This is a genomic window from Dietzia sp. WMMA184 (assembly GCF_002441635.1).
GTDB lineage: Bacteria > Actinomycetota > Actinomycetes > Mycobacteriales > Mycobacteriaceae > Dietzia > Dietzia kunjamensis.
The window spans coordinates 1-57671 of the sequence record NZ_NXEI01000001.1; the positions used below are offsets into that span (position 1 = coordinate 1).

The 57671-nt window shown below is 67.0% G+C and carries 44 protein-coding genes, 2 tRNA genes and 2 pseudogenes; 32 read left to right on the top strand and 16 right to left on the bottom strand.

All coding sequences use genetic code 11. From position 1 onward, the window contains the following. Positions 1 to 328: 328 nt before the first annotated feature. The 4 genes and pseudogenes from CK206_RS00005 to CK206_RS00020 all read right to left on the bottom strand — a co-directional run. Complete coding sequence (locus CK206_RS00005) at positions 329 to 1630, bottom strand: APC family permease (RefSeq protein WP_096905123.1); 1302 nt, start codon at positions 1628 to 1630, stop codon at positions 329 to 331. 65 nt (positions 1631 to 1695) lie between these two features. Then, positions 1696 to 3177, bottom strand: a complete 1482-nt coding sequence (locus tag CK206_RS00010; RefSeq protein ID WP_096905124.1) for a multicopper oxidase family protein — start codon at positions 3175 to 3177, stop codon at positions 1696 to 1698. After that, the gene (locus CK206_RS00015) at positions 3174 to 3440 is read right to left on the bottom strand and encodes an SHOCT domain-containing protein (protein WP_003862069.1); all 267 of its coding nucleotides are present in this window, start codon (positions 3438 to 3440) and stop codon (positions 3174 to 3176) included. The genes CK206_RS00010 and CK206_RS00015 overlap by 4 nt, the downstream gene beginning before the upstream one ends. A gap of 670 nt (positions 3441 to 4110) precedes the next feature. Then, positions 4111 to 4257: pseudogene (locus CK206_RS00020) on the bottom strand (transposase); the annotation flags it as partial. Positions 4258 to 4695: 438 nt separating this feature from the next. On the opposite strand from CK206_RS00020, the gene CK206_RS00025 reads away from it, so the two are divergent. The 11 genes from CK206_RS00025 to CK206_RS00075 all read left to right on the top strand — a co-directional run bounded on the left by CK206_RS00025 (position 4696) and on the right by CK206_RS00075 (position 16966). Further along, the gene (locus CK206_RS00025) at positions 4696 to 4959 is read left to right on the top strand and encodes a heavy-metal-associated domain-containing protein (protein ID WP_007626394.1); all 264 of its coding nucleotides are present in this window, start codon (positions 4696 to 4698) and stop codon (positions 4957 to 4959) included. Between the two features lie 382 nt (positions 4960 to 5341). Continuing rightward, positions 5342 to 5524 (top strand): hypothetical protein, encoded by a 183-nt coding sequence (locus CK206_RS00030; RefSeq protein ID WP_067712807.1) that lies wholly within the window; start codon positions 5342 to 5344, stop codon positions 5522 to 5524. A gap of 395 nt (positions 5525 to 5919) precedes the next feature. Next, positions 5920 to 7197, top strand: a complete 1278-nt coding sequence (gene eno, locus CK206_RS00035) for a phosphopyruvate hydratase (RefSeq protein ID WP_096905126.1) — start codon at positions 5920 to 5922, stop codon at positions 7195 to 7197. Positions 7198 to 7260: 63 nt separating this feature from the next. Further along, positions 7261 to 8166, top strand: a complete 906-nt coding sequence (locus tag CK206_RS00040) for a septum formation initiator family protein (protein ID WP_096905127.1) — start codon at positions 7261 to 7263, stop codon at positions 8164 to 8166. After that, a complete protein-coding gene (locus tag CK206_RS00045; RefSeq protein WP_096905128.1) occupies positions 8163 to 8714 on the top strand; it encodes a DUF501 domain-containing protein in 552 nt (183 codons plus the stop codon). Before CK206_RS00040 ends, CK206_RS00045 begins: the two co-directional genes overlap by 4 nt. Continuing rightward, positions 8711 to 9727 (top strand): Ppx/GppA phosphatase family protein, encoded by a 1017-nt coding sequence (locus CK206_RS00050; RefSeq protein ID WP_096905129.1) that lies wholly within the window; start codon positions 8711 to 8713, stop codon positions 9725 to 9727. Before CK206_RS00045 ends, CK206_RS00050 begins: the two co-directional genes overlap by 4 nt. A gap of 51 nt (positions 9728 to 9778) precedes the next feature. Further along, positions 9779 to 9852, top strand: a tRNA-Leu gene (locus tag CK206_RS00055). Between the two features lie 396 nt (positions 9853 to 10248). Next, complete coding sequence (locus tag CK206_RS00060; RefSeq protein WP_096905130.1) at positions 10249 to 12180, top strand: class I SAM-dependent DNA methyltransferase; 1932 nt, start codon at positions 10249 to 10251, stop codon at positions 12178 to 12180. Positions 12181 to 12341: 161 nt separating this feature from the next. After that, a complete protein-coding gene (locus tag CK206_RS00065) occupies positions 12342 to 13409 on the top strand; it encodes a type I restriction endonuclease subunit S (protein WP_216824108.1) in 1068 nt (355 codons plus the stop codon). Next, positions 13406 to 16564 (top strand): type I restriction endonuclease subunit R, encoded by a 3159-nt coding sequence (locus CK206_RS00070; protein ID WP_096905132.1) that lies wholly within the window; start codon positions 13406 to 13408, stop codon positions 16562 to 16564. Before CK206_RS00065 ends, CK206_RS00070 begins: the two co-directional genes overlap by 4 nt. A 222-nt stretch (positions 16565 to 16786) precedes the next feature. Further along, complete coding sequence (locus tag CK206_RS00075; protein WP_096905133.1) at positions 16787 to 16966, top strand: helix-turn-helix transcriptional regulator; 180 nt, start codon at positions 16787 to 16789, stop codon at positions 16964 to 16966. 99 nt (positions 16967 to 17065) lie between these two features. On the opposite strand, the gene CK206_RS19430 is transcribed toward CK206_RS00075, so the two are convergent. Then, positions 17066 to 19474: a hypothetical protein gene (locus CK206_RS19430; protein WP_143337672.1), complete on the bottom strand. Its 2409-nt coding sequence runs from the start codon at positions 19472 to 19474 to the stop codon at positions 17066 to 17068. Positions 19475 to 20149: 675 nt separating this feature from the next. Between CK206_RS19430 and CK206_RS00080 the strand changes: the two genes are divergently transcribed. Further along, positions 20150 to 21526, top strand: coding sequence for a DUF3375 domain-containing protein (locus tag CK206_RS00080; protein ID WP_096905134.1), 1377 nt, complete (start codon positions 20150 to 20152; stop codon positions 21524 to 21526). Here CK206_RS00080 and CK206_RS00085 read toward each other — a convergent pair. Next, entirely contained in the window at positions 21523 to 24519 is a 2997-nt protein-coding gene (locus tag CK206_RS00085) for an AMP-binding protein (RefSeq protein ID WP_096905135.1), read from the bottom strand. The two genes, CK206_RS00080 and CK206_RS00085, sit on opposite strands and share 4 nt — an antisense overlap. Positions 24520 to 24697: 178 nt before the next feature. Here CK206_RS00085 and CK206_RS00090 point away from each other — a divergent pair, with 178 nt between their 5' ends. From CK206_RS00090 to CK206_RS00100, 3 genes are all read left to right on the top strand, one after another. Further along, complete coding sequence (locus tag CK206_RS00090) at positions 24698 to 26824, top strand: FAD-dependent oxidoreductase (RefSeq protein WP_096905136.1); 2127 nt, start codon at positions 24698 to 24700, stop codon at positions 26822 to 26824. Positions 26825 to 26916: 92 nt separating this feature from the next. Continuing rightward, positions 26917 to 27393: a luciferase family protein gene (locus CK206_RS00095; RefSeq protein WP_205475766.1), complete on the top strand. Its 477-nt coding sequence runs from the start codon at positions 26917 to 26919 to the stop codon at positions 27391 to 27393. Positions 27394 to 27603: 210 nt separating this feature from the next. Next, positions 27604 to 27677 (top strand) — tRNA-Met (locus tag CK206_RS00100). 212 nt (positions 27678 to 27889) lie between these two features. On the opposite strand, the gene CK206_RS00105 is transcribed toward CK206_RS00100, so the two are convergent. Next, the gene (locus tag CK206_RS00105; RefSeq protein ID WP_069390076.1) at positions 27890 to 28171 is read right to left on the bottom strand and encodes a hypothetical protein; all 282 of its coding nucleotides are present in this window, start codon (positions 28169 to 28171) and stop codon (positions 27890 to 27892) included. A gap of 192 nt (positions 28172 to 28363) precedes the next feature. On the opposite strand from CK206_RS00105, the gene CK206_RS00110 reads away from it, so the two are divergent. The 3 genes from CK206_RS00110 to CK206_RS00120 all read left to right on the top strand — a co-directional run bounded on the left by CK206_RS00110 (position 28364) and on the right by CK206_RS00120 (position 29646). After that, positions 28364 to 28873, top strand: coding sequence for a hypothetical protein (locus CK206_RS00110; RefSeq protein ID WP_096907192.1), 510 nt, complete (start codon positions 28364 to 28366; stop codon positions 28871 to 28873). A gap of 87 nt (positions 28874 to 28960) precedes the next feature. Then, positions 28961 to 29290 carry a nucleotidyltransferase family protein gene (locus CK206_RS00115; protein ID WP_069390077.1) on the top strand — a complete coding sequence of 110 codons (330 nt, stop codon included), beginning with the start codon at positions 28961 to 28963 and terminating at the stop codon, positions 29288 to 29290. Then, positions 29287 to 29646, top strand: coding sequence for a DUF86 domain-containing protein (locus CK206_RS00120; RefSeq protein WP_096905137.1), 360 nt, complete (start codon positions 29287 to 29289; stop codon positions 29644 to 29646). Before CK206_RS00115 ends, CK206_RS00120 begins: the two co-directional genes overlap by 4 nt. Here CK206_RS00120 and helR read toward each other — a convergent pair. From helR to CK206_RS00135, 3 genes are all read right to left on the bottom strand, one after another. Then, the gene (helR, locus tag CK206_RS00125; protein ID WP_096905138.1) at positions 29570 to 31897 is read right to left on the bottom strand and encodes an RNA polymerase recycling motor ATPase HelR; all 2328 of its coding nucleotides are present in this window, start codon (positions 31895 to 31897) and stop codon (positions 29570 to 29572) included. The genes CK206_RS00120 and helR overlap by 77 nt on opposite strands. Before the next feature lie 117 nt (positions 31898 to 32014). Next, on the bottom strand, positions 32015 to 32407 hold the full coding sequence (locus CK206_RS00130) for a type II toxin-antitoxin system death-on-curing family toxin (protein ID WP_069390079.1): 393 nt from the start codon (positions 32405 to 32407) through the stop codon (positions 32015 to 32017). Continuing rightward, the gene (locus CK206_RS00135) at positions 32385 to 32600 is read right to left on the bottom strand and encodes a hypothetical protein (protein ID WP_096905139.1); all 216 of its coding nucleotides are present in this window, start codon (positions 32598 to 32600) and stop codon (positions 32385 to 32387) included. Before CK206_RS00135 ends, CK206_RS00130 begins: the two co-directional genes overlap by 23 nt. Before the next feature lie 158 nt (positions 32601 to 32758). On the opposite strand from CK206_RS00135, the gene CK206_RS00140 reads away from it, so the two are divergent. From CK206_RS00140 to CK206_RS00155, 4 genes are read left to right on the top strand one after another with little or no spacing between them, the layout of a single operon-like run. Beyond that, complete coding sequence (locus CK206_RS00140) at positions 32759 to 34192, top strand: DUF3375 domain-containing protein (protein ID WP_096905140.1); 1434 nt, start codon at positions 32759 to 32761, stop codon at positions 34190 to 34192. Beyond that, the gene (locus tag CK206_RS00145) at positions 34189 to 34779 is read left to right on the top strand and encodes a DUF4194 domain-containing protein (RefSeq protein ID WP_254050427.1); all 591 of its coding nucleotides are present in this window, start codon (positions 34189 to 34191) and stop codon (positions 34777 to 34779) included. The genes CK206_RS00140 and CK206_RS00145 overlap by 4 nt, the downstream gene beginning before the upstream one ends. Beyond that, positions 34772 to 38176, top strand: coding sequence for an ATP-binding protein (locus CK206_RS00150; RefSeq protein WP_096905141.1), 3405 nt, complete (start codon positions 34772 to 34774; stop codon positions 38174 to 38176). Before CK206_RS00145 ends, CK206_RS00150 begins: the two co-directional genes overlap by 8 nt. Continuing rightward, a complete protein-coding gene (locus tag CK206_RS00155) occupies positions 38176 to 39333 on the top strand; it encodes a Wadjet anti-phage system protein JetD domain-containing protein (protein ID WP_096905142.1) in 1158 nt (385 codons plus the stop codon). Before CK206_RS00150 ends, CK206_RS00155 begins: the two co-directional genes overlap by 1 nt. Before the next feature lie 21 nt (positions 39334 to 39354). Here CK206_RS00155 and CK206_RS00160 read toward each other — a convergent pair whose 3' ends face one another. Then, on the bottom strand, positions 39355 to 40203 hold the full coding sequence (locus CK206_RS00160) for a class I SAM-dependent methyltransferase (protein ID WP_159981051.1): 849 nt from the start codon (positions 40201 to 40203) through the stop codon (positions 39355 to 39357). A gap of 150 nt (positions 40204 to 40353) precedes the next feature. Between CK206_RS00160 and CK206_RS00165 the strand changes: the two genes are divergently transcribed. The 3 genes from CK206_RS00165 (at position 40354) to CK206_RS19435 (ending at position 43883) form a co-directional block, all read left to right on the top strand. Beyond that, positions 40354 to 40689, top strand: a complete 336-nt coding sequence (locus CK206_RS00165; protein ID WP_067712893.1) for a hypothetical protein — start codon at positions 40354 to 40356, stop codon at positions 40687 to 40689. A gap of 139 nt (positions 40690 to 40828) precedes the next feature. Beyond that, the gene (locus tag CK206_RS00170; RefSeq protein ID WP_254050428.1) at positions 40829 to 42007 is read left to right on the top strand and encodes a methyltransferase; all 1179 of its coding nucleotides are present in this window, start codon (positions 40829 to 40831) and stop codon (positions 42005 to 42007) included. 142 nt (positions 42008 to 42149) lie between these two features. Next, positions 42150 to 43883, top strand: a complete 1734-nt coding sequence (locus CK206_RS19435; protein WP_143337673.1) for an ankyrin repeat domain-containing protein — start codon at positions 42150 to 42152, stop codon at positions 43881 to 43883. Here the strand turns inward: CK206_RS19435 and CK206_RS00180 are convergent. Then, positions 43866 to 44963, bottom strand: coding sequence for an IS630 family transposase (locus CK206_RS00180; protein ID WP_081470573.1), 1098 nt, complete (start codon positions 44961 to 44963; stop codon positions 43866 to 43868). The genes CK206_RS19435 and CK206_RS00180 overlap by 18 nt on opposite strands. Before the next feature lie 314 nt (positions 44964 to 45277). Here CK206_RS00180 and CK206_RS20690 point away from each other — a divergent pair, with 314 nt between their 5' ends. Continuing rightward, positions 45278 to 45505 (top strand): DUF4357 domain-containing protein, encoded by a 228-nt coding sequence (locus CK206_RS20690; protein ID WP_371607048.1) that lies wholly within the window; start codon positions 45278 to 45280, stop codon positions 45503 to 45505. 48 nt (positions 45506 to 45553) lie between these two features. On the opposite strand, the gene CK206_RS00190 is transcribed toward CK206_RS20690, so the two are convergent. Further along, a complete protein-coding gene (locus tag CK206_RS00190) occupies positions 45554 to 45850 on the bottom strand; it encodes a hypothetical protein (RefSeq protein ID WP_096905148.1) in 297 nt (98 codons plus the stop codon). A gap of 267 nt (positions 45851 to 46117) precedes the next feature. Here CK206_RS00190 and CK206_RS00195 point away from each other — a divergent pair. Then, a pseudogene (locus tag CK206_RS00195) lies at positions 46118 to 47376 on the top strand (cytochrome P450). A gap of 2 nt (positions 47377 to 47378) precedes the next feature. Here CK206_RS00195 and CK206_RS00200 read toward each other — a convergent pair. Beyond that, entirely contained in the window at positions 47379 to 47768 is a 390-nt protein-coding gene (locus CK206_RS00200) for a DUF1622 domain-containing protein (RefSeq protein ID WP_096905149.1), read from the bottom strand. A gap of 207 nt (positions 47769 to 47975) precedes the next feature. Here CK206_RS00200 and CK206_RS00205 point away from each other — a divergent pair, with 207 nt between their 5' ends. The 5 genes from CK206_RS00205 (at position 47976) to CK206_RS00225 (ending at position 55383) form a co-directional block, all read left to right on the top strand. Next, on the top strand, positions 47976 to 49274 hold the full coding sequence (locus CK206_RS00205; RefSeq protein WP_253002037.1) for an acetyl-CoA carboxylase biotin carboxylase subunit family protein: 1299 nt from the start codon (positions 47976 to 47978) through the stop codon (positions 49272 to 49274). Positions 49275 to 49389: 115 nt separating this feature from the next. Beyond that, positions 49390 to 51375: a hypothetical protein gene (locus CK206_RS00210; protein ID WP_096905150.1), complete on the top strand. Its 1986-nt coding sequence runs from the start codon at positions 49390 to 49392 to the stop codon at positions 51373 to 51375. A gap of 188 nt (positions 51376 to 51563) precedes the next feature. Then, positions 51564 to 52583, top strand: coding sequence for an arsenic resistance protein (locus CK206_RS00215; protein ID WP_096907195.1), 1020 nt, complete (start codon positions 51564 to 51566; stop codon positions 52581 to 52583). Between the two features lie 105 nt (positions 52584 to 52688). After that, complete coding sequence (locus CK206_RS00220; protein WP_096905151.1) at positions 52689 to 54221, top strand: MDR family MFS transporter; 1533 nt, start codon at positions 52689 to 52691, stop codon at positions 54219 to 54221. A 46-nt stretch (positions 54222 to 54267) separates the two neighbouring features. Next, the gene (locus CK206_RS00225) at positions 54268 to 55383 is read left to right on the top strand and encodes a sterol desaturase family protein (protein ID WP_096905152.1); all 1116 of its coding nucleotides are present in this window, start codon (positions 54268 to 54270) and stop codon (positions 55381 to 55383) included. Positions 55384 to 55402: 19 nt separating this feature from the next. Here CK206_RS00225 and CK206_RS00230 read toward each other — a convergent pair whose 3' ends face one another. Further along, positions 55403 to 56020, bottom strand: coding sequence for a TetR/AcrR family transcriptional regulator (locus tag CK206_RS00230; protein WP_096905153.1), 618 nt, complete (start codon positions 56018 to 56020; stop codon positions 55403 to 55405). After that, the gene (locus CK206_RS00235) at positions 56013 to 57662 is read right to left on the bottom strand and encodes an MFS transporter (RefSeq protein WP_096905154.1); all 1650 of its coding nucleotides are present in this window, start codon (positions 57660 to 57662) and stop codon (positions 56013 to 56015) included. The genes CK206_RS00230 and CK206_RS00235 overlap by 8 nt, the downstream gene beginning before the upstream one ends. Positions 57663 to 57671: the final 9 nt, after the last annotated feature.

Here is a 57671-nt window from a genome sequence, read left to right on the forward strand (position 1 = left end):
CCGCCTCCTCCGCCAACGACACCGAGAAGACCCAACACGATGCGAGCGCCCCTTTCGATAGGGGTGATGTTGATACTCCATCTCGCCTGCATCGTTTCCTCCTGGGTGCTCGATCCAGCCCCGAGTGCACGGGACCATTGATCGGTACACCCCCAATCTGCCAAGTGTTTGTGAAGGACGAACTGTCCTTCACGTGAAGGTTCGGCGAAGCCGGTACGGCGTGTGCCACAAGTGTGGGGAGATGCGCGCCTCAACGCGCTCAGCGGACGCGCGTCGTGCGGCCTGAATCGCGCTGGGTTGGTTGGAGTCTCTGGTGTGCTCTGTGTTCTCACTGGTGTTGGTGGTGTCGCACGGCGAGCCACTGGGCGAGGACGATGGCTAGGGCCACTAGCGCGGTGATGACGAGGGTGAACGGGTCCGATTGGCTCTTGGTGAGCAGGAAGGGCACCAGTACCGCGAGGTCAAGGATGATCGCGAGCAACGGGATCCAGGAGTTGGCGGCGACGTCGTTTTTGAGACGGCGGATGATCCCGAAGTGGATGGCAATGTCCATGGCCAAATACAAGATAGCGCCAAGGGAGGCGATCTGGGAGAGGTCGAAGAAGGCGGCCATCACGATCGCCAGCCCGGCGGTGATGTAGAGCGACTGATGTCCTGGCCGGCCGGGCAGGCCCGGGGCTTGGCCCATTTCTCGGAGCATGTCGTAGAGCTTCGAGACTGAGAATAGGCTCGCGATCAGTCCAGACAGTGTGGCGACCACCGCGATAAGCACGGTTATTCTCATGCCCCAGTCGCCGAACATCGGCTGGGCTGCTTCGGCCAGTGCGTAGTCGCGGGCCTCGATGATCTCTGGCACGGTCAGGCTCGCAGTGACTGCGACGGTGATCAATAGATAGAGCGCCGTGCACAGGGCGATGGAAATAATGATTGAGCGGCCGATATTGCGCTTGGGGTTCTTCAGATCCCCGCCGTGGTTGGTGATCGTGGTGAACCCCTTGTACGCCAGGATGCATAGGGTGACACCGGCGAGAAAGCCCACCCATCCCTGGTCTGGTGGCGTGCGTCCAGCGGCGGTAATGAGCCGGGGCAGGGAGGAGAGTCCCGCGGCGAGGATTCCCGCGATCGCCAGCACCGCGATGCCGACGATCTTGAGCGCTGCGGTGACCGTGGCAGAGCGCTCCACTAGTTGGTTGCCCACCAGGTTCACCAGTGCGGCGCCGGCGATGGCGAGGACGGCCAGCACCGGGACCCACACGTCGGAGTCCTGCATCCCGAACGGTCGCAGCATGTAGGTACCGAAGGTTCGGCCGAGAAGGGACTCGGCGAGGATCATCGACACGTACATGAACAGCGAAACCGAGCCAGCCACGACCCCGGGTCCATACGCGGCTTTGAGTTGCATCGCGATTCCGCCCGAGGAAGGGTTGGTGGCTGAGTAGCGGATGTAGGAGTAGGAGCTGAAGGCCACCACCACTGCCCCGGCAAGGAAGGCCCACGGCATCCACCCCCCGGCCAGCTCGGCGACCTGCCCTACCAGGGCGAAAATGCCCGCCCCGATCATCACCCCCGTCCCGAGCGCAACGGATCCAGTGAGGGTCAGTGAGTTCGAGGACTGGGCGCTGCGATCCATGCGGTACCGTACTTTCTTCTCGTCGGGCGGGGTTGGCGGTGTGCTTGCGGTCGGGTGCGCCGAGTTCAGCGGGCCAGGATCGTGCCCATCATGCCGAGGTCCTCGTGGTCGAGGATGTGACAGTGGTAGACGGTGCGGCCGACGATGTCGTCGAAGGCCACGCGGATGGTGACGCGGCCGAAGGCCGGAATGTTGACCACGTCCTGCCAGGTGGGTGACTCGCCGTCGTCGAGGACTTGCATGGGCCACACGTGCAGGTGCATTGGGTGGTCCATGGGGCTGGTGTTGGTCAGGGTCCATTCCTCCACAGTTCTGGCGCGGACCGTGATGTCGTTTCGGTCGGCGTCGAACTGTCGGCCGTTGATGGTGAACGACATCATCGATTCGGCTCCGCGCATCCCACGGCCCATGCCCATGCCCATGGCGAATTCCAGGGTTCGACGGGCAGTTACCGGTGCGGTGCGCAGGTCCCGCAGGGCCGGTCCTGCGGGCACGGGATCGGGTTCGTCCGCCGGGGGCCCAGTCACGTCCAGCGTGAGCAGACCGATCGGCTCGTCGTCCGCCGGGAACGCACCGGCCATGGGTCCGCCCATCATGCCAGGCATGGCGCCGCGGTCCACCGGGATGCTGAGCAGAGTGGAGGTGCCCTGGCGAGCGTCCACCAGGAGTTCGACTCTGTTTCCGGGAGCCAGCGTCACCTCGGTGAGGTCGACAGGTTCGGGTAGGCGGCCGGTGTCACGGCCGAGCAGGCGCAGAGACTGACCATCCAGGGTCAGGCGCAGGTAGCGGGACGGGCAGGCGTTGACGATCCGCCACTGCTCTCGCTCTCCCGGCGAAGCGGTGGCCCGGGGCCGAACCTGGCCGTTGACCATCACTATCTCGCCTTGACGGCCCATCATCTTCTCGGGCGGGGACGCGGCAGCCGGGTTGCCAGTGCCGTCGAGGGTGATGTCGGAGACGACCAAGGTGCGCTCACGGGACACCGGGACCGGCTCGGGGTCCTCAACAACGATCGCTCCGTAGAGTCCGGCCGCCAGTTGGTCAGCGACATGGCCGTGGTGGTGGGGGTGGTACCAGAAAGTCCCGGGCGGGTGGTCGTTTGGCAGGACGATTTCGTAGTCGAAGGACTCGCCGGGGGAGATGCTGACGAAGGGGTTGTCGCCATTGCCCTCGGGGGAGACGTGCAACCCGTGTACGTGCAGGTTGGTCGGGGTGTCGAGTTCGTTGGCAATCGCCACTCGGATCGTGTCTCCGCCCCGAACGCGCAGGGTGGGGCCTGGGAGTGTGCCGTTGAACGCCTGCACGTTTGCGTTTCGCCCGCCGATCTTGACCCGGGCGGGGGCGGCGACCAACTCCAGATCGAGCACACCGTCCCGACTGGCCACCACGTCCGGCTCGAGAAGGTCGTCACCACCGTCGGAGAAGCCACCACTGTTCGTGGTGTTGCCCTCACTGACGGTCCACCACAGGCCGGCCCCGCCCACGGCGGCGGTGCCGGCCCCTGCCAAACCCAGTGCGAGGAGCTGCCGTCGGGTCAGCTCGCTCACTGCCGTCCCTCGCCCAGAGTGTGTAGTCGCTCCCGGTACTCCTCGGTGGTTAGCTCTCCACGGGCGTAGCGTTCGTCCAGGATCTCTCGCGGCTGGCGCGGGCGTTCCCCGGTTTTGACATGCTCATGCCCTCCGGTCTGGCCCCGGCCGCCGGTGAACGCTTTCGCCAGGACGACGGTGACCACCACCGTGCCCAGAATGACCAAGAGCCAGAAGATCCACATCCAGCCCATTCCCGAACCCATCCCGTTGTTCCACATCATCGCGATCGTCCTTCGCTACTTCTCAGTCCCGAGCGTGTGGCCCGCCGGTGTCTGGGGGGTGGTGGCGCCGGGTGCGGGGCGTGGCGGTCGGTCTGGAGACCGTGGATCGGCATCGGCACCGAGGGTCTGGGTGTGGAGCAGCACGTGCAGGATTCAGCGATCGCTTCCAACGGAAGGTTACTGCGAGGCTGGATAGACATCTTCTCCTCTTCATATTCGTTGCTGGTGCTCACTGGAACACCTCCAATTATACCCCTATGGGGTATGTGGGGTAGGTGGTTGAACCCGGCTCACCCATCGATTGGTCCCTGGGTGTCTCACGCCTGGGGAGCGGTCCCTGTCAGGGCGACAATGAGGCAGAGCACGCTGGCCCAGAACACGCCCAGGCCAATGGCCACCACGGTTACACTCGCCCACTCCATACCGCGCCCCTGTCTTCCGGTCGAGTTCCACATTGGCCGGTACGCCCGCGTATTTGTGTGGAGATCAGGTGGAGGTCTGATCAAGAATTTCCGCTGGCGAGCTGACACTCAGGACAGGCTGGAACGATCGAGACCATGGTGGAGAACCCTCGTGCCCTCGAAGATGGGGGAAATTTGGGGAAGGGTGAGTTCGCAGAAACTACAGCTCGGCATCGTTTAGTGGCCCTTCATAGTGAAGGGCCCGTTTAGTGGAAGGTCTGCGTATTTAGCCGCACCCCGCCCAGGCCGCGGGCGGCCAGGTCGGCGAAGAAGGTGTTCCATGAGGCCGTGGTCTCACTGGTGGCGACTTGTATGCCCAGCACCTCGCGGTGGCCGTCGCCGTTGACGCCGAGGGCGCAGGGCTCACGCCCAGTCTTCGATCGATTTGCTCGCGGGGCCGAATCCCGCGGGGTCGTAGCGCGAGCCAAAGTGCGCCCAGGACCACGGTCAGTGTCGAGCCGGCAGTGTGGCTCTCGGTTAACCAACCGGCAAATGCTGCAGCGGTCCCCCGACGGACATCACAACCAGAACCGCCATGAGGCGTGGAGACCAGGAAATGATGGGCGCTGTAGGGCACCGGCAGAGGGTGCTTTCAGGGGCCAGTCCGAAAACCGCGGTTCTCCGAGCCCGATCGACCAGCCTCGGGCAACGTGTCCTGGGGCGCCCACCTCGCTCCCTCGGTGCCAAGGTCAAGATCTCGTGAAGAAACCTGACGACTCGAATCATGTACCCACCGGGGGTATATGATTCTGGTGTGGGATCGCCCCACGGCGTTCGGCGAAAGGATTAAGACGATGACGGCCACCACATACCAAGTTCAGGGGATGACCTGCGGGCATTGCGTTTCGTCCGTGAAAGCCGCTGTTGGTGCATTGCCCGGCGTGATCGGCGTCGAAGTCAACTTGCAGGCAGGAAGTATGACAACGACCGGAACCGCGACTACCCAGGCCGTATCCCAAGCCGTGGCCGACGCCGGATACGCGATAGTCTCCGCAGATCAGACGGTCGGTGTCTCCTTGCCTATGGCGAGTGGAACGGGTGGCTGCTGCTGCAGCTGACGCTTGTCTTGCGCCTGGCGGAGGTCTTGCGTGGGGACCGGGTCGCCATCAGTTGCCGCCCCGGTTGCGGGCGGTGATGAGGGCGGGTGAGTCCACTGAGTCCTCCTGGATGGTCCTGGCGGGGTCGGGCTCACTCTAGGGGCCGGGTACGTCACCGTCGGCGCCCGCTGGCGGGCAACCCGCCGAGCTGCCGAGACGCCGGGCCGCCGAGCCGCCGGGGGCGAGCGTGGGGAGCCGGCGTGCGGCGCGTTCGGGACGAAGTCCATGACGATGGCGACGACGACACGGGCCCGCGGCGGCCAGAGTTCTGGTTGCGGGCTGGTTCGTATTCACGCAGGCCGTGCCGGACCCGCAGGATTGGCATAGTTTCTCGACAGGGGTGATGAGTATGCAGAGCCGGGATGGTGAGGACGCAGTCAGGCTCGCGACACTTCGTGCAGCAGTCGAGCTGGGCTGGGCTGACGTGGCGGCGGGCCGCTACGTGGATGTCGGCGACTCGGACCTGGACGACGCCACCGCGTACATCCGCGCACGAGCAGTGGCCGACGGTCGGTCACCTGGGTGACGGCGACATTCCGCCTCACGGTGAGCGCGGGTGAAAAGTCTGTCTGGTCTGCCGTTTCGACCCGGACATGCTCGTGGTGGGCGGGGTTCTCCACGACGCGATGGACGTGGGCCAGCACGTCGATCCTGCTCACGTGTGGAGCTGAGCGAGGGCGGCTGGGGAGAGGTATGCGCCCGGAATGGACCAGACCGGGTGCGTACCCGGGCCGGCGGCGTACATAGGGGACGCGCAACCCCGGAGGGGGCGAAGGCCGGCCAGGCGGGGGCGGGGTGAGCGTCCCCGGCCCAGCCTCGTCCCGCCCTCTGGACCGACGTGGAACAATGGCCAGCGGACTGCGCCCGCCTAGCGGCGCCGGCCACGCACACGAACCCACGAACTTCCCCCAAGGAGCACAGATGGCGCTTATCGAGCAGGTCGGAGCCCGGGAGATCCTCGATTCGCGAGGCAACCCCACCGTCGAGGTGGAGGTGCTTCTGGACGACGGCTCGTTCGGCCGCGCCGCCGTGCCGTCCGGTGCGTCCACCGGCGCCCACGAGGCCGTGGAGCTTCGCGATGAGGACGATCGCTACCTGGGCAAGGGCGTCACCAAGGCCGTGGAGGCCGTGCTGGACGTCCTCGCCCCCGCCGTCATCGGCATCCCCGCCGAGGACCAGCGCGTCGTGGACGAGGCCCTCCTCGACGCCGACGGCACCCCCAACAAGTCCACCGTCGGCGCCAACGCCGTCCTCGGCGTCTCGCTGGCCGTGGCCCGCGCCGCCGCCGAGTCCTCGGGCCTCGAGCTCTACCGCTTCATCGGTGGCGCCAACGCCCACGTGCTGCCCGTGCCGATGATGAACATCCTCAACGGTGGCGCCCACGCCGACTCGGGCGTCGACGTTCAGGAGTTCATGATCGCCCCCATCGGCGCGCCCACGTTCCGTGAGGCCCTGCGCATGGGCACCGAGGTGTACCACCACCTCAAGACCGTCATCAAGGATCGAGGCCTGTCGACCGGCCTGGGCGACGAGGGCGGGTTCGCCCCCTCCGTCGAGTCCACCACCGCCGCTCTCGACCTCATCGCCGAGGCCATCGAGAAGGCCGGCTACTCGCTCGGCACCGACGTGGCCCTCGCTCTGGACGTCGCCGCCACCGAGTTCTACAAGGACGGCAAGTACCACTTCGAGGGCAAGCAGCTCTCCGCCGCCGAGATGGCCGACGTCTACGCCGAGCTCGTCAACAAGTACGCGCTGGTCTCCATCGAGGACCCGCTCGACGAGGACGACTGGGACGGCTGGAAGACGCTGACCGACATGATCGGCGACAAGGTGCAGCTGGTCGGCGACGACCTCTTCGTCACCAACCCGCAGCGCCTGGCCGAGGGCATCGAGAAGGGCCTGGCCAACGCCCTGCTGGTCAAGGTCAACCAGATCGGCACCCTCACCGAGACGCTGGACGCCGTGGACCTGGCCCACCGCAACCGCTACGCCTCGATGATGTCGCACCGCTCCGGCGAGACCGAGGACACGACCATCGCCGACCTCGCCGTGGCCTGCAACTGTGGCCAGATCAAGACCGGCGCCCCGGCCCGCTCCGAGCGCGTGGCCAAGTACAACCAGCTGCTGCGCATCGAGGAGATGCTCGGCGACGCCGCCCGGTACGCCGGCGCCGAGGCGTTCCCGCGCTTCAACGCCTGACGGCACCAACACCGCCCGTCGGCAGTTCACCGCTGACGGGCACGTAGTCGGAAAGGAAGGCGCATGGCTCGCCCGCCCCGCCCCTCGGACCGCCGGGGAGACGCACGCGATCGTGCGGCGTCCCGGCGGCCCGGGGAGGCGTCGGGCGCCATCCGTCGCCGTGCGAACGGGACGGGCCGGGGGACCGCCGCAGACCGGGGGAGCAGCACCGGCCGCGGCCCGGGTGCTACCGGCCGCGACGGGGTCGACGGGCAGAGCGGGGCCGATCAGCCCGCCGACCCCACCCGCCGGGAGCCGACGCGCCGGCGGACGCCGAGCCGCGAACGGGACCGGCCCGTCCCGGCCTCCGCTCGCTCCGGCCGGGTCGGCACCACCGCGCATCCGGAGGCCCACCGCCTCACCACGCGCACGGACCTGTCCGACACCCTGCTGGGCCCGCGGAACTACACCCCGCGGCGGATCGGACTCCTCGCCGTCGTCGCCATCATCCTGCTGGTCACCGTGTCGTTCCCGCTGCGCAATCACTATCAGTTCCTGCGCGACGAGAAGACCGTGGCGCAGGAGCGGGCCGCGCTGGAGGCGACGATCGCCGAGCTCGAGGCCGAGGAGCAGATGCTGTCGGACCCGGCGTACATCGAGCAGCAGGCCCGCATCCGCTTTGGCGCCGTGAAGCCGGGGGAGACCCCGTACCGCGTGTCGATGGTCGACCCGATCGAGCAGGCCGTGGCCGAGCAGAAGGCGGCCGAGCTGGCGGCGCAGCCGTGGCAGACGCGCGTGTGGAACTCCATCGCCGAGCCCGCGGACCCGATCATGCCGGAGGATTCGGCGGTGCTCGAGGGCACGTCCATCCCCGGTGGCCCCGACACCCCGCCGGTGCCGGTCGTGCCCGGCGTGCCCGGCGCCGACGACCCCGCCGCCCCCATCCCGGGCGGCGTCCAAGATCAATCACAGGAGGACCCCCCAGCGTGAGCGCCGAGCAGAGCGTGTCCAGCGAAGACCTCGACGCGATCCAGGCTCAGCTGGGTCGGCCGCCGCGGGGCGTGCTGGAGGTGTCCTACCGCAGCCCCGACGGCCAGCCCGGGGTGGTCAAGACCGCGCCGCGGCTGGAGGACGGCACCCCGTTCCCCACGCTGTACTACCTCACCGATCCGCGGCTCACCGCCGAGGCGAGTCGGCAGGAGTCCGCGGGGATCATGAGGGGGATGACGACGAGGTTGGCCCAGGAGCCCGAGCTGGCAGCCAACTACGTGCAGGCGCACGAGCGGTTCCTCGCCAAGCGCAACGAGATCGAGGACCTGGGCACGGATTTCAGCGGTGGCGGCATGCCCGAGCGCGTCAAGTGCCTGCACGTGCTCATGGCGTACGCGCTCGCGGAGGGGCCGGGCGTGGTCTGGCTGGGCGACGAGTCCGTGGCGTTGGCCTGCGAGGCCGGGTTGCGCGGCAACGCCCTGCCCGCCGACTGGCCCACGCCCGAGGAGCTGGGCGTGCCCGACTACCTCGCGATGGACGAGCAGTGACCACCACCGGATCGAGTAGCACCGGCCCGGCCCGGCCCGGCGCCGTGCGCGTCGGCGCGGTCGACTGCGGCACCAACTCCATCCGCCTGCTGGTCGCCGAGGGCGTCCCCGGCGAGGCCGGACTCACCGACGTCACGCGCGAGATGCGGATCATCCGGCTCGGCGAGGGCGTCGACGCCACCGGGCGACTCTCGGATGGTGCGCTCTCCCGCTGCCGCACCGCGCTGATGGACTACACCGCCACGATGGCGGAGCTCGGTGTGCAGTCGGTGCGGATGGTCGCCACTTCCGCCACCCGCGATGCCCGCAATAAGGATGAGTTCTTCGGTATGACCGCCGAGGTGCTCGGCAAGCACTTCCCGGGCGCGCAGGCCGAGGTCATCTCCGGACAGACCGAGGCCGAGCTGACCTTCGCCGGCGGGGTGTCGGACCTGTCGCCGGCGGACGGGCCGTTTGTAGTGACCGACCTCGGCGGCGGCTCCACGGAGATCGTCGTGGGCGAGCTCGTCCGCGGCGACGTGCAGTTGCTCGGGGCCCGCAGCCTCGATGTGGGCTGTGTGCGGATCACCGAGCGAGTGCTGCATTCGGATCCGCCCACCACGGCCGAGATCGCTGAGGCACGGGCCGTGATCGCCGATGCGCTGGCAGAGGCCGGCGACGTGCCGGTGGGCCGCGCCGCGCGCTGGGTGGGCGTGGCCGGCACCTTCACCACGCTCTCGGCGTTGGCGCAGGGGCTGGGGGAGTACGACCCGCAGAAGATCCACGGCAGCGTCATCCCGCTGGATCGCATGCGCGAGGTGTGCGACCGCCTGGTGGCCTCGTCGGTGACCGAGCGACGCAGCCTGGGGCCGATGCATCCGGGCCGTGCGGATGTGATCGGCGGGGGCTCGATCGTGGTCCAGGCGGTGTGTGATGTGATGGCAGAGCGCGCGGGGTTGTCCGAGCTCACGGTGAGTGAGAAGGACATCCTGGACGGCATCGCGATGTCGGTGCTGACCTGCCTGGCCGGCTAGACCGGCCAGGCATCCTGCGCCCCAACCGGTTCCGCGCCGGCGGGTCGGAAAGCCCCCATAGCCCAATTGGCAGAGGCAGACGGCTTAAAACCGTTTCAGTGTCGGTTCGAGTCCGACTGGGGGCACTCTGAACAGCGGCTATAGCGCAGCTTCGGGCTGAGACTATCCATCAAATCATTCAAAAAAGATGTCGCGCGCAGTTCGGTCTCTTCCCACGGTTTGCGCTTGGTCGTCGATCTCGCGGTGGTTCAGCCGTGCACCTGAGGGTAACGCGCCACCAGCTCATCGCTGCTGCGCCTCTATCACAGGTGACCCGATGCTGGGATGACCCGCCCTTCCTCCGAGCTGTACAGCTTGCCATTTGTCGAACAGTGCAGAGCAAGGGGCGGAGCAGCCAACCGATGACGCCGGCCAGGACGCCTCATCCGTACCGTCCATATGGTCAGAGATAAGGGACCTGAAAGACTGAGGCGGTATGTATGTCCGATAACCGATAAACGAACCGAAGTAGAGGGCCGCGAGTGAGCGCGCAGGTAGCCAAAATCAGCCAGTCCGCGGTGTGGGACACCGCGGACAAGTTCCTCCGCAACGTCGTCGATCCCGAGGACTACGGCGAGTACATCCTGCCGTTCCTCATCCTCCGCCGCCTGGAGTGCCTCCTCGACGACACCAAGGACGAAGTCGTCGAGCTGGCCGAGTCGGGCAAGTACAACGGCGAGATGCTGAACATGGCCGTGCACGCCAAGTTCGGTCTCGGCTACTACAACACCTCGCGCTTCACCATGGAGACCATCGGCAAGACCGATGACCATGTCCAGGAGTCGCTGCTGGAGTACCTCGACGGGTTCTCCGAGCACATCGCCGACATCTGGGAGTCGTTCAAGTTCCGGGAGAAGATCGCCACCCTGAGCAAGAACAACAGGCTGTGGCAGGTCATCCGTCACTTCGCCGCGCTGGAACTGCACCCCGACCGCATACCCGATGTGAGCATGGGCGATCTGTTCGAGGACATCATGTACCGGGCCTTCACGACCAAAGGCAAAGCCGCGGGTGCGTTCTACACCCCACGCGATGCGATCCGCCTAATGGTGGATGTGTTGTTCGCCTCCGACGATGAGGGCCTAACCGGTAAGGCACCGGCACGGTCTGTCTACGACCCCACCGCGGGCACCGGCGGCATGCTTCTGGTCGCAGAGCGTGCTCTCAAGGAGATGAACCCCAACATCGACGTGTCGATGTACGGGCAGGAAATGATGGACCTGGCCTACGCCATCGGCAAGGCCGACCTATTGATCCAGGGCGGACGACCGGAGTCGATCAAGCAGGGCGACACCCTGCGCGAGGACCGCTACGAGGGCGACACCTTCGACTACGTCCTGTCCAACCCGCCGTTCGGTAGCGACTGGTCTGTCTCCAAGGTCGAGGTCATGCGCCAAGCAGCGGTGCCCGGTTCGCGGTTCTCTCACGGTCTCCCGGCCACTTCCGATGGCCAGATGCTGTTCCTGAGCCACGTGGCCTCGAAGATGGCACCCAGAGGCGCGAACGGGGCCGGTGGACGCGCCGCTGTGGTCTCCAATGGCTCTCCCCTGTTCACCGGCAAGGCTGAGTCCGGGCCGGACCGAATCCGCGCTTGGTTGCTGACGAGCGATCTCGTGGACGCGATCATCGCTCTGCCGGAGAAGATGTTCTACGGCACCGGCATCTCCACCTACGTGTGGATCCTCGACAACAACAAGGAAGAGCACCGCAAGGGCAAGATCCAGCTCATCAACGCCGCACCGTTCTGGTCCCCGATGCGCAAGGGGATGGGCGACAAGACCCGCGAGATGAGTGAGAGCAACCGCGCGGCTGTTCTGGATCTCTACACCGCCTTCGAGGACGGCGAGCACTGCAAGATCGTCACCGCCGACGACCTCGGGTACCGCGACGTGCCTGTGGTCAAACAGCACCACTACTGCACCAAGGTGACCGCCGAGGCCATCGAGCAGGTGCTATCCCACCCCGCCGCGACGGACGATCACCGCGGCATCATTGAGAAGCTGGACGGGGTGGTGTGGAACAGCCTGCCGACACTGCTCAAGACCCGCTCCAAATCCGCCGGGGTCAAGATGCCCACCGGACTGATCGACGCGATCATGAACGCCGTCGCCCACGACGATCCCGACGCCCCGCCCGCCGTGTCTCGCACCGGAAAGCCAGTGCTCGTGGACGGTTTCTCCATGACCGAGCGCATCCCCCTGTCCGAGGACGTGGACGAGCACATGCGCCGCGAGGTGCTGCCCTTCGCTCCCGACGTGACGTGGGACGAGGCCGCGTCCAAGGTCGGCTACGAGATCCCCTTCACGCGCCTGTTCTACAAGCCGGTGCCGGTCCGTCCCCTGGAGGACATAGATGCCGACATCGCGCGCGTCATGGCGAGCCTGGAGGCCAAGTTCGCGGCGGTGCGGGAATGAGCGCCTATTCCGCTGCGAGCCGCACTCGATGGCTCGGGGCTGTTCCATGGAATGTGGCTCCGGCGTGGGCAGTGTTCCATGAACGTTCTGAGAAGAGTGGCCCAACAGACGACCGACTAACCCCCTCGCAGCACTACGGGGTCCTAACGCAGCGCGAATATATGGAGCTAACTGGCAACCGCGTTGTCATCAACAAATCCGATCGCGACGTGGCGAAGCGCGTCCTCCCAAACGACTTCATCATTCATCTTCGGAGCTTTCAAGGCGGGATCGAGCACAGCCGCGTGTCTGGCAAAGTAACTAACGCCTACACGGTTCTGAGGCCTGTAGTCGGTGCAGACCCCGAGTATTACAGATACTTCCTTAAGTCCGATCCGTTTATCAGCGGCTTGTCGTCAATGACCGATCAGCTCAGGGACGGGCAGTCCATCAGCTTCGGCAAATTCAGCACTATGCGGCTCCCCCTCCCGCCCCTCCCCGCCCAACGCGCCATCGCCAACTACCTGGACCGCGAGACGGCGGAGATCGACGCGATGGCAGCGAAGCTTGATGAACTGGTGGGCAAGCTGGAGGAGCGAGAACTTGATTTAATCCTGAGCGAGACCCAAGTTTACTCAGACATTAACCATACGCGGTTAGAACTCGCAGCAGAGGTCTCACTCGGAAAGACGTTCCAAGGAAAGCAGAAGAGCGAGTCTGAGTCTCTTACGAACTATGTGCGCGCTGCCAGTATCCAACACAAGGGGGTGCTGGTGCTTGATGATCAGATGATGTGGATGTCACTTGAGGAGTTGAATAACCTCTCGCTAAGGGCGGGGGATGTGCTTGTTGTAGAGGGCGGTGCGGGCTACGGCCGAAGCACTTGCCTCACGGCAGATCTACCCTCCTGGGGGTTTCAGAATCACGTTATTCGTGTGCGTCCCCGACCCGGCTGGTTCGGTCCATTCATCGATTACACCATTCGCGCGCATAAGGCTGCCGGTCTCATCGAACTATTAGCAGTGGGGGCGACCATCCCCGGATTGTCTTCAGAGAAAGTCCGATCTCTCCCCATCGCGGCGATTCCAATGGAAGACCAAATCACTATTGCGCAGCGATTGGCGGAGCGGCTGAGCCTACTAGACTCGATGATCGCGGGCGCCCAGGAATTGAAAACACTGCTGACCGAGCGCCGGTCTGCTCTCATTGCCGAGGTAGTCACCGGCCGTAAGGAGGTTCCCGTTTCATGAGCACTGCTGTGTTGATGGAGCGCGAGTTCGAGGACAACATCTGCCAGTCCCTGGCCGAGCGCGGCTGGCTCTACGACCCCGCCGATACCGGCTGGGACCCGGAGCTGGCCCTGCACGGTCCGGACGCGCTCGCATGGCTGGAGTACCGGCACCCCAAGGAGTTCGCCAAAGCAGTACCGGACAATGGGTCGGACGTGGAGCGCAACTTGGCCCAGACCCTATTGCTCAAGCATCTGTCCGAGCGTGTGCTGGGCGGCAAGGTCAAGTACGACACCGCGCACGGCAAGATCCGCGGCGGGCTCCTCGGGGCGCTTCGGGAGGGGTTCAAGCACACCCGGGCCGGGCACATGACCTCCACCTTCGGGGCGATGGCTGCGTACCCGCCCGCGAACCCGATCCTCACCACAGCGGTGGAGGCGGCGAAGACCAATCGGCTACGGGTGATCCGGCAGGTCCGTTTCGACGCCGAGACCAACGAGACCATCGACCTGGTGCTGTGCGTGAACGGTGTGCCGGTGGTGACGATGGAACTCAAGACCGACAACACCCAGGCCGTCGACGAGGCCAAGAAGCAGTACCGCCGCGACCGAAAGCCGGGACGAGGAAAGTCCAGGGCACTACTGGCTCCGGGCCGCTGCCTGGTGCATTTCGCGGTGTCGAACTCGGAGGTCTACATGACCACCGAACTCAAAGGCGACCGCACCTTCTTCCTCCCGTTCAACCAGGGCACCGAGGACGGCCAGCCTGGCAACCCGCCGTCGGAGACCGGCTCGGCCACGGACTACCTGTGGCGGCAAGTCTTCGACCGCGACCTGTTCCTGCGTCTGCTCAACGACTACGCCCTGTGGGAGCCGTCCAAGCGGGACAAGAAGGGCAAGGCAATCGGCAGCGGCGGTCGGCTGATCTTCCCGCGCTTTCACCAGCTCCGCGCCACCGAGTCCGTGGTCTCCGACATCCTCACTCACGGCGTGGGTGGCCGGTATCTGATCTGGCACTCTGCCGGTTCGGGCAAGACCAAGACGATGGCATGGATGTCGCACAACCTCATCCGCAGGCACGACGCCGCGGGCACCAAGCTGTTCGACTCGGTGATCATGATCTCCGACCGCACAGTGCTCGACCAGAACATCCGCGACGACATCGCGCTGCTCCAAGCATCCGAGGGTCTGATCGTCCCCGTCGGGGAGGCCGGCGGCGCGAAGTCGCCGCAGCTCCTCCAAGCGCTCCGCGATGGCGGGCACATCATCTCCTGCACCCTCCAGACCTTCCCCGAAGTGCTCAAGATCATCGGGGACCGCAGCGACCTGGAAGGCCGCAAGTGGTGCGTGATCGCTGATGAAGCGCACTCGTCCCAGACCGGATCCGCTGCCCTGGCGCTGCGACGCCTGCTGACCGATGCGGTGGCCGAGTCCGAGGACGGTGAGCCACTGACCGGGGACGACCTGCTCACCGCGAAAGAGTCCGCCGTGTCCCAGGCGCTGAACCTGACGTACGTCGCGCTCACGGCCACCCCGAAGGCCAAGACGCTGCGCCTGTTCGGCTCCAAGCGCGGGGACGGCGACGATGTCACCTATCTGGCGTTCGACACCTACACAATGGCCCAGGCCATCGGCGAGGGCTTCATCCTCGACGTACTGGGCAACTACACCACCTACGACATGCTCGCGAGCGTCCGCGACGAGCTGGGCCGCGAGGAGCACGTCAACCGCGGCGAGGCGGTCTCCGATCTGGTCCGGTTCGTCCGGCTGCACCGCACCTCGATTGCCCAGAAGGTCGAGGTCGTCGTCGAGCACTTCCGACGCAACGTCATGCACCACCTCGACGGTCACGCCAAGGCTATGGTCGTCACCTCCTCTCGCCAGGCTGCGGTGAAGTGGTCGCTGTCGATGAACGAGTACATCGCGAAGAAGGGGTACGCGGACATGCGGACCCTGGTGGCGTTCTCCGGCTCGGTGGACCTCGACGACCGACCGGACTCCCTCGGTCTGACCGAGGCCGGGATGAATCAACGCGGCGACACCGAGAACGCTTTCAAGACCGAGGACCAGTACCGCGTCCTCATCGTCGCCGATAAATTCCAGACCGGCTTCGACGAGCCCCGTTTGTGCGCGATGTACGTGGACAAGAAGCTCTCAGGGATCACCACAGTCCAGACCTTGTCGCGGCTCAACCGGATCTACCCGGGTAAGCCGACCCCGATGATCCTGGACTTCATCAATACTCCCGAGGACATCCAAGCGGACTTCAAGGTCTATTACTCGGACGCGAAGGTTCACGGCGAGGTCGATCCCAACACCCTCCACGACTTGGCCGACGTACTGGACACGGCGGGCTTCTACAGCTTGGAGAAGATGGTGGAGGTGGCTGACGCCTACGCGGCCGGCGAGAACGGTGAGACGCTGCGCAAACTCATCACGCCCATCGTGCATGCCTGGAACGGTGAGTACCGGCAGGCGAAACTGGCCGGGGACACCGATCGTAAGCAGGAGATCTTGGACTTCCGGACCAACCTGATCAAGTACAAGAACGCCTGGGAGTTCCTCACCCAGATCGTCGACTACGCCGACATCGAGATCGCCAAGCGAGCGGCGTTCGCGATGATCCTGGGGCGCAACCTCAAGATCACCGACCGCCCCGAGGACGAGGACTACGTGGGCGGTGTCGAACTATCAGGCGTCGGTCTCGTGCCCGCCCGGATCGAAGACGATCTGTCCCTGACCGAGGGAAGCGACGCCCCACTGACAACTCCCGAGTTCCTCCCCCAGACCGGCAGCATGCCCGCCCCGGTCAAGGAGACGTTCGAGCGCGTCATCGAAGAGGTCAACGCCCGGTTCGCCGCCGCGGGGGTCGCCGCCAGCGACCGTGAGAAGCAAGGGTTCGTCTCCGCCATGTGGGGCGCACTGTCCGGAGACGACGAGGTCTCCGACATGGCGACGGAAAACACCGGCGACCAGATGGGCAAGTCTGCGAAGTTCCAAGGCAAGGTGCGCTCGGCCCTGTTCGAGCACATGACCTCGACCGAGGAGATGGGCACAGCCGCGCTCGCCAACCCCGACCTATTCGAGACCCTCGTGGCGGGCCTGGCCGAAGTCGCTGAAGCTGCGAAGAAGTTCGGTCTGCTGGACGGCGGCGGCGAGGAGGACCCGGATAGCTAATTCGTACAACGCGGGATGCGCTGGTCTCACACAAAGGCTCAGCCGGGGAAGGGGCGCCGAGGCCCCGACAGCGTAAGAATCGGGCCTGGTGCACGGATAGGTGTCATCTGATCTGGATTGCCCTGAGGGGCGAGCCTGGAAGGATGTTGCTGAGCCCAACCCCTAACCCCCAGGAGTTCCTCGGACGACGTCGTCCGCGTCGCTCAGAATCGCGAAGACTGTGTGACGCTCGAGCAGATCGCCGCCGACTTAGGTATCCACCCGATGACCCTGAACAAGTGGATCCGGAAGACCGACGCGGAGGCACGGGTCAAGCCAGGCACGACCGCTGCGTTGGCGATCGCCGGTGATCTCGGAGTTGGGTTGTCCAGGCTGTACCGTGCCCTCCAACGTCAGAACTAGATTGCGGATTTCATTCGGAATTCCAGACGTTGGAAAGGAGACGAGAACAGTAGAAGTATCGAAACTCGACACGATTACAGTACTCCGCCGTCATTCTTGTCACTTCCCGATCTTATTTGTTCGAGCCGCAGGCCTGTTTGCTCGGCGACGGACATCTTCCAAAGTCGCTTTCGCGTGTTCGCTTATGCTCGGCCAGTCGAATGGGACGGATTGGCCCTCAAACGCCCAACACTTCTCCAAGTATTCAACAAACGACTCTGCCCGATCTAAACGGTCTCCAATGTCGTGCACATCTCGAATCAGACCGCGTGCGTCCACGTCGAGTATCGGCGTATCCACCACGATGGCGTCAAGGTATGGAAAGCTAGTAATAAGTTCTTGGTAGAGGTAGCCGCCGGCGGCAGTAATGCGTACCTGGGTGCCAGCGTCGCCGTGATCGGTCCGTTCGACTAGTCCATGGCGTGTGGCACGTTGTAGGTGGTGGTCGATCTGGTCGAGGGTAAAACCGAGTGATTGTAGTAGGTTCGCGCATTCGCGCAACTCGATAAACCCTGCGGACGCTCGCCCGCCTGCCGCCTGGACAAGTGCCAGCAAAATGGGGAGCAGGAAATGCTCTTTAGTGCTGTTGCTGGACAGGGCAAAGAGGTTCGGAACGGGGGACGTGTTGGGATCGTAGTATCTGTGATCTCCGTAGAGTATAGCCCGAATAAACTCGTGTAACGGGATAATGTACGGACGCCCCGTCTTGTGTGCTTCAAGTATCCTAGAGGTTTGCACATAGCCGCTCCCGACAAAAGTCGAAACAAAATCCAGCGCTCGACGGGTGTTTCCAGAGCTTAGGTTGTCGACCAACTCTACGAGCTTATCGTTGTTCTTGAAAGCGGAAATCAGGACGTCAATATAAATAACTAAACTTGTCGAGTCTAGCGTCAGATTAGATGGGAACCCGGGTAGTCGTCCAAATTTCTGAAGTTCTTTCTTGGCAAACTCAAGGCGCTTTACGATTACTTGGTCGCTTCGGGGTGGCGAGACGGTAAAAACACGAGGCTGGTAGGCCGCGAGGGCGCCTGTTTTCCGAGACTCATGGAATGTGTCAGGCCGCAGTGACATGAATACCGCACATGGCCACGTTTCGGCAAGCGACTGACCTACGATAAATATTTGCTCCTGGAAGGAGGGCTGGTGTTGGTCCACATTGTCAAGCGCGATAACAAAACTCAATGACCTCGATGCTTGGAGGTGGGAAAGCGACCGTCTTGCGTGTTCGTAAGTGTTGCTAAGGTGGCCGGATAGCATCTCGATCTCCCGGCGGCGATACTCGCTGGGGTCCGACTCCTCTAGTTGTCCGTAAATGCCACGCTTGAATGCATTGATCTCCTTGTTGTAAACCGCTCGTACAAACTGGCGATCGCCCGTGTTGATTCCGTATGTTTCCTCTAAAGTTGCATCGATAACCTTGACAATCTGGTCTGCTACATCTTCAATCAATCCGGCATGCTTTAGGAAATCTACATAGAAAATGGTTGTCTTGTCGAGGAGATCCTTTGACTCAATCCGGAATAGGTGCTTGAGAAATATGCTCTTCCCTACGCCGACGTCGCCCAGAAGTATTATGGGTCGTCTTGTTATGGCGCCCGCGATGACGTCCTCAACTAGATCGCTGCTTGGCCCTGTCCTCGAGCGGGCTGATTCAGTATTGACTTGCAAACTGAGGGCGTAGTACCGGGTGCGAAGTATTTCTTTGCTAACCGTCGCATACTGGGAAAGTGCGCCGCTAGAACAGTAGCACTCCAGTAAGAAATTGTCGGTGATGCTCTCTTCCCTAGCAACGTCCTGTATGAATAGGTCTCCGAGGATGCGAAGGTCCGTCTCCATTCCCGTTCCGATACGGTAGCCGGGGTATGAGTGAATCCGACTCGACAAAGGTAGCGGGGGAGGTGTGGCACTTGATTTACCAGATAGTCTGCGACTTAATGTTCCATCCGTCATTCCCTCCGGGGATAGCATGTCCCAGAGGCTGTGAAAATCCCGTGATACATCGGCGAGGCTTGCATAATATAGCGCTTTTCCTGTCGTTGGCTTTCGGCCGTCTGACCTGCTTCCTAGGAATGCAAGAAACTGGTGACCGTTCGAGAGGAGGGCGACGCCTACTCCTGCTTTCTGGCAATACTGGAGTACCTGGTCTATTGCGGCCGAGTTTGCATTGGTGTGTTCTCTAAAGGTTGCTATTGAATGCCATCCGGAATCAATGCCTGCGGGTGCCTCGAAGATGGCACCAGATTTCTTGGCCTCCAAAATGGCGCGACGTTGGGGGGACCCTAGGCTGTAATCTAGGTAGTCTCCGTCCACGTGCTCTTCGCAGATAACCTGATCGTCAGGCCAGGCGAAAACGTCCTTCAGTAGCACATCAATAATACGTCTCCGCGTTGTCGCCTCATTGAGAGAATTGTCTGTCGACCTCGTGATGAGTTCTTCAATGGCCGCGGCGCCTCGTTCGAATGTGCTCACTTGATCTCCAACTGTAGGGGTCTGGCTTAACGCGGACTCTTGTCGTCGTCACTCCGTTATATGCAACCTGATTATCGCTGGTTTGGGTTCAGAAGGAGAGAGTTTGCGTGGCCGCCCTTAAGTATCGGCGCGGAGCAGGGCGTCTCTGTCGATGTGGGCAGTTTCACCCGGGAGCCGGAGTGACTAAGTTGCCAGGGCGGGTCGAGCATGCTTGCGCGAAAATCAGCAGCCCGCACCGGCCAGTGGCCGAAGGCCTCACGTCGACTGCTCTCGGCTGGATCGGGCCACCCGTTAGTTCTCTTGCCGAGTCGTCTCGGGTAGGTGGGGACGGGGTCCGAACCGGTGCGGGTCCATGTCGAATTAGCGGCGGTGGACAGTCCTTATCTCGGGACACTCTCGGCGGGTTCTTGACATACCTTCTGGCTACCGTCCGTCCGATTGCGCTGGTAGGAGTACTTTTGAGGAGCCAGCGGTCGGCCCCAGCCGTGTCTAAGTCACTGATTCTAAGGGCGTTGATGGGATATCCGTGCCCGGACATCGCCAAGCCGCGGTGATCAGCTGATCAGGCCAACTTAGCCATCGCCCCGGCGCGGGCTCCTCGAACCCCACTTCTAGACTGTCCCCTCGGCGCCCGAGCCGCCGTCACCGACAGTCACCCACCCCGAGGAGCCCCACGTGGAGTACGCGCAGATCGAGGCGCTGCGCGAGCGGCATCCCGCCTGGCGGATGCTGCGCGCCACGCACGCGCCGCTGCTGCTCACGGTGTTGGGTCGGTTCTTCGTGGAGGAGGGCCGGGGCGCCAGCTCCGAGGGGGAGTTGGTGGCGGCGCTGGACGACCAGCTCTACGCCATCGACGCCCAGGAACCGGAGAACCCGCGCTTCCTGCGCACGGCCGCCGAGTACCTGGCGGACTGGGCAGGCCCGGAGGCGGGTTTCCTGCGCCGCTTCTACCCACTGGGTGCCGACGAGATCCACTACGACGCCACCCCGGCCCTGGAGAAGGCCTACGCCTGGGTGCAGGGGCTGTCTGAGACGTCCTTCGTCGGCACCGAGTCGCGCCTGCAGACCGCGGTGGACCTGCTTCGCCAGATCGCCCAGGGCACCGAGTCCGACCCCGCCAAGCGGCTGGATCAGCTCGAGCGGCGCAAGCAGGACATCGAGCGGGAGATAGACCAGCTCCGCCAGGACCCGGACTCCGGCCTGCTGGACCGCACCGCGGTCCGCGAGCGCTACCAGCAGTTCGCCACCACCGCCCGCGAGTTGCTGGCCGATTTCCGCCAGGTGGAGGAGAACTTCCGCGCCCTGGACCGCTCGGCCCGCGAACGCATCGCCACGTGGCAGGGCAGCAAGGGCGAGCTGCTGGCCGAGCTCGTCCACGGCCGCAGCATGATCGACTCCTCCGACCAGGGCCGCAGCTTCCAGGCCTTCTACGACCTGCTGCTGTCCACCTCGGGCCAGGAGGAGCTGTCCATGCTGCTCGAGCGCCTCACCGGCATCGACGAGCTCGGCGCGGACCGGCGCCTGCGCACCGTGCACCACGGCTGGGCGGAGGCCGCCGAGCGCACCCAGCAGACGGTCCGCAACATCTCCGAGCAGCTGCGCCGCTTCACCGACGACCAGGTGTGGCTGGAGAACCGCCGGGTGCTGGACCTGGTGCGCCAGATCGAGACCTCAGCGCTGCAGGTCCGCGAGGGGGAGCTGCCGGACCTCGGGCTGGAGCTGGAGGAGACTGCCGTGGACGTCGCCCTGCCCACCGATCGTCCGCTGTTCACCGCCCGGCCCGCCGCGGAGGTCAACAGCCTGCTCGATCCTGTCGACACCGAGGAGGTCGACACCTCGGTGCTGACCGACCAGGTCGTCGTCGACCCCGCACGCCTGGCCTCCCGCATCCGGGCGCTGATCCCGGTCCGCGGCACCGCCCGCCTGGAGGACATCGTCACCATGTACCCCCTGCAGCACGGGGCGACCGAGATCGTCGGCTACCTGGCGCTCAAGGACGAGGACCTCGAGGTGACCACCAACGCGCACGAGGAGACCGTGATACTGGTCTAGGAAGTCGGCGGAGCCAGCTTGTCCCGCACAGCCTTGGTCAGCCGTACGTACCCGCCCGTGTCGGGATCGCGGATCCAGGTACGCGGGCCGGCCTTCGGCAGCCCCCGGGCTGCGAGCGCCCTTGGGTCCGGCCGGTACCAGTTGGTCACCCGGATGTCTTTGACGACGTGGACGATGTCCGGTTGTCCGGCGGGCGGGACCGAGGCCAGCGCGCCACCGATGTCGGCCGCGGTAATGGGATCTGAGCCCCATAGGTTCACCGCGGCGACGGCGACCGGGCCCATAGCGCCATCCGTTTCGTACAGCACGGCTAGGTCCACCTGGGGCAGATCGCCGAGTGCGTCGGCGACCTGGATCGGGTAGACGGGACCATGCTCGGTGTGGACGACCGAGCTCGCCGAGCCGAGCAGCCAGAAGTCGCCGTCCCTGTCACGCTCGAAGATGTCATTGGTCGACACCCACGTGTCGCCGGGGCGGAACACCCCACGGAGTTGGCGCACGGAAGCGTCCAATCCGAGCCGGGGCCGGGTGAGAAGGACGCCGGGTGCGTCGACCTCACTGGGTATGGCGAAGCCGTCGGGGCCGACGAGTATCGCGCCGGTGTCGGGATCGACCTCGACGAGACGCACGTCGGCGGTGCCGGGCAGTGGACGTCCGCGCGCGCCCGGCTTGGAGGTGGTGAGGTTGGCCAGGACCACATCGGACTCGGTGCCGGCATAGAACTCAAGGACCCGCGTGCCCGGGTAGCGGTCCAGGACCCGCCGCCACAGCCCACGGGGCATGCCTGACCCCATGAAGAGTGAGAGTGTCGGGAGCGTCTCGCGCGGATGCACTGGCCCGCGCACCAACTCGCGCATCATCGCCCAGGTGTAGGACACCACCGTCACGCCGTAGCGGCGGATCTCCTCGTCGAAGGTCGCCGGATCGAAACCGCGGGAGAGCGCGATCCGGGCTCCTCCCGCCACGGCGCCGCCGACGGTCGTGAGCAGCCCCGATGGGTGGTGGAGAGGGCTGAGGCAGTAGACGGTGGACTCGGTGGTGAGACGCGCGGCGCTGGCGGTCCCGAACGCGGACGCCGCCCACCGGTGATTGGTGATGAGCTTGGTCTGCCACGTGCCCGTGGAGCGGGTGAAGAACACAAAGGCCAGGTCGCCCCCTCGGCCGGGATTCGGCCGGTACCAGCGGGGCAACTCCACCGCCTCGGGGTCGATGCGCTCGAGGTCGACGACGTCCTCGCCGAGGTCCGCAGGCAGGTCCCGCTCACCGCCACCACCGCCGAGCACGAGCGCCCGCGCTCCGGCATCGGTGACCTTGGACGCGTGCTCGGGGTCGGCGACCACGTCGGTCACAGAACTGAGCTGGAGGAGTTCGGGCAAGGACTGGGAGGGGGGCAGCAGCACGGCCACGGCACCGAGACGCGACAGTGCGGCGATCGCGACCAGCGCCGAGGGCCGCGTCTCCATGACCACGCCGACGTGGTCGCCCTGGCGCACGCCGACCGTGATGAGGCCCTTGACCACGTTCGTGATCCGGGTGTCGACGGCCGAGTACGTGTGGACGCGGTCGGAGAAGAGGAAGCACGCGTCGTTCGGCTGGTTCCGGGCGCGTTCGGCGATGATCTTGGCGAACGAGATCCGGGTCGCGGGCTGGATCTGCCCCAGCCGGATGAGACGCGGTGCCGCGCGCACCGCCTCGTATCCGACGGCTCGCGTCGTCCGCAGGGCGCCCAAGGCGAGCTGCCCCGCACCGCGCACCACGCCGACCCCGAGTCCGGCGGCCTGGAACGCCCCGTCCGCCGCGAGCATGATCGCTTTGGTGGGGGAGGAGTCGATGACGGTGTCGGGGTCGACCTCGGTGATGCCGTCCGGTCGAGTCCCTCGGTCTTTGATCCAGTCGACCCACTTGGCGACGGTGGGCCACGTCAGCGAGGCGGCGGTCGAGCCCACGACGAGGCCGAAGTGCCCGGCGCGGACCGGAAAATCGTAGACATCGGCCGCGGGAGCGACGGACGCGATCTTGCGGACGCCGGCCGGGACGCCGATCTCGTCGACCTCGCCGAAGACGGCGAGGACGGGGCAGGTGATGTCGGCGAGGGAGACGACGTGGTCGCCGACGACGAAGCCGCCGACCATCATCCGGTTCTGGACGATCACCTGCTGCAACATGTCGACGATCGCGGGCCCGGACCAGGCCACGAATCCCTCGCCCCCGATGAAGCGGCGCTGTCGCTCGTGGCCGAGGAGTGCCTCGCGGTTGTGGAGCTGGCGCAGAAAGTCCACCTGCGAACGGGCGGTCTTGATCGGGTCGAGCAGGCGGAACGCCGTCGAGGCTAGCCACCCGGGCAGTGGGCGTTCGTTGAAGACGTAGTCGGCGACAAGGCGTGCGATAGTGACGACCACCTGCTCGGGAATGCCGAGCGGGGCATTGCCGCGCCAGTCGACGGGGGAACCGAACGTCACGATGCTCTCCAGGTCGCGAGAGCGCCGGTAGGCCGCGGCCTGGTAGCAGAACATGCCGCCCTGGCTGTACCCACCGAGATGCACCGAACGGCCGGTGGCCGCGGTGACGAGGTCGACGGCGTCGCTCACGGCCACCACGTGGTCGGTGAGAGTGCGCTCGAGACCGCCGGTCTCGAGGTCCGGGGCGCCGAAGTCGATCACCCACGGGTCCATGCCGGACTCGTGCAGCGCGGCCACTGCGCTGGTCGCGGGGGACACGTCCCAGACTTCCGCGGAGATCATCATCGGCGGTACGAGCACGATCGGCGGCCGCGGCGGCTCGTCCTCATCGATGTGGACGCTTCGGCCAGCGTCCCCCGCCGCCGGCGGGTAGTAGCGGCGCAGCCGGAACATCGGGCGCCGTGCGACGATCTCGAACGGAGATTGCTCTTCGTCTGTCTGAAGGCCGCCGAAACGCACGACTTCGACCGCGTTCAGGACGAACGACGTCGCTGTCTTGAGCGCGGCCGAGACGATGTCATGGTTGGGCGGCATGGTGCTTCCGAGGGTAGAGGGTGCGGCACGGGCACCGAGACGATCCAGCGGATAGCCCAGCGGGGGAACCCGCCCGCCGTGCCGACGTTGTCGTCGTCGTCCCTTGCCCCCCGGTGACCACCACGCACCGCCCCAAAAACTGGAACCTGTTATAGACACCCGTCAACTCGGGCGTATCATGATCGGCGTGACGACCCTCACCTCATTCCCTCGCCTCATGTCTCCCGGCCGCATCGGCCCCATGGAGACGCCCAACCGCATCGTCCTGCCCGCGATGGACATGAACGTGTCCGAGGACGGGGAGATCGAGCAGCGGGAGATCGACCACTACGTCGCCCGCGCGGCCGGGGGAGCGGGGCTTATCATCACCGGCGCGTGCGCGATCGCGTTCCCGGTGGGCGCGGCGTCCATGAAGGAGCCGGGACTGTCGGATGACAAGTACATCCCGGGCCTCAAGGCGCTGGCCGACGCGGTGCACGCGGCCGGGTCCAAGCTGTGCGTGCAGTCCACGCACCACGGCAAGGTCGCGCGCGTGGACATCGCCAACGACCGCCCCCTCATCGCGCCGAGCACCCCGGACTACGACTACGACTACTCCGCCCTGGCCGACAGTACGGGCGAAGAGTTGGGTCGGATGGGCGCGGCCACCGGCGGCAAGAAGACGGTCTACAAGGAGATGGACCACGCCGACATCGCGTGGCTCATCGAGACGTGGGCCGACGCCGCGGAGCGGATAGCCAAGGCCGGCGCGGACGCGATCGAGATCCACGTGGCGCACGGCTACATCCTGGGCGTGTTCCTCAACCGCCGCGACAACCTGCGCACCGATTCCTACGGCGGGTCGCTGGCCAACCGGGCGCGGCTGACGTGCGAGGTCATCGCCGCGGTCAAGGCGCGGGTGGGCGACAAGCTCGCCGTGCTGGTGCGCGTGTCCGGTGAGGAGTACGGCCAGGAGGGCGGGCTGACCCTGCCCGAGGCGACCGAGGCCGCGGTGCTGTTCGAGCGCGCGGGCGCCGACGCCATCCACGTGACCGGCTGGGGCCGCAACCCCTTCGACAACTTCACCGACGGCCCCCTCCCGGACACGATCGGCGCGTACGTGGACAACGCCGCGGCCATCAAGAAGGCCGTGTCGATCCCCGTCATCGCCGTGGGCCGCATGCTCCCCGAGGTGGCGGAAAAGGCGATCGACGACGACAAGGTCGACTTCGCCGCCATGGGTCGACAGTTGCTCGCCGATCCGAACCTGCCCAACAAGTTGGCCGCCGGCACGCCGGAGCGCGTGCGCCCGTGCATCAACTGCTACCTTTGCGTGGCGGAGAACTTCTTCGATGACACCCCGTTCTGCGCGGTGAACCCGGCGCTCGGTAACGAGACCCTGCTGCCGCTGACGCCCGCACCCACGCGCGAGCACGTCGTGGTGGTGGGCGCCGGACCCGCCGGCCTCGAGTCGGCCCTGGTCCTGACCGAGCGCGGGCACCGCGTCACCGTGCTGGACAAGGCCGATCGTCTGGGCGGCACCATGTGGTTCTCCACGCTGACCACGCCGGACAACGAGCCGCTCATCCGCTTCTTCGAGGCCGAGGTCAACCGGCTCGGCATCGACGTGCGGCTCAACACTGAAGCCACGGTGGAGTCGATCCGTGCACTCGGTGCGGACCGAGTGATCGTGGCGACCGGCGCCAAGCGTCCGGCCCCGGCCATCCCCGGCGGCGACCTTCCGCACGTGCATACCGGCGATTCGCTGCGCGCCACCATGCTGGGTATCGCCACCGCCGACGAGGCCGGGTTCTTCCTGCGGACCGTCGGGCGGCTGGGCAGACTCTCGACCATCACCAAGAGGCCGGCGTGGATTCGTCGATTGACCAAGATCGCACTGCCGATGGGTAAGGACGTCGTGGTGATCGGCGGTGCGCTGGTCGGCTTGGAGCTTGCGGAGTTCCTGGCCGAACGGGGCCGCAAGGTCACCCTCCTGCACGAGTCCCAGCAGCTCGGGCTGCCGCTGGCCATGCCGCGTCGTTGGACCGCGGTGCGCCACGCCAAGGAGCACGGCGTCGACATCCAGCGCCGGGTGAAGGTCAGCCACATCACCGAGTCGACGGTCGCCTGGACTGACGCCAAGGGGCGCGCCCAGTCCGCCGCTGCCGACATGGTGATCTACGCCGACGGCACCACCGCCGCGGCCCCGCTGGCCGACGAGCTCCGCGCCGCGGGCATCGACTGCGAGGTCATCGGCGACGCCGGCGAGGTGGGCTACATCCACGGCGCCATCCACTCGGCGTGGAAGGCCGTGGCGCAGGGCTGACCCCGATCTCTGGTCGAAAGCGGCCCATCGCACCCCAGTGGCCGTGGGCCCTGGCCACAGTCCGAATCCGCGCGTGAAAGCGAGAACAGCCGTTGACCCTGACTCTGGATACCCTGCCCGTGCGCCGCGGTGCGCGACCCGCGACGACCCCGTCGAACCCGCACACCCAGCTCGAGCAGATCGCCCCACCGGAACTGCAGGACATGGCGCGTGACCACGCCCTGTCTCTGCCTGGGGTGCGGCGAGGCGTGAGCACGGTGTCCGTTCCCGGTTCGGTGGCGTTCTACCTCGATTCACCCGTCGCGGCGCCCGCCCTGCCGGACCTGCTCGGGGGCGAATGGGGGCATATTCACCCGGCAACGGACGGCAGTCTGCACCTGAACGTCCCGACGGGCGTCGCGGAGAAGCTGATCGCGGCGGGCTGGGCGGAGTATCACAGTCTGGTGGGCAAGGGATATCTGCCGCCGATCGTGATCATGGTCTACGGGCCCCGCGACGAGGACGAGCTCGCCGTGGTCCGGTTCGCCATCGAGCAGAGCTACCTGGCGGCCGGCGGTTCGCTGGAGTAGCCGGGCCCGACGATTCGCCCCTCGGGCGGCGGAGGCCTCGGCACTCTCTGAGCTCGATGCGGACGGCGAGCACCAGGTTCTGGGTTTCGGCGGCGGCGAAGTCCTCGTCGGAAGACAGGGTTGAACTCTCGGCGAGGGATAGGCCCGGCCGTACCCTCCCGACGATTTGGAACCCTGTCGGACTGCACGTACTGTCGGTGAGGCAATCGACGCGGGGTGGAGCAGCTCGGTAGCTCGCTGGGCTCATAACCCAGAGGTCGCAGGTTCAAATCCTGTCCCCGCTACACACGCACTCGAGCCCGGTTCCCTGATGGGGGAGCCGGGCTCGAGTGCTTTCCGCGCCCCGGGCCCCGATCGACCGACGAGCGGAGGCGGTCAGAGCTGGGCAATAAGAGACGACTACGGCGCGCGAGCTCGTGCGGGAGTCCGAAGACGGCCTGTGACCTGGGGTGCCCTGCACGGGGCGTTCAGGGCACCCCTGGTCAGCGGCCTGGCGCTACGCCGCGAAGAGAAACCACACCCAGAGCCCGGCGGCGGCGACCGCAGCGAAGGACACTATCGCGGCGAGCGCACTGGAGAGCGTCGCCTGTCCCCGCCGCTTGCCGCGGATTCTCATCACCACGACGCCGACGAGAGCCCCGAGTGCCATCGCCGGGAAAACCGGGGCGCTGACGTTCTCGGCCCCGTGAGTAGCGATCTGCCACGCCGTCCATGCGGTCGTGAGGAGAAAGAGGATCCCGTAGGTGCCCGCGAGCGCCGCGAACGTCTTCTTTCTCAACGCTGTGCCTCCTCCGGTCTGTCCCAGGCCTGAGTGACGCTAACAGTGCCGGGTCGGTGCCTTACGGCAATGCGGACGAATCGTGAGTCCGCCCACGGGTCTATCCATTCTGCTTGCCGCTGTGTCTGCCGACTGATGGCCTCTTCTGTTCTTGGGGCCGTCGGCTCGCTCAGGCGCCTCTATAGTGCGGCAATGGGGCCCGACGAATCTTCTGAGAAGTCACTCGATGCCGGACGCATGGGCAAAGCCGCGGAGCTGCTCGTCGCTGCCACCTGCATCCTGCAGTCCCGCGCAAAACTCAACGTGTCGACGTCGATCATCGACGACGAGGGCGTCGACCTGGTCTTTCACCTGCGCGAACACACCGCCACTCTGGCCGTCCAAGTCAAAGCGCGAATGTCGGATGGCGCAGTAGTTAAACGGGGGCGTTTCCAGGCCCACGTCCGCGACTCGTCCTTCTACCCTCGCAGCGACCTGGACATGCTGTTCGTCTACGTGAACGTGACGCGGGGCTCGATCGAGCAGTCATGGATGGTGCCGAGCCCCGTCTTCGAAGCGAACACCACTGTGAACGCACGGGGTCGGCGCGTCTTCTCGACGTCGATGTCCGCCGAGAGTGGCGACAAGTGGTCGAAGTACAGGCTCGCGGAAGGCGGGTTGGCTCCCCGGGTGGTGCAGCGTCTGAAGTCAGGCGACCTATGATCGCCCGGTGGCGATTCGGGCGACGGCGGGACAGGCGGTAGAGCGCATGGGTCTTCCGTCAGCTAATGCAGCCGATATTCTGAGGCTATGACGAGCACCGCCCCGACTCCCGAATCGCTCGCCGTGCGTGAGCTCATCGAGGCGCGTCGAGACGAGTTCCGAGCCCTCCTTGCCAAGTACGCTGCGACGAATCCGATGCTGTTCGGATCAGTCGCCCGTGGTACTGCGAACGGCGGGAGCGACGTGGACATCCTGGTCGATATGGACCCAGCCGACGGCAACCTCCTCATGCGAGCCTCCGGCTTATTGGAGGAAGTTCGTACGCTCTTCGGTCGCGAGGACATCGACATCTTCCCCGAGCAGTTGCTCAAGCGACCGATAGCTGAAACGGCGCTCGCCGACGCCGTAGCGCTATGAGTCGCGATTCCGGTCGGCGTATCGACGACATTCTGAACGCTATCGATCGATGCCAGCAGTACGTCCGCAGGCTGGACGACGACGCTGACGACCTCGTCCTCATGGCTGAGGACGCCATCGAACGGAACCTGCAGATAATCGGCGAGGCTGCGAATCACCTTCCACAACACGTAAGAGATGCACACCCGGAGATCGGCTGGCCGCAGATCCGTGGCTTCCGCAATATCCTGGTACATCAGTACTTCGGGGTAGAACCGGAAGTTGTACGCGACGTTGTGGTCACCTACCTCCCTCCTCTCGCCGCTGCCCTGAAGACGCACACACGCGGTTCGAATCAAGACGGCGCTCAGGTGTGAGAACGACCAACTGCTGCGTCGTCCGCGTCATCGCCACATAACGGTCGACTGCCCCGGTGACGCCCGGGCCGAACGAATCTGGGTCAACAAGGACCACCAGGTCGAACTCGAGGCCCTTGGCCTGCTCGGGGGTCAGCGAGCGGACGCGGTCGGATTCGTTGAAGTCGGGGACGGTAGCGCTGGGCGCGCAGATGACGCCGACCGTGCCCTCGGAGTGGCTGGCGAGCCACTCGTCGATCACGTGCTGGAGATCCTCGACGTGGCCGTACTCGACGGCGATACCGCTGCGGCGAACCGACTCGGGCACGTTGGCGTCGGGCCGCACCGACCGGATCACCGGGGCGGCGGCCTCCATGATCTCGGCGGGCGTGCGGTAGTTGATGCTCAGATGCACCGAGGTGATGCGGGCAGGGGAGAGGCCAATGCGTTCCAGTCGCTCGGCCCAGGACTCGTTGAAGTCCAGGCGGGACTGCGCGCGGTCGCCGACGATCGTAAGGCTGCCCGACGGGCAGCGGCGCAGGATCATCCGCCATTCGGCATCGGTGAGTTCCTGCGCCTCGTCGACGATGATGTGGCCGAACTGGCCCGCCAGGCGGGCCGGGCCGATGGCCGGTTCCTCGTCCGCCGGGGAATCGAGCAGAGCCTCCTGGAGATCGGCGTGGCGGAGCATAGGGGAGACGCCCTCGGGATCGTCGTCGGCGGCAATGAGGTAGTCGATCACCCGCTGGCGCCTCGCGAGTTCTGCGGATCGCTCGGCCCGGCGGCGCTGAGCCCTCCGCGCCCGGTCGGCGTCGCCCAGCCGGTGGTGGGCCGCGTCCAGGAGCGGCAGGTCTGCGGTCGTCCACGCGCCGGCCGCGGGTCGCTGGAGCAGCCGGATCTGCTCGGTGGTCAGCCACGGTGCGCACAGGCGCAGGTACGCCGGGACGGTCCACAGGTCCCCGACGAGGTCGGTGGCGCTGATCATCGGCCATGCCCGGTACAGGGCGCGGTGCAGGTCCGGGTGCGCTGCGAGCTCAGCGCGGAGGACCTCCTCGGGCACGCCGCCGGCGCTGTTATGGAGGGCTCGGTCAACGAGGATCTCGGCGATCGTCTCGCGGATCTGCGGGTGAGCCTCGTTGTGTGGTGTGCCGTCCTCGACCGAGCCGAACGCCTCGGCCCAGTCTGCCGGCGTCAGGCGGAGGTCCACCCACTCGGTCTGCACCAGCATCGACTGCTCGGGCGGTTGCTCGTAGAAGCGCACCGCGGCCTCGATCGCCTCGACCATGCGGAGCTCGGACTTCAGGCGGGCGGCCTCGGGATGGGGCTCGTAGGGCAGGCCGTCGGTCGATGACGCGATCGCCCCGCCGAGCGCGGTGAGGCCGAGATCGGCCACGGTCGCCGTCTGCACGCTGTGCTCGCCGAGCGAGGGGAGCACATCGGCCACGTAGTCCAGGTATGGCCGGTGCGGCCCGACGAGGAGCAGGTTGCCGCGGCGTAGCCCTTCGCGGGACTGCGCGTGCAGCAAGTACGCCGCCCGGTGCAAGGCCACGACGGTCTTGCCGGTGCCGGGTCCGCCGTCCACGATGAGGGCGCCCCGGGAGTCAGCGCGGATGATGGCGTCCTGATCGGCCTGGATCGTGGTGAGCACATCGCGCATTCGGCCGGTCCGCGCCTCGGACAAGCTCGAGACGAACGCCGAGAGGTCGTCGGGGCTGACGTGAGCGGAGACCTCGTCGTCGTCGCCAAAAACCTCATCCCAGTAGTCCACGATGTGCCCGCCCGACCACAGGTACCGACGGCGATACGTCACGCCCCTCGGATCGGCGAGCGTCGCGGCGAAGAACGGCTCGGCGGCCGGGGCGCGCCAGTCCACGAGGAGGGGAGTGCCGGCCGCATCGGTGAGGCCGATGCGGCCCACGTACACCCGCGCGGACCCGGTCTGGTGGTGGTCGGGGTGGTGCGAGTCGGGGGCGGCGGGGTCTGACATGGCCACGGCGTAGTGGCCGATGCACACGTCCAGCCCGAACCGGCGCAGCGTGGCGAGCTCGGCGACGAGGCTTCGGATGTCGGCGTCGCGCTCGATGGTCTGCGCGCCCCGGCCGGCCGGGTCGCGGCGGCGGGCGTCCAGACGGGCGGACAGGGAGGCGACCTTCTGGTCGAGGGCGTGGGAGATGGCGGCGAGGTGGCGTTCGTCGGCGGCGATGTGCGCCGGGTCAGCCTTGTGGGCGAGGTGATCGGGGAGGGCGAAGATGCCGGGTGCCTCGGGGGACATGGCGACAGTGTGCGCCCCCACCGGGGTCTTGCCGCAAGGCCCCCTACCAGCTATAACTTGAGAAGGGGAGGCAATCAGAGTCCACGTTCGGGACTGGCGTGAGTGGATACTTCGGGGTCAGCTCTGAGTTTGGCTGAATCCTGCCCGCAAGTCGTGAGCGATGTCGGAGACATCGAGGTGGGAATCGCTTGCGCGGATCACCAGATCGTAGGCCGCGTCATCGCCGGCCACCCATATCGCCCCGAGGTTTCGGAAGTAGATCAGTTCGACAGCGATCCACGCACATCGCTTGTTGCCGTCGACAAGCGAGTGATTGCGGCAGAATGAGTCCAGAATCGATGCGGCCTTGTCGTGGATGCTTGGATACTGTTCGGCCCCGAACAGGGTCGTTCGGGGCCGTTCGACCGAACTCTGCAGAAGCCCCATGTCACGCACCTCAGGATGCTCAGGGTAGATCGCCGCGTAGGTCCGGAAAATGTCGATGATCTCAGGCGTCCAGATCACTGACATTCCCGAGACGGTCCAGTAGCGGCTTGCTGTTTCTGGCGATATGGGCGATGGCGTCATCCATAGAGCGCAGGCCCTGCTCGTCAAGCCCGCGCTTGATCTGTTCGGTGACGAAGCCGCTGACCTGCCCGGAGGGGACGGCTTCTGCAAGTCGACGGTCCACATCGTCAGGGATACTGATGAGTCGCTTCGCCACAATTGCCTCCTTAGACGAATATACAGAGTATATACGTGGTGGGGTTGTGGGCAAGGCGCTCTTACACGCCAGCCTCATGGGCGCCGTGTCGGAGGCCACTCCTAGACTGTCGGCACCGAGGAACCCCGACCCGAGTACCGCAGACCCGAGGAGAACGCGTGGACTACGCCCAGATCGAGGCGCTGCGCGAGCGGCACCCCGCCTGGCGGATGCTGCGCGCCACCCACGCGCCGCTGCTGCTGTCGTTCCTCGGGCGCTACTTCGTGGACGAGGGGCGAGGCGCGAGCCCGGAGGGGCATCTCATCGACGCTCTGGACGATCAGCTCTACGCGCTCAACGCTCAGGACCCGGACAATCCACGGTTCCAACGTCCGCCGTCGGACTACCTGTCCGACTGGGCGGCGCCCGAGTCCGGGTTTCTGCGGCGCTTCTACCCGCTGGGCACAGACGAGATCCACTACGACGCCACCCCGGCGCTGGAGAAGGCCTACGCGTGGGTACAGAGCCTGGCCGAGCGGTCCTTCGTCGGAACCGAATCGAGGCTGCAGACCGCAGTCGAGTTACTCCGGCAGATCGCTCAGGGCACCGAGGCCGACCCGGCGGTGCGGCTGGACGAGCTGGAGCGGCGCAAGCGGGAGATCGAGCGGGAGATCGAACAGATCAACCAGGACCCGGAGGCCGGACTGCTCGACATGACGGCCGTGCGCGATCGCTACCAACAGTTCGCCTCCACCGCCCGCGAGCTGCTCGCCGACTTCCGCGAGGTCGAGGAGAACTTCCGCGCGCTCGACCGGTCCGCCCGCGAACGCATCGCCACCTGGGAGGGGAGCAAAGGCGAGCTGCTGGCCGAGCTCGTCAGCGGGCGCAGCCGTATCGACTCCTCCGACCAGGGACGCAGTTTCCAGGCGTTCTACGATCTGCTGCTGTCGGCGTCCAGCCAGGAGGAACTGTCGACACTTCTCGAGCGGCTCACCTCGATCGAGGAACTGGGGGCGGATCGCCGCATCCGCACCGTGCACCACGGCTGGGCCGAGGCCGCCGAACGGACCCAGCTGACGGTGCGGCAGATCTCCGAACAACTCCGCCGGTTCACTGACGACCAGATCTGGCTGGAAAACCGTCGCGTCCTGGACCTGGTCCGCGAGATCGAGGGCACCGCACTACGACTGCGTGACGGCGCCTCACCCGGCTTCGGGCTGGAACTGGAGGAGACCAGCGTCGAGATCTCCCTGCCCACCGAACGGCCCCTGCACAGTGTGCGGCCCGCCGCCGAGGTGGATAGTCTCCTGCCGCCGGCGCAGCAGGAGGACGTGGACACCTCCGTGCTCACCGACCAGGTGATCGTCGATCCCGCCAGGCTCGCCGCCCGCCTGCGCTCCCTCATCCCGGCGCGCGGCACCGCACTGCTCGAGGACATCATCGACATGTACCCGGTCGAGCACGGCGCCGCGGAACTCGTCGGCTACCTGGCGTTGGATCACGACGAGCTCGAGGTGACCACCGACGAGCGTGAGGAGACGGTGATCGAGTACGACGAAGCCGGACGAATGATGCGGGCACGGATGCCGCGGGTGGAGGTGAAGCGCCGGTGACACCGGAGGAACGCGCGATCGCGACCAGCGCCATCCGACTCATGCAGGGAGTCGTCTACCAGGAATCCGACGCGTGGGGCGACCTCCTGCGTCACCGGGGCGCCGTGCGCGACCACTTCGCCGTGGTGGGACTTGACGTCGTTATTGACGACGACGAGGGCTACGCCTACCTCCGCACCGCAGAGACCCCCGACGGCGAAGAGGCGCTCCCACGCGTGATCAGACGCCGGGCGCTGACCTACTCCGACAGTCTCCTGTTGGTGCTGCTGCGCAAGAGGCTCGTGGAGTTCGAGTCGGCGGGCGATCAGGGACAGTTGGTGCTCACCCACGAGGAGATCGTGGACATGGTCCAGCTCTTCCTGGCCCGCAGCACCGACGAGGCCCGCACGCTCAAGCAGGTCGAGACCTCCATCAACCGGCTGGTCACCATGGGTTTCCTCCGCCAACTCCGGGGACGGAAGGACACCTGGGAGGTCCGCAGGATCCTCAAGGCGTACGTGGACGCCGAGACCCTGTCCGACTTCTCGGCCAAGCTCGCCGAGTACGCCGACGCGGGAGCGGGACACGCGGAGGTAGACGATGAGTGACGGACTGTTCTCCGCTGTCGAGCTGGAGGCGAGCGGGCGCCCCGGCTTCCGCCTGGCCCGGCTCGAGGTACTCAACTGGGGGACCTTCGACTCCCGGGTCTGGCAGTTGGATCCAGGCGGCGAGACCCTGCTGCTGACCGGCGACATCGGCAGCGGCAAGTCCACGCTTGTCGACGCGGTGAGCACCCTCATGCTCCCGTCGCACCGGATCGACTACAACAAGGCCGCCGGCGCCGCGCGCAAGGAGCGCACCCTCCGGTCGTACGTCGAGGGCCATCACAAGACCGAGCGGAACGAGGCCACCGGCAGTGTCCGCCCGGTGGCGCTGCGGGACCGGCGTTCGTACTCGGTGATCCTCGGCGTCTTCGTCAACGAGGGATACAGCGACGAGGTGACCCTCGCCCAGGTGTTCCAGCAGCAGGACACCACGGGCCAGCCGTGGCGTCGCTTTGTCACCGCCAACAGGGCCCTGTCGATCGAGGCCGACTTCACCGACTTCGGGTCGGACCTGAATGTCCTGCTCAAGCGGTTGCGCTCGGGCGGGGCGACGGTGGAGAAGGACTTCCCGACCTACGGGCGCACCATGCGCCGCCTGTTGGGGATCCGCTCCGAGCAGGCGATGGAACTGTTCCACCAGACCATCTCCATGAAGGCCGTCGGCGACCTCAACGATTTCGTCCGAACCCACATGCTCGAGCCGGCCGATGCGTCCGAGCGCATCGAGGGAATCATCCGGCACTTCGAGGACCTCACCCGCGCCTACGACGCCGTCCAGCGGGCCCGGGCACAGCTCGAGGCGCTGGAACCGCTGGTCCGGTCGATAAACAAGTACGACGCCGCCCTCGAACGCCGGGGGAGTCTCCACGAGGAACGCGTGGCGATCCGGCCGTACTTCGCCGAGCTACGGATAGAGCTGCGGCAGGCCGAGATCGACCGGATCGGCGCGGACGTCGAGGCCGCGACCGCCCGACTGGAGCAGATGCGGGCAGAGGCTGCGGACCTTGTCGCCGAGCGGGATCAGCTCGTCACCGCCCGCGCGGAGGCGGGCGGCAACCGCGTGGGCGAGCTGGAACGCGAGGCCCGACAGGCGGGGGAGCAGGCCGAGGAGCGGCTCCGCCGACGCGAGCGATTCGACGATGCCGTGGCAGGTGCCGGGCTGGAACCTGTCGGCGACGCCACCGGGTTCGCCGACCTCGCCGCTCACCTCGCACGCCGGCGTTCGGAGCTCGAGGCCGAGGCCGCCGAGCTCAAGAACCGATACGACGCGTTGGTGCTGGACCACGGGGAGCAGAAGAAGCAGCTGCGTGAGGTGCAGGAGGAGCTGGACAGTCTCGCCGGCCGTCGGAGCAACCTGCCGGCCGAGCAGTTGCAGCTCCGCGCCGACCTCTGCGCGGAACTCGGTCTGGACCAGGCGGACCTGCCGTTCGCGGGCGAACTGCTCGACGTGTCCGAGGACTACGCGCAGTGGCGCGGCGCCGCCGAGCGCGTGCTGCGCGGATTCGCCGTGTCCCTGCTGGTGCCTCAGCGGCACTACGCCGATGTCGCCCGGTGGGTCAACGATCGTCGTCTGACCGCCCGGCGCTCCGACGGGCGCACGGTGGGTGTCCGCCTGCAGTACGAGCGGGTCCCGGACAGACACGTCTCGCTGCAGCGCCCGCAGATCGAGGGTCTGTTGCTGGCGGACACCATCGAGATCGCCGACACGCCCCTACGCGGGTACCTGTACAAGGAGTTGTTCGCCCGCGCGGACCACCGCTGCGCGGACACCCTGGAGGAGTTCCGGGCCGCAGAGCGCGCGGTGACCCGCGAGGGGCAGGTCCGGTCCCGCGACCGGCACGTCAAGGACGACCGGCAGTCGGCGACCGACCCGCGGGGCTGGGTGCTGGGCTGGCGCAACGAGCAGAAGGTCGCCGCTTTGCAGGAGCGTCGCGCGCAGCTCGACTCCGCGGTAGCCGAGCTGGGCACCCGACTCGAGGCCGCGTCCCGCGACCAGAAAGAGGCGGGTGCACGGCACACCGCGCTCGCGCGCCTGGCCGACTACCCGTCGTGGCGGGATCTGGACTGGGAGGAGGCCCGGGCCCGCGCCGAGGCCGCCGACGCAGAACGACGCCGCCTGGTCGAGGGCAGCAGCGAGCTCGCCGAGATCGATCGACGGCTCGCGGACGTCGACGAGCGGGTCCGCGTCCTGGGGGTCGACGAACGAGCGCTGGCAGACAAACACAGTCGGTGGCAGAGCCGCATCGAGCACGAGACCGAACAGATGCAGAACGACCAGCGCGGTCTCGACGAGCTGGACGAGGCGATCCGTGAGGCGGCCCGGGCCGTATACCCGCGCCTGCGCGACCGGCAGGGCCGCGCCGGGTCGGTCAAGGCGATGGCGACGAGCGCGGACGAGGCCCACCGGCAGGAGCGGGCGTTGTCCGACGCGATCGACTCCGAGACCGACCGCACCCAGCGTGAGCTCAACGGCTATACCACCAGCATCCAGCAGGCCATGGCCGAGATCCGGCGGCGGTGGCCCGAGCAGACCACCGAGATGGACGCCTCGGTTGACGCACGCGACGAGTACGTGCGGTTCCACGACCGTGTGGCCGGCGACGACCTGCCACGGTTCGTGGACGAGTTCGAGGACCAGCTGCGCAAGAACACCATCCGCGAGCTCGCCGGCTTCCACAACTGGCTCCTGCGCCAGGCCGACGAGATCGGCCAGAAGGTCGAGAAGATCAACGAGGCGCTCGGAGCGATCGACTTCAATCCCGGGAGGTACATCCGGCTGGACCGCGAGAACACGGTCAACCAGGACGTCCGGCAGTTCCGCGCGGACCTGCGGGCCGTCACCGACGACGCGCTCGGCGGTGGAGACGACCAGTACTCCGAACGGCGCTACCAGGACGTGCGCGCGATCCTCGAGCGCCTCCGCGGTCGCGAGGGGCACAGCGAGACCGACCGGACCTGGCGGTCCCGCGTGACCGACGTGCGCAACTGGTACACCTTCTCCGCCTCCGAGCGGGGCCGCGAGACCGACGAGGAGTGGGAGCACTACCGCGACTCGGACGGCAAATCGGGTGGACAGAAGGAGAAGCTCGCCTACACGATCCTGGCCGCCTCGCTCGCGTACCAGTTCGGGCTGGAGTGGGGCGCGGACAAGGCCCGCGACTTCCGGTTCGCGGTGATCGACGAGGCGTTCGGCCGCGGCTCGGATGCCTCCACCCGCTACGCCCTCGAGCTGTTCGCCAAACTCGGTATCCAGTTGCTCATCGTGACGCCGCTGCAGAAGGTGCACGTGATCGCGCCGTACGTCCGGTCCATCGGCTACGTGGACAATGTCGAGGGGCGGTACTCGCGGCTGGTCATGATGTCCACCGAGGAGTACCACCGCCAGAGCAGCGGTAACTGATGGCCGCTGCGACGCGCAGGTGGGCCACACCGGAGACCGTCCGCGACAAGGTGCGGCGCCGCTGGGACGACGGCACCCTGCTCCGGACGTTGGCCGAGGACCAACCAGTGGCGCCCATCGAGGTCCCACTCGCTGGACCCCGGGCCTCCGAGATCGGAGACCGACTCGGCGAGATCCAGGACTGGATCGGGGCGCTCGAGGCAGGCAGCCGCGGCGGTGCGCGCTACGAACTGCGGTACAAGACGATCGGCGGCCGGGCGGTCGGGCGCAACCAGATCCCGACGCATGCCGTGGTGTCCCGGCTGGCGCAGGCCTGGGACCTGCTGGGCGTCCGCGCGCAGGTAGTTGCTTTCGAGCAGATGATGCTTTCGGCCCCAGACCAGCGCGTACGTGAGTGGGTGCTCGCGAGGCCGGTCCCCGCGCTCGGCCACCACGCGGAGTGGTCCCAGCTCCTGACGGCCTACCGGTGGCTCGATGCCGCGCGGGGGAGCGGGAAGTACCTGCGTCAGATCGACGCCCCGGGCGTGGACACCAAGTTCGTGGAGGCCCGCAGGTCGGTGCTCGCCGACCTGCTAGGAGTATCGCGTCAGGCCGGGCCGTTCCTGACCGACCTCGGGCTGCGCACCAAACCGGAGCACGTGCGGATCCGCCTCGCCGCGTCCATCGCCCCGATCCCTGTCTCGGAGCTGAGCGTGCGGGTGGGCGAGCTCGACGACCTCGACGTGCGATTCACTACAGCCGTCGTGGTGGAGAATGAGATCACCTACCTCACGCTTCCCGTGCCCGCCGACGGGGTGGTGATCTGGGGCAAGGGCTTCGACGTGGCGCGTCTCGGGCGGTGGGCGGCACTGCAGGAGGCGGAGGTGCACTACTGGGGCGACCTCGACACGCACGGTTTCGCGATCCTGCACCGGCTGCGGACCCACCTCCCGCACACCAGGTCCTTCCTGATGGACTCGGAGACCCTGCACGCCCATCGCGACCGGTGGGGACGGGAAAGCTCCCCGACCAACGCCACACTCGATCTGCTGACCGCCGGTGAGGCCGCCGTCTACGACGACCTCGTCTCCGATCGCTTCGGCGAGCAGGTCCGCCTGGAACAGGAGCGAGTCAACTGGGCCTGGACGCTGGATCGGCTGTCCTACGACTGGTCCTGAGCGTAGGGCGCCTCCACCGCGTCACACCCCGGGCGCGCGGGCCTCGACGACCCAGGTTCCGGCACCCAGACGGACCTCGCCGTCGGTGACATGTTCACCCAGCGCAGAGGCGGCCGCGGCGACAGCGGAGTCGCGGGCATCGGGGTTGGCGGCCATCGCCATCATGGCCTGGGGGTTCTGTTCCAGCGCCTGCCGGGCGAGTTGTTCGAGGCGGTCGGCGGGGCCGAGGGTGACCTCGTCGGGGCCGGGGTTCACCTCGACAGACTCGAAGCCGGCGGTCTCCAGGACACTGCGCACGCGGTCCGGGTCGGCGAACGAGAACGGTCCCGGCGCGCCCGGCGGAGGCACGGGGGCACCGCCGAGCCGGGCCAACGCGGCGCCGGTGGGGACCGTGATGAACGGGTTCGCGGCGGGCGCGGCAAAGCAGACGAACGCGAGCCGGCCGCCCGGTTCGAGGGCCGCCCGGACGGCGGAGAACGCCACCTCGGGGCGGTCGAAGAACATCACGCCCATCCGCGAGAACGCGGCGTCGAACAGGCCGGGCAACGGCTCGCTCTCCACGTCGAGGGCGAGGAACTCGACGTTCTCCGCGCCCGTCTCGTCCACCAGGCGAGCCTGCGCGCACTCGACCATCGGTCGGGACACGTCCACGCCGACCGCCGACCCGTCCGGGCGCACCCGGCGTCCGATCTCCAACGTCGTGGTCCCGGTCCCGCACCCGATGTCCAGCACCCGCTGCGGTGGGCCGAGGTCCAGGCGGTCGAGGGCCGCGCGACCGAGCGGCTCGAGAATCGTGTCGTACGCGAGCGCATTGCGCACCCACGACTGCCCGACGGGGCCACTCCAGAGGTCGGCCTGCGATGCACTCATGATGGGCTCCAATGCCTCGACTCCCATCGTAGAACCGGGGAGAGGCGACCGGAACCCTCACGGCAGCGGCACCACACTCACAGGGCACGCGACTCTCCACAGGCTGCCCTGCCGGGGACCGTCGCGCGGGCGAGGACGCCGCCGACGGGTGTGACGCTGTCGGCCATGCACATCGCCACACCACTGACCGGCACCCGCTACGACACGGTGCTCCGCCAAGCCCTCGCCCTCGTTCGCGCCGGGGACTACCGCGCTCGCCGAATCACTCTGACGGGAGCGCCCGGGGTCTTCGCCGACAGGACCGCGATCGTCACTCCCCATCGCGACACCTCCGGCGCGTTCGATGCCGACGATTTCGCGGCCCAGCTCTACGCGCTTGCCCACGGCATCCCCTCCGACACGGCGACCTACACCGACGGCTACTTCGTCAGCGGGGGACGGATGTACTCGGCCCGGGCCGAGGCGTATGAGATCGACTGGCCGTGACCGTTCGGCGGCGGAGCTGAGACACTGGGTCCGGCCCGGTTCGCGGGTAGCTTGCTCTCGCGCGTCATTCGTCCCCACGGTCGAGTGCGCGCCCGTTCGAAGGACTCCCGTGTCTTCTCCTGCCGCCCCCGGGTCGCCTGTGACCACTGTCAGCTGGCGAGAGAAGGGCGAGGGCCGCACGGCCCGGTGGCACTCGGAGAACGGCGCGCCGCCGCCGCGGGACATCGTGGTGATCCACGACGACATCGCCGCGGACAAGGCGCTTCGGATGATCCGGCGGGGCACCGGCCTGCTGTGGCGGGGCGACTTCCACAACGCCCGCCAGCTCATGCGCGCCCTCGACCGGCGTCTGCAGAAGCGGGCGTCCCGGGCGCCGCAGAGCTCCGACCCCGGGGAGGTGTTCCTGGCCAACCGGAAGGCACGCGCGCAGCGGGCGGAGACGCTGGGAAAGGTCCTCATCCCACTGGAGCAGGACTACTCGGTTCGGCTGCGCCGGGCGCCCGACGTGAGCGACGCCTGCACCCATGCCTACGGGCCGCCGACCCACAACGGCAACGACTCGACCGGTCGGGACACGCTGGTCTCGCTGCCCGAGCTCCTCGGCGTCATCAGCGCCTACGAGTGGCACCTGGGCGGCAGCGAGGTGGCCGCGTTGGGGGCTCGGATCCATCCCGCCTACGGCGTGTTCGCCCCCACCCGAGACGAGTACATCGACCTGGTCGCCGACGCCCCCTGGCCGCAGGGCGTCGAGGATGCGATCGTGTGGGACATCGGCACCGGAACCGGCGTGCTCGCGGCCGTCCTGGCCCGGCGCGGGGCCCGGCGGGTCGTGGCGTCCGACATCAACCCGCGCGCTGTGCAGTGCGCGCGGGACAACGTGGGTCGGCTGGGGTCGGCCGACCGGGTGGACGTGGTGGAGGCCGACCTGTGGCCTTATGACGACGACGAGGTGGGCGACTCCCGGCGGGCCGACGTGGTGGTGTGCAACCCGCCGTGGATTCCCGGTCATCCGACCTCGGCACTGGAGCAGGGGATCTACGACCCGGGCTCGGACGTGCTGGGCCGCTTCCTGGACGGGCTCGCGCAGCACCTCACGCCGCAGGGCGAAGGGTGGCTGATCCTGTCCGACCTCGCCGAGCAGCTCGGGCTGCGCAGCCGCGACGAACTCCTGCAGCGCATCGCCGACGCCGGGCTGACGGTTCTGGGAGCGCACGAGACGACGCCTCGCCACCCACGGGCGGCCGACGACGCCGACCCACTCCACGCGGCACGCTCACAGGAGCGGACGATCCTGTGGCGACTGGCTCGGCAGAGATGAAAGGTCCGATGGAGGAACGAACCCCCGGCGCGGACTCGACGGGGAAACTCTCCCATCCGATACCTGCGTGAGGAGTGGGCTCCGCCCACGTCCCTGTGAATGCGGATCCTTGAAGTCGGACCGAGTTGATAGCTTTCACTCTATGACAAATGGTGGGCCTTCCCCCGATTCGCCGCTGAATGGTCTGGACTTGGCAAATCTGCCAGAGCAGGAGAAACGGCAGCTTGCAGTCCTGCTCCTATGGGCGATCTCCCGTGCCAGGATTGGCCACGATACGACTACCAGGTATCTCGCCGAACAAGCCCACCTCGATGAGTACTTGGCGCCGTTCGCGGATGGTGATGCTGCACCGGACTCCGCGGATGCCTGGTCGGCAGTAAGAGCATCAACGTGGTGGGCTTCGGATGTGCCGCCTGATGTTCCGCTCGGCAAAGCCGAGATTATCCGCAGCAACCCTGCTGGCGGATTGGCACTAAGTCGCTTGAGTCTTGTGCGTGATGATTTCCAGTGTGGTGAGGCCGTGCGCGCGCTGGTCGAGTTGCTGCCCGCTGGTGGAGATCGCGACGACCTTCTCTACGGATTCGCTTTGGATCACTTCGATCTAGAGATCGAAGATGTGGCGGTTACCCGCCCCTCTTGGCCGGGGATTCTGGATGCCGAACTCGCGGCGGGAAATCACCAACTCGCTGATGCTGCAGCGGTGGGTGACTGGGAAGCAGTTCTCGAGACCCTCGATTCGTCAGATGTGAGATCAAGGAGCTTGGTAAACACCTGGCGCCCGGGTGGAGTATCAATGGTGGCTCCACTGCACCAAGCAGCAATCAACGGAGCCGATGTAGAGGTAGTCGAGAGGCTCATTGCGCTCGGGGCTTGGCGATCGCTAGCGGATGCCAGAGGATGGCTACCTGTCGACTTGGCGATACTCCATGGTCGCTCCGAGTTAGTTGGGGCCCTTGCACCCAAGGTGAACCGTGAAGTGGAGGTGGCTCTTTTTCGAGTCCTGACTTATAGGCTCGATAAGCTCTTGGCGGAAATTACAAAAGAGGATGCCGTTCCGCGATTCCGAGCACCTCAGGTCGCCGTTATCGCGGAGGTCGGTGGCGAAATCGAATTCGATCTGACGGGCAGTGGCCACTTCTTCCGCATCTACCTGGAAGAGGGCGAGTTGCTGGTCGAACACAATTCGGCTGGCAGCGCCGACGACGGCATCGTCTACCGCCTCGATGGGACTGGGGTTGTCGACACGTGGGAGAACGACCCCCTGGAAATGACTCAAGCGGGCGAACAGGAAACGAATGGAGACGGCCAGAGCGCGGAGCAGGCAGATCGAGATCGGATAGGTAGCGAGAAGGCGGGGCCCGTCGAAGCGACCAATCCGGTTGTAGCTGCTTCTCCTGGTTCTATGCCGGAACCTCCCGATGTTGATCATGAAGAGCACACCCGAGCGCTCGCAGGAGTTAGAACCCTTTGGTCAGATCTCGGCGATTGCGCAGTCACGGTTGTGCCCCAGGCGTCTGTTCGTAAGTACAACCGCGAGCGCCAACACGTTTCCGAGGTATTCGTCGTCACGGTGTCTGAGTTCAAGAAAGGCAGACGCTGGGAATCCGTTTCAGTCATCGCGGCCAACGAAGAGATCTCGGATCAAACGGTCGCAGGCAAGCTGTGGACGAATGCGGTGATAGTCGAGTTCGGTGGCCACAACGCCCAGCTCATGCAGAACCTCCGGCTCGTTCTCGAGAGGGAGGCCGAAAGTGGCCTCGGTCCTGGTTCTCATCAGGACCTGCTAACCGCCATGGGCAACCGCAGTGGTCGTGAAGTTTCCGAGAGAGTTCGAAACTTGTGGGAGAAGGTTCACGCACTAGTGGTCCGCATTTGAAGTCTTCTTACGGTTGGCTTTCTTGAGGACTTCGTCGGCGGTTTTCGTCCAGACGAAGGGGTGGGATCGGTGGTTCCAGCCGTCGATGAAGGCGCGGATCTTCGCGTTGAGGTCCTTGACGGATGTAAAGATCCCACGGCGGATGGCCTGGCGTTCGACGATGCCGAACCACACCTCGACCAGGTTCATCCACGACGCGTGGGTGGGTGTGAAGTGGACCTTGAACCGGGGATTTTCGGCCAGCCAGGCCTTGACGTTTGCGTGCTTGTGGGCGGCGTAGTTGTCCATCACCAGGTGCAGCTCAACTGGCTGACCGTCGGCATCGACGACATGACGGTACGCCCGCTCGATCTGCTTCAAAAACGCCAGGAACTCCTGGTTCCGGTGACGCGGTTTGAGTGCGGCGGTGACCTGACCGGTGGCGATGTCCAGCGCCGCGAACAGGGTGCTGGTGCCGTGCCGGACGTAGTCGTGGCTGCGCCGCTCGATCAGGCCGGGCTGCATCGGCAAGATCGGCTGAGTACGATCCAGTGCCTGGATCTGGGACTTCTCATCCACGCACAACACGATCGCGTTCTCCGGCGGCGCCAGGTACAGGCCGCAGATGTCGGTGACTTTGCCGACCAGCTCAGGATCGGTGGAGAACCGGAACGACTCCGAGCGCCACGGCTTGATCCCGTAGGCACGCCACGCCGTGACCACCGTCGAGGCCGAGACCTTCAACCGGGACGCCAGCAGCCGCGACGACCAGTGGGTCACGCCCAGAGACTTCGGCGGCGGCATCAAGGTCGCCGTCACGATCTCCGCGTGATCGATCGTGCGCGGCCGACCAGAACGCTTCTCATCAGCCAGGCCCCCGATGCCCTTGTCCTCGTACCTGGACCGCCAGAGGTTCACCTTCGGCCGCGACGCCCCGGCCAACTCGGCGATCTCCGCATTACGCCGGCCCTCCGAAGCCAGCAGCACGATGCGAGCTCGCTGCACCATGCCTGCCGACATCGACTGCGAGCGCGTCATTCTCTCAAGCTTCTCGCGATCGCCGGGACGCAACATCAATGCCGGGGCAGGTCGATTCGCCATGCCCCATGATTTCACAAACCCAACTGTAAAACTACTTCACACGCACGACACTAGCGATTGAAGCTGGTGTCGAACCGCACAGGGGCAACACGATCAAGTCCACGGGTCCATCGAGTGGGTCCGACGTGGCCGACGCGCGAGAGAGGCGGGGCGCGAGCGCCAACGACGATGCCAGTACAGGAGGGGAGGCCCACTTCGCGCCGCCGATCAGGCTCTCCTTGGAGAGCCCGTATTACTCGGCTCGAGCGGACTGGGACGGGGACACCATCATCGTGAAGGCAGGATCAGCTGCTCGTAAGGCCACGCTTGAGTCGATGCCCGCTGAATCACGATCGATTCGGCGAGACTTGCTGGCCCGAGGGATAATTCGGGAAGTAGCAGGTCGCTATGTCTTCACTCGTGACTGTCGCTTCAGGAGCGTTTCGTCTGCTGCATGTCTGGTCGCGGGACGGACGGCTGGCGGACGCGCCGAATGGAAGGATTCACAGGGACGCAGCATCAACGACTTGCTCGGTGGTCCCAAGTTCAGAAGGAAGGTCTAGACCAGACGCTCGATACTGCGCAACGTGGATCAGCGTGTGTGCGATGCCCTAGCGGGGGCCGCGCCCACCCAGTGCCCAGACCAGCGCGTGCACCGCGAGTAACGGGGCGATGAGCACCACCGCGCCCCAGCCCGTGGTGGCGACGGGCACCCAGTCGTCCCACGACGCGCGCATGGCGGCGAGGAAGTCGCGGCGCTCGGGATCAGTCTGTTCGGGTGCGCAGTGCCCGGGGGCGGCGAGCTCGGGGTCGTCGTGTGAAGAGCCCGCCCACAGCCCTTCAACGTCAGAGCTGTCCGCCGTCAGTGGGAAGTCGGCGGGCCGAGGGGACTGCGAGGCGGAGTGCATGACAGGGGTTCGTCGCGGCTGGCGGGCCGGATGGCCGGTTCGGCCGGGCGAGGAGACGGCGGGTCTCCGGCGGCAGTGGTGCACCTCGTCGTCGTCGCACTTACCCCGTCATCACGGCGATCCCGGAACGTAGGCTGGCGGGGCCCGCACCACATCCGAGGCCGAGGATGCCATGGACAGCATGACGGACAGGTCGGCTCCCGCCGCTGGCGACGGACATCCCACCGAGGACGAGCGCGCCCCCCCCACCTCCCACCCGGGCCGCGGCTGCCCAGGCCGGTCCAGGGGGTGGGCTTCGGGATCGCCCGGCGGGAGACTCTCCGACTACTGCACCGGCGGTACGGCACCGCGTTCACCGTGCACCTCCCCATCTACGATCGCGCGGTGGTGATCTCGGACCCCGCGCTCGCCAAGGAGCTGTTCACCGCCCCGCAGGAGTCGCTGACCAACGTCGACCCCAACCTGGGCCGGGTCCTGGGGGAGAACTCGATGTTCGCGCTCGAGGGCACCGACCACCGCCGGCGCCGGAAACTGCTCACCCCGCCACTGCACGGCAGAGGCATCAAGGCCTACGAGGCGATCGTCGAGGAGGAGACCCGTCGCGAGCTCGACTCGTGGGTCGCCGGCCGACCGTTCGCCTCCATGCCCTCGATGACCCGCATCACGCTGGACGTCATCCTCCGGACCGTGTTCGGCGCCCGGGACGACGAGCTCGACACCCTGCGCCGCGTCATCCCGCCCATGGTCGAGGCCGGCTCGGCGGTGGTGATCACCCCGGAGCTGCCGGTACGGCTCGGCACAGTGGGCCCGCGCGCCCGGTTCACCCGATACAAGACGGTGTACGACGAGGCGATCGGCGCCCTCATCACCCGGGGGCGCCGCGACGACCGGCTCGACGAGCGCGACGACATCCTCGCGATGATGCTGCAGAGCACCTACGACGACGGATCGTCCATGACGGATGACGAGATCCGCGACGAGCTCACCGCACTCCTCGTGGCCGGGCACGAGACCACGGCGACGACACTCGCCTGGGCGCTGGAGCGGCTCAGCCGCACCCCCGCGGTGCTACGCGAGCTGGTCGCCGAGGTCGATGCCGGGGGAACCGACTACCGCAGCGCCACGATCCTCGAGGTCCAGCGCAGCCGGCCGGTGATCGATCTCGCCGGACGCAACGTGCAGGTCCCGCAGCTCGACCTGGGCCCGTGGCGGATCCCGCGCGGATACAACGTGCTGGTCGCGATCTCGCTACTGCACGACGACAGCACGCACTTCGCCGAACCCGAACGCTTCGACCCGACCCGCTTCCTCGGCACCACGCCACCGCCGGCGTGGCTGCCGTTAGGCGGCGGGACCCGGCGGTGCATCGGGGCGGCGTTCGCGGCCATGGAAATGGATGTCGTGTTGCGCACCGTGCTGAGCATGTACGAGATCGTCCCCACGACCGAGCCTGACGAGAAATGGCATTCGCGGGGGTCGCGTTCGCACCCCGTCGCGGCGGGCGGATCACCGTCCGGCGTCGGTGACGCTAGTCGGACGGCACCGGTGACGCGGCGGGGTCGCGGGGCTTGGCCTCCGGGGCCCTCGACTTCTGCCACGGCCACCGGCCCGAGATCTCCAGCTCCAACGACCAACTGAGGAAGGTCCTGATCACGACGATCGCCGCCAGCACCGCCACGCTCTCCAGCGTCGGGGTCACCGCGACCGTCTTGATGATGTCCGCCGCCACCAAGATCTCCAGCCCCAACAGGATCGACCGACCGAGGAACCGGCGGAAGTGCCGATAGGTGTCCGGCTGCCGGCTGAGCAGGCGCCACCCCGCGATGACCGTGGCCGCCACGATGCCGATGACGATCGCCGCCACACCGAGCGCGTCGATCACCTCGCCGACCGCCTCGATGTACTCCTTGGAAGGCACCCTGGACTCCTCTCACCCGGATCCGCACCGGGGCGACCCGGACGGCGTTGTCCGACGAGCCTAGGGGCCTCCCGCCGCGCGCCCGGGCGTTCGCCGATCCCGTAACCAGTTGCACTGAGACGGGTCTTGGGTACGTTTGTGGCCCACCGCCCTGGATTGATCGGCCCACGCAGATCGAACCCGCGCCAACTCGAGGAGGCACCGCACTTGCAGACGCCTACCGCAGAATCGACCACCGGAGCCACGGACCTACGTCCGAACCCGACCCACGACCCCAACGAGCACCTGCGCGACCCCGACAAGGGATACGTCGCACTGCTGGGCTGGGTGCCCAACGCCATCGACGCGCTCGACAAGTTCGACCGCCGCTACGTCGTGGTGGCACCGCCCTGGGCCGAGGAGTACTGCAGTCAGCACCAGATCCCGTACGTCCCGTGGGACTTCGAGCGGCTCAACGACCGGTCCATGGAGATCGCCGAGACGCTGCGGGACATGGGCGTCGACGTGGCGATCCCGCTGTTCGAGGAGACCGTCGAGTGGGCGGGCGCCATCAACTCGATGCTGCTCGACAACCCCACCCTGTACGGGCAGTCGCTGCTGCTGCGGGACAAGGCGCTGATGAAGCGGCGCGCCCAGCTGGGCGGCATCCGGGTGGGCATCTTCGAGGAAGCGCACGAGCGGGACGACGTGATCCGGTTCCTCAAGCGCGTCAACCAGACCCTGCTCAAGCTCGACGGCGACCCCAACGACCCGATCCACCTCAAGGCCTTCGACAAGGCCGGGTGCCTCGGCCACCGCGTCATCCGTACTCCGGACGAGGTCGACACGATCCCCGACGAGGAGTTCCCCGTCCTCATGGAGTCCCACCTCGACGGCTGGGAGTTCGCCGTGGAGGCCTGGGTCCACAACGGGAAGATCGTGTTCCTCAACATCTCCGAGTACGTCACGCTCGGCTACTCGGTGTTCGTGCCGGCCTCGCCAGAGCTGGAGAAGTACCGCCCGGAGATCACCCGGCAGATCGAGAAGCTCATCAAGACCTTCGACATCAAGTTCGGGTTCGTCCACCCCGAGTACTTCGTCACCAGCGACGGCGAGATGTACTTCGGCGAGGTCGCCTACCGGCCGCCGGGGTTCAAGGTCTTCGAACTGCTCGAGCGGACCTACGGGTTCAACGCCTACCAGGGCCTGGTGCTGGCGTTCGACCCTAAGACCACCGAGGAGGAGATCGCCGCGTTCTTCCCGCGCGAGGTCGTCGACGCGAAGGGGCACGCCGGGTGCTTCGGCGTCTACCCGCGGCGCCGTGTCGTGTCCACGCTCGAGATCCCGGAGGCGACCGAGGACCACGAGTACTTCGAATCCCACGAGCTCACCGCCCCGCTCGAGGAGACGGTCACCAAGCGCACCGCCTTCGGCACCCACTGGGGCCTGGTCTACTTCTTCGGCGACGACGCCTACGAGATGCGATCGGTCCTGCGCGCCCAGGAGGACCTCGACTTCTACGTGTGACGGCTCTGCCGGTACCGGCCCGCGGGTACGGTACGGGCTGGTGGGCGTGGACTGACGCGGGACGGACCTGCGCGGTCTGGAACGAGGCGCGGTGGGAGACGGAGAGTGGACTGAAGTGGGAAACGACGAACCCGGTACGACGCGGGTACTGGACAAGCGCGTCGCCTCCCTGACCGACGCGACCCGGGCGCTCGCCGAGGCGGGTGACGTGACCAAGGCGTCCCGTCTGCGGCGCGTCCTGGACGGGGCGCGGCTGGTGCTGCTGCAGGACGGCGGTCCCGCCGCCGTGCAGGAGATGGCCGCCGACCTCGAGGCCGCGGGGATCTTCGAGGGCACCGACTGGGACTCGCCCGCGGCCCTCATCCCGGCCCTGAGCGCCGGTACCCTTCGCAGCTCCGATGCGGACAAGGTGGTCACCGAGATCGTCAGCGACCTGCGGCTGGTCGCCGTGGCGCAGGGGCAGTACACCCACCCCGAGGTGACGGCCGAGCAGGCGCGGCAGCATCTCACCGAGGTGCTCGCCAACAACACGTCCCTGCTGTTCGGCGTGGCCACCGAGGCCGAGCGCACGCAACAGGGCCGGATGGCGACCGTCACCCGCACGGCCTTGGCGCACATCGCCTCGGAGATCGGCCTGGACGGTGTGCTCGATCAACTGGTCGAGGAGATCTGGCGCATCCTGCGCCAACGCCCCATCCAGGTGGACCAGGTCAAGCAGACCATCACCCAGATCGCGATCGCGCGCCAGGACCCGGGGGTCGACACCGGCGGCGGCGTGGGCATCGATCGGCTCATCAGCAGCATCTACGGCACCACAGAGGCCAGCCGCGAGGACCCCGGCGTGGACGTCTACCTCTCCCGACTGGAGTCCATGGACGAGGGGACCCTGCAGTACGAGGCGGCCGGGTTCGCGCGGTCAATGCACGACACCGGCCTGGTGTCGCCGTACCACCCGGTGCTCGTGCGGTTCCTGCGGGAGAAGGGCAGCTTCCTGCTGAGCGAGGCGCTCGGGCTGTCCAGCACGGGCCGGGAGAGCCTGCTGTGCTTCCACGGTCTGGTCGACGCCCTGATCGACGCGGCCGTGCACCCCGAGACCGCGCAGTCCGTCTACGGGCTGGCGCTGCTGCTCGAGCGGGGGATCCTCTTCCAACCGCCCGCCGCCCCCGCGCTGTGGCGGCTGCTGGCACTGCCGCTGTCCGGCTACGCGGCCGAGCGGCTCGCCCTCTCGTGCGGCCCCGCCCACGAGGTGCGCGTCTGGCTTCTCGCCGGGACGCTGTCGATGCTCGGTCAGCCGCTGGGCGTGGGGCAGGGCGACAACCCCACCTGCCAGTCCGCCCGGGCGCTGTCGATGTGGGCGTACAACGACCCCGACTACCTGCTGCAGATCATCGCGTGGGCGGCGCGCGACAACGAGGTGGTCATGCACTTCGAGGGCCGGCCGATCTCCTCCCGCGAACTCGACGCGGGCCTGGCCACCACGCTGCCGGTGGACCTCGACCCCGTGTCGCTGCTCGTGGTGCCGCACCTGGATCGGATCTACGCCGAGATGGGCCGTCTGTGCTCGGACCGTCCGGGTGACCCCCACCGGTGGGTCAACCCCGAGTTCCACGGCTGGTGGTCGGCCCGCGGCTTCAGCATCAACGTGGACGTCGAGTCCGGCAGGCTGACCGGGCTCGAGGACTTCCTGCGGCACTTCTACGGCAGCTACCACCCGTTCCACAACGGCAACCAGCCGCTCATCCACCCGCAGCCCGCCGGCGTCGCCGTCACCGATTCCTCCGCGCGGTTCGTCGGGTGGCACGCCATCACCATCCTGCGGGTCGCGCTGGACCCGGACGAGACCATGCGCGTCTACTTCTTCAACCCCAACAACGACAGCGGGCAGGACTGGGGCAACGGCGTGGTGGTGAGCACCGCCGGCAACGGCGAGCGGTTCGGCGAGTCGTCGCTGCCCTTCGAGGAGTTCGCCTCCCGGCTGTACATCTTCCACTTCGACGCCCTCGAGCCCGGCGAGACCGAGACAGTCTCCGCGGAGGAGATCGCCCGTGTGACCGGGCTGATCCACGGCAGTTGGGGCGCCGACCGGCTACCGGAGCTCTGAGGGCTGCCGCGGCCCGGCCCGGCTCGGCTCGGCTGATCCGGCTTACGCGCCGAGAGCGGCGTAAGGCGTCCCGACGCCGGGGTGCCGAGTGGATGCGCTGCGGGAATGGTCCAATCCGCGCGCACAACTGCCGACAAGGTGTGCAAAGAGGACGCACAAGCCTGAGAGGGATGGGCGTGAGGGGGAGCATGCGCGCGAGCGTGGAGTGGATGGAGCGGCACCAGGTGTCGCTCTACCTGGCGGGTCTCGTCCTGGGCGGGGTCGTCGGGGTGCTCGCGCCGGCGGTGGCCGGCCCGGCGGAGCTCGCGATCCAGCCCGTGCTCGCGCTGCTGTTGTACGCGACTTTCCTCGGCATCCCGTTCGCGCGCGTCGGCCGGTCCCTCCGCGACTGGCGCTTCCTCGGCACGATCCTCGCGGTCAACTTCGTGGCGGTCCCGCCGATCGTCTGGCTGCTCACGCGGATCGTCGCCCACGACCAAGTCCTTCTGGTGGGCGTGCTGTTCGTCCTGCTGACCCCGTGCATCGACTACGTCCTCGTCTTTGCCGGCCTCGCCGGCGCTGACGTCCACCGACTCCTGGCCGCGACCCCGCTGCTCATGGCCGCCCAGGTGGCGCTGCTGCCGCTGTACCTGTGGCTGTTCGTCGGATCCGAATTCGTCGCGGCGGTGGAGCTCGAGCCATTCGTCGAGGCGTTCGTGCTGCTCATCGCGCTGCCTCTCGCGGCCGCGGCGCTGACGCAGTTCGTCGCCGGCCGCGGTGAGCCCACCCGGGCCGCCCGGGCCGCCCGGGCCGCCCGGGCCAACCGAGTCGGTCGGGCGGTGGCGCAGGGCGCGGCCGCGGCGATGGTCCCGCTCATGGTCGCCACGCTCGCGCTCGTGGTCGCCTCCCAGATCAGCGCGGTCAGCGAGCGGCTCGGCGGACTGGTGCAGGTGGTCCCGGTGTACGTGGCGTTCGTCATGGTCATGGTGCCGGTGGGCATGGCGGCCGGGCGGCTGGCGGGCCTCGATGTGCCGGGCAGGCGGGCGATCGCGTTCAGTGGCGCGACCCGAAATTCCCTGGTCGTCCTCCCGCTGGTCCTGGCACTGCCCGCGGCGTTCGATCTGGCAGCCCTCGTCGTCGTCACCCAGACCCTCGTCGAGCTCGTCGCCATGGTCGTCCTCGTCCGGCTCGTCCCGCGACTCATCCCCGAGGTAACGCCGGTCACTTGACGGGCGTCGGGCGCGTGGTTCCGGTAGCTTCATAGGGTTCCCGTGCGCGACTCCGCCGGCGCCGGATTCTGCTCTCTGCTCACACCGCAATCCCAGAGGACGACCGTGACGTCTGAAGTCTCCGCCACCCCCCATGCCGCAGAGGCGGCCCAGGCCCCGCAGGGCTCCCCGCCGATGCCCGCCGCCACCGTGCGGCTCATCGCCCTGCTCGTCGGCGCCGCGTTCGTGGTGATCCTCAACGAGACCATCATGTCCGTGGCACTGCCCGAGCTCATGGGCGAGTTCGCGGTCACCGCCGCCACCGCGCAGTGGCTGACCACCGCGTTCATGCTCACGATGGCCGTGGTCATCCCGTTCACCGGGTGGCTGCTCGTGCGCCTGCCGCTGCGGTCCGTGTTCGTCATCGCGATGAGCACGTTCACCGCCGGCACCCTGCTGGCGTCGCTGGCCATGGTGTTCCCCATGCTCGTCGCCGGCCGGGTCGTCCAGGCGGTCGGCACCGCCATCATGATCCCGCTGCTCATGACCACCGTGCTCAACGTGGTGCCCGCCGACCGTCGCGGCCGCACCATGGGCGTCATCTCCATCGTGATCGCCGTCGCCCCGGCCATCGGCCCCACCGTGGGTGGCCTGGTGCTCGACGTGCTCAGCTGGCGCTGGATGTTCTGGTCGGTGCTGCCCATCGGTGTGCTGGCACTCGTGGCCGGAGCGGTGCTGATCCGCAACGTCACCGAGCCCCGGCGCATCCCGCTCGACATCCTCTCCGGCGTCCTCTCGGCGATCGGGTTCGCCGGCCTCATCTTCGGCCTCAGCTCGATCGGCGAGGCCGCCAGCGACAACGCCCTCATCTCGCCGTGGATCCCCGTGGCGATCGGCGTGGTCGCCCTGGCCGTGTTCGTCTGGCGCCAGCTCTCGCTCAAGGATTACGCGCTGCTCGACGTGCGGGCGTTCGCGTTCCCGACCTTCACAGTGAGCCTGGCCCTCATGCTCATCTCGATGATGTCGCTGTTCGGCACCCTCATCCTGCTGCCGCTCTACATGCAGCAGGTCGTGGGCACCAGCACCCTGAACTCCGGGCTGGCGCTGCTGCCCGGCGGCCTGATCATGGGCGTGCTCGGCTGGTTCGTCGGCCGCGCGTTCGACCGGATCGGCCCCCGGCCGCTCATCATCCCCGGCTCCGTGCTCGCGTCCGCCGGCCTGTGGGGGATGTACACGTTCTTCTCCGCGGACAGCTCCCTGGTCACGGTCGTCGTCTGGCACATCGTGCTCAGCGTGGGCCTGGCGTTCCTCTTCTCGCCGCTCATGACCTCCGCGCTCGGCTCCCTGCCGCCGCACCTGTACTCGCACGGCTCGGCGCTGCTCAACACCCTGCAGCAGGTCGCCGCCGCCGCGGGCACGGCGCTGTTCATCACCGTCATGACGCTGGGCATCGTCTCCGGCGCCGAGTCAGGCCTGGGCGACGTCGCCGCGCAGATGACCGGCGTCCACAACGCGTTGCTGCTGGGCGCGTGCATCTCGCTCATCACCGTGGTCGGCGTGTGGTTCGTCCGCAACAGCGCGCAGACCGAGGGGCCGGCCTCGGCGCCGAAGGCCGAAGGGTCCGAGAACGCCACGGCGCAGGAGACCGCCTCGGCGTAACCGGCCGAACGCCCGCCGCAGTGACCCACGCCATACCCTGGATGGCGTGAAGGTTGATCTGACGGTCCTGGCCATCCCGGCGTTCGTCGGGGCGATGGCGGCCGAATACGCGTGGCAGAAGCGCAACCCGGCCGTCGGGGAGCGGGCGGGGGACTACGAGTTCGCCGACACCATGGCGAGCCTCTCGATGGGCGTGGGAAGTCTGCTCGCCCCCTACATCTCCGCCACGGTGCTCTCGCCGCTCACCCCGCGGACAGGCCGATTCGCGAAAGGCGTGATGGGCCTGTCCCTCGGGGCGGCGGCCGTGGCCACCGCCGGAGACGTTCTCCGACGCCATCGCGGGTCGGGTCTGGGTGAGGCGGGGTCGTTGTCGTCGTCCTCCGGCCCCGGTCCCGACGCAGACGGTGACACCGGCGCGGCGGTCCCGCCCGCCCTGCGTCGGATCACCGGCGGCTCGGCGGTCACCGCGGTGGCCTCCACCGTGGTGATGGTCTCCACGCTGTGGAGCGCGCAGACCGCGAGTTCGCGGCTCTTCCGGACGTCCCCGCTTGACCTGGGGTCCGGGCCGCTGGCGTACGCGGTAGGGATCCTCGGTTGGGACCTCATCTACTACTGCAACCACCGCCTCGCCCACGAATCGCGTTGGCTCTGGGCCATGCACGTCGTGCATCACTCGAGCGAGCGCTACAACCTGTCGACGGCGCTGCGCCAGCCCGTCGCCGAGGCGCTGACGATCTACGTGCCGTACGGGTTGCTCTCGCTGCTCGGGGTGCGGCCGGCGATCGTCATGGACGCCCGCGCGATCAACCTCATCTACCAGTTCTGGGTCCACACCGAGGCGGTGCGGTCGATCGGGCCGCTGGAGAAAGTGCTCAACTCGCCCTCGCACCACCGCGTGCACCACGGCAGCAACCGGCGGTACCTCGACCGCAACCACGGCAGCATCCTGATCATCTGGGACCGGCTGTTCGGTACCTACGAACCCGAGCGCGAGGACGTGGTCTACGGGCTGACCACCAACATCGACACGTTCAACCCGCTACGGATCGCCACGCATGAATGGGTCGCGATCGGGCGCGACATCTTCCGCGCGCAGACCTGGCGCGACCGCGCGGGGTACCTGGTGCGCGGGCCGGGGTGGGCCGGGGCGCGGAGGGCGTAGGGCCCGGTGCAACGCGGACTCAGACGAGTCGGCGACCGACCATCCCGGCGGCATCGTCGAGCACAGCCCGGAACAGGGCGTCGTCGCGCAGTTCGAACCACCCCAGCGCCGCCCCGAACATCAGCGTCATCGCCTGCTCGGCCACCAGCACCACGTCGGCGTCCCACCGCAGGCCCGCACGCTCGGCCAGGCTGCTGAGCAGGGTCACGATGATCCGTCGGTACTCCTGGTGGGACTGCGCGGCGAGAGCCCGCAGCTGCTCGTCGCGGGCCGCCATCAGAGACAACTCGAAGTAGGCGATCTCGGTCATCGGATCGGCGAGGACGGAATCCGCGTAGGCCGCGAAGAGTTCGGCCACGGCGGCGGTCACGTCGTCGGGTCCGTGTACCGGCCGGTCCTGCTGCGTCTGGACCAGGTCCGACAGGTGCGTCAGGTCCACACGCAGCACCGAACGCATCAGCTCGTCCTTGGAGGAGAACGCGTAGTGGACGGACCCGTGGGGCACCCCGGCCTCCTTCGCCAGGGCTCGAGTCGTGAGCGCCCACGCCCCGTCCCGCGCCATCACCGTCACCGCGGTCTCGGTGAGTTCCCGGCGGCGCTGTTCGATCGGGACCTGTGCTCGGCGAGAGTCAGCCACGGTTCACCTCCGACGTGGCGGAGTCCGCACGCGCGGCTGGTGGCATGTACGGCAGGTTCGCCTCCTGCGCGCCCGCAGCTGCGGTGGCCGCGGCGTCGTGCGCCTCTACCGGCGCCGCCCCGGCTGCTCCGGCTGCTCCGACCGCTCCGGCCGCTCGCGACTCCGAACGCAGGCCGCGCCAGGCCAGCACCAAGGTGATCGCCGCCGTCCCGATGCCGATCGCGGCCACGAGGTCCATGCCCGCCAGGAAGGCGGAATCGGCGATCTCCAGCAGACGAGCGCCGCCGCCGGGCAACGTTTCCGCGATCTCGTGGGCGCCAGCCAGGGTCTGGGAGGCGGCGTTCGCGGAGTCGGCATCCATGCCGGGCAGGGTAGCGGTCTCGACCACGCGGCTCGAGTACACGGCCATCCCCGCGGTGCCGAGCACGGCGGTGCCCATCGCGCCGCCGAACTCGTAGCCGGTCTCGGAGATCGCCGCGGCGGCGCCGGCGCGGTCACTCGGGGCGGCAGTGAGGATGACGTCGTTCGTGAGGGTCTCGGCGAGGCCCACGCCGATGCCGAACAGGGCCGACAGGAGCGTGAAGAGGAGCATCGTCTCGGCGGTGTCCAACCGGGTGCCGATGACGAACCCGACGATCACGAGGGACAGACCCGTCATGATCACGGTGCGCACCGAGACCGTCCGCGCCAGGACCGGGGCCAGAAGGGTTCCGACGACGGCGGCCACCGCGAGCGGCAGCATCCACAGACCGGCCTCGGCCGAGCCCATGCCGCGCACGAGCATGAGGTACTGCGGGAGGAAGAACATCAGCCCCATGAACGCGAACACCGAGATCACGTTGATCGACACCGCCGAGGAGAACGCGAAGTTCCCGAACAGGGACACGTCGATCATGGGGTTCTCGCGGCGGCGCTGACGGGTCACGAACCAGACCAGCGCGGCAGCACCCAGAACGAAGGCGACGAGCACCGCCCCGTCGATTCCCTTCACACCGGTCTTGAGGGCGTAGACCAGGGAGATCATTCCCGCGATCGAGAGGATGACGGAGGTCGGGTCGAACGGGCCCGGGTTGGGGTCCTTCGCCTCGGGGAGCAGGAACGGGGCGGTGAGGAGGAACAGCGCGATGACCGGGACGTTCAGGAGGAAGACCGAGCCCCACCAGAAATTCTCCAGCAGCAGCCCGCCGACCACGGGGCCCAGTGCGGCGCCGCCGGAGAACGCGGTGGCCCACACGGCGATGGCGGTGCGTCGCTCGGTGCGGTTCGGGAAGATCGCGCGGATCAGGCCGAGCGTGGAGGGCATGAGGGTCGCGCCGCCGATGCCGAGCAGCGCACGGCCGACGATCAGCATCTCCGGACTGGTGGAGAACGCGGCCACGAGGGAGGCGACGCCGAACAGGGGTGCGCCGATCATGAGGATCCGTTTGCGGCCGATCCGGTCTCCGAGTGAGCCCGTGAAGATCAGCAGGCCCGCGAGCAGGAACGAGTAGAGGTCGATGATCCAGAGCAGTTGGTTCGACGTCGGCCGCAGGTCTGCGGACAGCGCGGGCACGGCGATGCCGAGCACGGACATGTCGATCGAGATCAGCAGAACGGGAAGGACGAGGACGAGCAGGGCCGTCCAGCGGCGTGCGGGGGACACGGGTGCCTC

Excerpts from the sequence above, each read along its gene's own strand:
- CK206_RS00025 (WP_007626394.1), top strand. The coding sequence starts at position 4,696 with ATGACGGCCACCACATACCAAGTTCAGGGGATGACCTGCGGGCATTGC.
- CK206_RS00085 (WP_096905135.1), bottom strand. The coding sequence starts at position 24,519 with ATGCCGCCCAACCATGACATCGTCTCGGCCGCGCTCAAGACAGCGACG.
- eno (WP_096905126.1), top strand. The coding sequence starts at position 5,920 with ATGGCGCTTATCGAGCAGGTCGGAGCCCGGGAGATCCTCGATTCGCGA.
- CK206_RS00015 (WP_003862069.1), bottom strand. The coding sequence starts at position 3,440 with ATGATGTGGAACAACGGGATGGGTTCGGGAATGGGCTGGATGTGGATC.
- CK206_RS00110 (WP_096907192.1), top strand. The coding sequence starts at position 28,364 with ATGGGGCCCGACGAATCTTCTGAGAAGTCACTCGATGCCGGACGCATG.
- CK206_RS00155 (WP_096905142.1), top strand. The coding sequence starts at position 38,176 with ATGGCCGCTGCGACGCGCAGGTGGGCCACACCGGAGACCGTCCGCGAC.
- CK206_RS00065 (WP_216824108.1), top strand. The coding sequence starts at position 12,342 with ATGGAGCTAACTGGCAACCGCGTTGTCATCAACAAATCCGATCGCGAC.
- CK206_RS00070 (WP_096905132.1), top strand. The coding sequence starts at position 13,406 with ATGAGCACTGCTGTGTTGATGGAGCGCGAGTTCGAGGACAACATCTGC.
- CK206_RS00040 (WP_096905127.1), top strand. The coding sequence starts at position 7,261 with ATGGCTCGCCCGCCCCGCCCCTCGGACCGCCGGGGAGACGCACGCGAT.
- CK206_RS00215 (WP_096907195.1), top strand. The coding sequence starts at position 51,564 with ATGCGCGCGAGCGTGGAGTGGATGGAGCGGCACCAGGTGTCGCTCTAC.
- CK206_RS00005 (WP_096905123.1), bottom strand. The coding sequence starts at position 1,630 with ATGGATCGCAGCGCCCAGTCCTCGAACTCACTGACCCTCACTGGATCC.
- CK206_RS00115 (WP_069390077.1), top strand. The coding sequence starts at position 28,961 with ATGACGAGCACCGCCCCGACTCCCGAATCGCTCGCCGTGCGTGAGCTC.
- CK206_RS00160 (WP_159981051.1), bottom strand. The coding sequence starts at position 40,203 with ATGAGTGCATCGCAGGCCGACCTCTGGAGTGGCCCCGTCGGGCAGTCG.
- CK206_RS00130 (WP_069390079.1), bottom strand. The coding sequence starts at position 32,407 with ATGTCAGTGATCTGGACGCCTGAGATCATCGACATTTTCCGGACCTAC.
- CK206_RS00190 (WP_096905148.1), bottom strand. The coding sequence starts at position 45,850 with ATGCACTCCGCCTCGCAGTCCCCTCGGCCCGCCGACTTCCCACTGACG.
- CK206_RS00180 (WP_081470573.1), bottom strand. The coding sequence starts at position 44,963 with ATGGCGAATCGACCTGCCCCGGCATTGATGTTGCGTCCCGGCGATCGC.
- CK206_RS00150 (WP_096905141.1), top strand. The coding sequence starts at position 34,772 with ATGAGTGACGGACTGTTCTCCGCTGTCGAGCTGGAGGCGAGCGGGCGC.
- CK206_RS00030 (WP_067712807.1), top strand. The coding sequence starts at position 5,342 with ATGAGTATGCAGAGCCGGGATGGTGAGGACGCAGTCAGGCTCGCGACA.
- CK206_RS00120 (WP_096905137.1), top strand. The coding sequence starts at position 29,287 with ATGAGTCGCGATTCCGGTCGGCGTATCGACGACATTCTGAACGCTATC.
- CK206_RS00090 (WP_096905136.1), top strand. The coding sequence starts at position 24,698 with ATGATCGGCGTGACGACCCTCACCTCATTCCCTCGCCTCATGTCTCCC.
- helR (WP_096905138.1), bottom strand. The coding sequence starts at position 31,897 with ATGTCCCCCGAGGCACCCGGCATCTTCGCCCTCCCCGATCACCTCGCC.
- CK206_RS20690 (WP_371607048.1), top strand. The coding sequence starts at position 45,278 with ATGCCCGCTGAATCACGATCGATTCGGCGAGACTTGCTGGCCCGAGGG.
- CK206_RS19435 (WP_143337673.1), top strand. The coding sequence starts at position 42,150 with ATGACAAATGGTGGGCCTTCCCCCGATTCGCCGCTGAATGGTCTGGAC.